Here is a 57,671-nt window from a genome sequence, read left to right on the forward strand (position 1 = left end):
CGGGCGGACTTGCTTGCGCCGTGGCGGGCTTTCCAACGGGTTCAGATTTGTTATAGACGACCGCGCATTTTCGCCAAGCGGCCATCGCGATCGCCGCTCCCGCAGCGATGCCCGCCGCGACGCCGACGGCGCTACTGGCGCTGCCGCCGGTCCATTGCTTCAATAATTTGTTGCTTAGCGCGCCGACCGCCGCGCCACCGACTGCGGCGAGCGCCAGGTTGGAGGCGAAACAGGAGTCGAAACTGTCAAATGCTTTCTCTCCGCTCGGCATATGCGTGCAACTCACCAAGTATGTGGCCATGGCTACGCTTGCGACGGTTCGCTGGATGCGACGTGGATTTGCTTTTAACTGTTTCATGTAACCCCCTAGAATTCCGTTCCCCGCTGCGCCACCAAAAAAGTGACCAGAAAATCCTTCAATTCCATTTTCCGCATGACTCTTCGGTCATATGAGCCGTATGCCGGCATTCTCGATTGCGGCTTGGACGATATTTACAGTTCCGCTATCCTACCCGTTACACCTGCCCGATGCATCGGTTCTGAAGCAATATTCCCCCAACAAACTGCTTGATTCCCACGGAACTTGCATTTGCTGCGTTTCCGCCGCAACGGCTGTCCGGACCAGCTTGAACAGTTTTTCGACCGGCAGGCCGGGAACATTAATGTGCGAAAGCAAGTGCCTTGTGTAAACGCTATTGTTGCGCAGGGCGCTGTCGGTCGCAACGGATCCTGGGGAGGTCGAGAATGCCACAATCGTACCAGATGGGGCCTGAACGGCTGCCAGCCCAAGCGTTTTTGCGCCGAGACTGCGTGTCTTGTATCCGCGAGCATCGACGAGTTGTGTTGGCGTCTGGTTGAAGGGGTTGACGCGGCACGCATCCAGGATTACGAGGTTTATTCCCCCTTTGATGGCGGCGAGCTGCTCCAGCAATTCGGTGATATCGATACTGCGCTGCACCATTTCCTGTTCCGACTTTACGTCCGCATCAACGGGAAGAAGGTAGTTGCGGCCCTTGATCTGAATGCCGTGGCCCGCAAAGTAGAGTAGCCGCACGCCACTCTTGGGCGCGGATTGCGAGAACTTCCTGAGCGCATCGAGCATTTCCTGGTGCGTGGCGTTGTCATGATGATAAACCTGAAAACCAAGCGCCTTGAACGCCAGCGCTACCGCGTTCGCGTCATTGACGGGATTTCTGAGCGGTGCATTCTGATATGCTCCGTTGCCAATGACCAGCGCGACTTTCTCGGTGTAAAGGGGCTCGGCGGCGCCAGCCAGTTTGAATGCAAGCAATGCCGCAAGCGTCACAAAACCAGCTATCGCCATTCTGACGTGGCATTGCGCTGAAATTACGTGGATGCGACTATTGCCTGACGGGCAACGCATTGACAATATCCGCCGACTCAACATGGCTACTCGCGCGCAGGACGTTCAATGACGCCGCCGCCTCATCCCTGGATACCAAAAGATAATAGTCCCCAAGTTGCGAAGGGCCGGCGACGATATTGGCGTTAATCATCCGGGTCAGCAGCCTCATATCACGCTCCTGAGCCCCTTGCCGAAACGAGACTTTGAGAAATGTATCGTTTTGCGCTGCTTCGACCGTGGCCGACCGCACATCAGAATATATTTTTTCGTCCTGCTTGCCGGATTGTGTGTGGGCAATGACGCCAAACTGAATGAGCACGATGGCGCAGGCGAACGAAAGCCCGGGAGACGCCGTCAAATATTGGCTTAGCCTGGAAAACCAGTTGCCCTGTACCTGTTTCGATGCAGGGCGTTTGGCCAGGGTCTCCGCCTGGATGCGTTGCATGACACGCTCCAGCCCATGGTCTGCGGCAACCGTAAGCGCAGGGTTATCCCGCACGGCAGACCGGATGTCAGTTTCCCAGGAGAGCATTGATTGAATCCGCGGATCCGCGGCCAGATCAGCCTCGAATTGTTTGCGATCGGCATCCGTCAGCGTACCGTTCGCATACCAGGCTATCAATTGACTTGTCTTGGTGTCCATTCAGATCTCGATAAAGTAGCCGCCGAACTGCGCTGTTTTGTTTCCACGCACGCCGCGAGCTTCTTGCGTGCAATCGATAACCGGCTTTTGACGGTGCCCTCAGGAATCATCAGGATCTCCGCCACCTCGGGCATGGTGAGATCCTCGAAATGAACTAAATGGATGCACTCGCGATGATCCTCGGACAAACGCTCCAGGCAACGATGAATTAGCGCATTTCTCTCGCGAGTCTCAAGTTGTACGGACATGTCAGGCGCGCCATCTTCAAAGACCTCGGAGTAGTCTTCGATATCATCATGATGGTCGTGCCGGCGGCCGCTCCGCATTGCCATTAACGCTTTGAATCGTGCAATGCCCAGAATCCATGTGGACACTTTGGAGTCCCCACGAAATCTGCTCGCCGTGCGCCAGACTTCATACATTGTGTCCACCATGATCTCTTCCGCCAACTCTGCGTTTTCAGCCATTTGTCTGGCAAACGCATAAACACGCCTCGATAGCAAGAGGTAAAGCTCTTTGTAGGCAGCTTGACTCCCGCCGGCAACCAGTTCCAGCAACGCACGCTCATGTTCATCTGCATTGACAGCTGTCGAGGACCCTTTAGCCATTAGTTGCGCATCGCGTTAAGTTCGTTCATTAAGAATGAGTTGGCGGCGCTGGCATTCTGTTCAAGTTCGGGCGCAGCCCATTCGATCGGTGACCAATTTTCCAGCAACCAGAATTGTATTTTAGGCTGGCGGGAAAATGGAGGCAATAACGCGATTGCGGTGGCCCGAAACTATTTTGACGGTCTTGATGCCTTAATCGCAGCCGGATGCGCCGTTATCGCACCACATTTGCTTGGTAAGTGTATTCGGTCTTGCCGGGAACTCAGGTAAGAGCGCCGCGCACATGATTGGTGAATGCACCACACGGCCCGAGCTTGCCTCTGGCAGCAATCTTGAATATGTGAGGTTTTCCCTGATGCGAGCGTGCGAGGCACCGACAGGTATCCCGGGACTATGCCCCAAAGAACATTGAGTACGACCGAACCTGTGCATCGTCCAGCAGAAATGCTTGAACACGACCCCGCAGGTCAAAACAATCCAGCGCCTGCAATCATCCGTCGCCCACCAGTCGGCAGGAAATGGAGCCCAAGGCGTCAATTGTTACCGATGTTGACCTTCTGTGTATTCAGCATTCCGGCCTGCCCCTGAATCACGGCACCGGTTTTGACCGATGTCGAACCTGAGCTTGAATTGCCAATGTTGACCTGCTGGTCATTGAGCATCCCTGCCTGCCCCTGGACGACCGCACCGACAGCAACATTTGATGTGCCGCCGGAGGCATTTCCGATCTTTGCCTGCTGGTTGTTAAGCATCCCAGCCTGCCCTTGAATAACTGCCCCAACCGCAACATTGGATTTGCCGCTCCCGGAAGCATTGCCGACCTGCATTTGCTGGTTATTCAGCAAGCCTGCTTGACCTTGAATCGCCGCGCCCATGACAACATTTGACTTGCCTTGCCCGGATGCGGTACCGATCTTCATTTCCTGATTGTTCAGTAATCCCGCTTGGCCTTGAATCGCCGTGCCAAGCTTTACGTCGGACTTGCCACTGCCCGTCGAACCACCGATATTCATTTCCTGCCGCTGCAGCAGTCCTGCCTGGCCTTGCAACACCATACCGGTGCGAACTTTCGATGAGCCGGTGCCTGAAACTGATCCCAAGTTCATTTCCTGGCTATTCAGCAGCCCGGCCTGACCCTGCATGACAGTTCCCGTCTTCACATCCGACTTGCCACGACCCGCATCACCAATCGCCATTTTTTGCGAATTTAGCAGGCCGACCTGGCCCTGCTTTACATTGTCTACTTTCACGTTGGACGATCCGCCCTTGCCGGCGTTGCCAATGCTCATCTTCTGATCATTCAACAAGCCTGCTTGCCCTTGGCTCACATTTTTTGCGGTGACCTTGGCCTTGCCATCTTTGCTGTTTCCCAAATCGAGCGTTTGACTGTTCAGCAGCCCTGACTGCCCCTGGGAAATATCCTGGGCCTGTACCTGCGCACGGGAATTTGTCGACGCAGCGAGCGCACCAATCACCAGTGCTGCGATCAAACTGCTTTTCATCATGTATTTCTTATCCATGGCCATCTCCGCACGATTAGAGTCGATTGATATTGCCGGCGCCGGTAATTGACTGGGTCACTTTCGCCTTGCCTTTGTACTCAATATTGCCTGCGCCGCCAATTGTCGCTTTCAGTGTTTCTTCAGCGTTAACGCTAATATTTCCGGATCCATCAATACGAGCCTCGGCGGCTTGCGCCTGGAATTTCACGGCGTCGATTGTTCCTGATCCATCAATTCGGGCAATCAATTGCTTTCCACTTCCAGAAACATCGATATTGCTGGAGCCCTTGATGACGATATTCATTCGTCCAGGCTTGATATTCTTGATGGAAATATCACCGCTACCCGCGCCTTCAAAATCCATTTCCGGACCGGCAAATCCTTCCACGGAACTGCTGCCGCTCCCCTCAGTTTTGAGGCTGCGAAACGACTTTAACGTCAGTGTGTACTTCAACCCCTTGTCGGTTTTAAAGTTGCCTTTACTTCCCAGTGTGAGGATGTCATTTTTCGTGCTGATGTCGAGTTGTGCCAGGACCTTTGCTTCCGCTTGCACAGTCAGTTTTTCTTCTGTCCCTTGACGTATCTGGAGCTCGCCGGGCGTCTTGAAGACGATCCGCGTCACTCCTGCCGCAGGTCGAGTCATTACTTCCTGCGCGCTTGTGATACCGGCAGAGGCGGCAAGGCACATGAAAAGTACTCCTGCGGTACTTAACTTCACTGCTTTGAAAGAATACATAACCCATCCTTCAGGTCAAACACGGTTACGGCGTCCCCGTCGGAAGTGCGCGGCACATTAATCATTGCCGGGCCACGATCCGACGGCGCGCGAAATCCACTGCCTTCATAAAGCAGACGCCCTTGTTGCCAGCACCGGAGCGTGTCGCCACCATTCTTGCGCGTCTCGCGGATGGTCGTTGCCTGCTCGGAAGTCGCAACGGCGCCGACATTTGCCGCGGGCGGAACCATTTTCACGCCGCTCTCAATCTTCATCTCGGCGCTACTCAATGCGGGAAACAAACCGCCCACTGCCAAGGCCACGATCATCGGGATTTTTGTGCCCATGAATATCCTCACCGAACGTTGATAGTAAAGTTGCCTACACCGAGTGAAGGGCCACCCGCCTTCTGAAATACGGACTTCAACTCTGCCAGGGATTGCACCGGCGTTGGGACATCAATATCGCCGCCGCCAATTGCCGGTAATACACTTTCGTAGACATCCTTGCCGGCACCGAAACACACAATGTGCTCTGGTACACCTTTGGTATTCACGTCAATGTTGAACTGTTTTCCATTCGGGAGTTGCACGCCTTTTTCGCGCTGACCAGAGCATCCTTTGTGAAGCGATTCGGAAAAAACCGGGCAATCTTCTGGTTTTCGTCCTGCATGAAGCAGTAGACGTAGGCATCCCGGCTGGGCGTTACCTTGACGGTCAATCGCTCACCCTTGCGGAACTGGTTACCACCTTTGGTGGACGTAACGGAAACGGAAATGGGTCCGGCCGATTCGTCGGGAATTGGGATGGGTGCGGCTGGAGACTGGTAAGAAGCAAGTTTTTCCCTGGCTTTGGGCGCGATGTCGTAGTGATTGGCATCAAGATAGGCGGTAAAGAAGGCGAGATCGACGACGGCTGTTTTTCCAAGTCCAAGCGCGTCACGATAGGCAGTAATCGCGGCAATCAACGCTGCGTCGTTCTGGCCGTTGATCTCGCCGGCATAGAGGCCGCGAATGCGCATCTGTTGTTGCCAGAATGAAACGATCTCGCCGTCACTGTACATGCCGGAATACCAGTCGCTGATTTCATTCTTGACCGATTCCGCCTGACTCGTGCCACCCAGGCAAATCCAATAGGGAGTCTTGGTCAGCTTTCCAAACAACTCCACCGAGGCGAGCTCAACGAGATTCCGCAATGCCTGCGAGGTGCCTTCCGATCTTGACAGGTTGGACTGATAATTGATGCCAAATTTCTTGTATTCGGCTTCAGCTTCGAGGCCACTGCCGGCCCGGATAATAGCGACCGAATTGCTTGACGTTACACCCGAAACGATCGACAAATCCTCTGTGCGCATCATTGTCAGGTCGAGGCCGAGGATAGTGGTCGCTGCTGTTGCCGCGCGACCAAATCCCACTCCTGCCAGCGCGATCCCGCCGCCCTCAGTTTTCTTGGCGACGTTTTCATCCAACTGAGTGACTGAACCGCGGATTCCGTATTGTGGAACCAGCTTGAACATATTCTTCTTTTCAGCTTCCTTCATGAAGCCAATAAGGTTACTCGAATCCGAACCATAGGCGATGAGTCGAACCGCCTTGCTGCGGCGGGTCATTTCGGATACTGACGAGATCAACATATCCTTGGTGCCGGCGCTGACTTTCTTGGTCTGATCCGACAAGTCCTCGGTAATGATCACCAAATCACGCACGCCATACATCAGGAACATGTTGTCCATGCAGCGAAGCCCCGACGAGAAATTGGTAATCGTTCGGATAGGCGCGGCCTCCGGCCCTTTACGCAACCCCGCAGTCGCTTCGGTAGCCTCTTTGCGCACGGAGTTTTCTGTCGTGACGCATGCGGACAATACAAGCGCCATTCCCCAAACCAGCATTTTCGCTTTGCGAACCATAGTTGGACTCTTCGGTAGATTTCGAAAATTAGGAAAACTTCAAATTCCGGATATGTCGATTACTTGCAGTTCGCCATATTGATAACAGGGCCAGTCACAATCGTGGTGGATTGTTTGCCGAACATATCCTTGATGCCGCTATTGGATTTCTTGTCGTTGCTGTTTATGTTAACGCTACCGCAATCACCTTTTGCGCCTGGGGGAGCCTTGCCCTGCGCCAAAGCCGCGTTTTGCGCAACCGCTTGCTTGGTTTTTTCTTTTCCAATCTTTGCCACCAGATCAGCGTCCAGATCCATGGGTTCGGCGTTAACAGCCGGGGGAGGGGCCGCGAAGGAGTTGGCCGCCGCAAGAAACAATGCCGTGACGATTCCGGCAATTCGGATGTCAGTCGTTTTCATTCCACACCTCCATTAACTCAGAACTACATGTGCAACGAGGCACGGAGGATGGTCCTCGGTGCCTCGGTTGCGGATCAAAACTGAAACTTTCTGCTTAGTTGGCGTTGCCGACGTTAGCCTTCTGGGTGTTCAACAGGCCGGACTGGCTCTGGCTCATACCTTTAACCGTCACGTCAGACTTGCTGCTGTTTGATGCGTTACCGATTTTCGCTTCTTGCGTATTCAGCAGGCCGGATTGGCTTTGGTTGATGTTTGTGGCATTCACTTTCGACTGGCCCTTGTTGGACGCATTGCCAATTTCCAGTTTCTGCGTGTTCAGAAGGCCGGATTGGTTCTGGTTGATGTTTTTAGCCGTAACGTTGGACTTGCCGCCGCTCGATGCATTGCCAATTTTCGCCGACTGCGTATTCAGGAGGCCAGACTGGCTTTGACGGATATTCGTCGCGTTCACTTTCGACTCACCCTTACCGGAGGCGTTGCCGATTTCCATCTTTTGCGTGTTCAGCAGGCCGGATTGACTCTGGCTCGCGCCCTTCACGGTCACGTTTGATTTGCCGCCGCTCGAGGCATTGCCCAAATCCATTTGCTGCGTATTCAGCAGGCCGCTCTGGTTTTGGTTAAGGTCCGATGCGTTGACTTTCGAGGTTGCACCGCTTTGTGCAAATGCGGCGCTTGAAAACACTGCAGAGATGGCAACTACGATAAGTTTGGTTTTCAGATTCATGATCATTTCCTTTATTTTAGCAATGAGAAAAAAGAGGTTATACCCACAGCATCCACGTTTCACCGTGTCCCAACTGCCTCTAGGTTGCGGCTTAAGGTAAAATCGTTCAAACTTTTTTTGAGTTTCCCTTTATTATTGTTGGTAAGCATATTGGTGAGCGGACTGGGAATCAAACTGCACCGCGACCAAAGGCGTTTCAAAAAAGACACCACAGACGCAGGCACGCACAGCATTTGGCACTTAGTAACAGCTTCATACCTAATTGGCAACGGTATATTACACTAAACCCTCGAAATCCAGAGTATTTGGCCAATCACGAAATGTTGCACTTGCAAGATACCAAACGTACTCCCAGCGGCGGCGGTTGACTTGTGGCAGACGGGGCTTCAAATGCACATAACGGGCCAGGGGGCGCCATGCGATGGCTGGCGAATCAACGGAATGAACGATTCGCGCGACTTATGCAACTAAAAGACAGATAACTTTTATCTAATCCAGAGGAGAATTTCATGCGCGCCACCGTATTTCCCCGTAATGTGACTTTGGCCATCGCTCTTTGCTGTCGGTACGTTTGCTTTTGTCGCCAGTTCCCACGCCCAGGAAACAAAATCCCTGCGTGGCAAACCCAGCAAAGAACAAATTCTGGAGGCATTGAGTCCAAAAGCGTCGGCAGGCAGTTCTGGATTCAAGACCCGCGGCCTTTCCCTTGGCAGCAGTTCCGCGCAGCCAGTCGCGGCAGACGCTCCGGTCGCCAATGCGAAGCCGGAAGCGCGCGCATTGGATCTGGAAGTGCGATTCGAGGTGAACTCCGATCAACTGACCGAAGATGGCAAGGAAGTTCTGGATCAATTGGGTGCGGCGCTCAAATCCGATGCGCTGGCCGACGCCAAGTCCATCATGCTCGAAGGGCACGCAGACAAGAGCGGAAATCCGGCATATAACCAGCTGCTCTCTGTGCGCCGCGCGCATTCGGTCAAGAACTATCTCGCTGCAAAACAGCAGATCCCCGCCAAGAAGCTTCGGGCTTCGGGCAAGGGCTCCAGCGAGCCGGTTGATCCGAAAAATCCTGAAGATCCCATCAATCGCCGCGTTCGGGTAATCGTCAACAGCTAGGCAGGTCAGTCGGGGGCGTAACTTTCACCGTTGCGGAGCAAGGCGCGCCCCCGAAGGCAGTATCGCTTTCCGGCGAACTGCGTGGCATCGAGGAGCGATGTGCAAATGATGAGTTTTGTACTGCGCCAGGTATCGCTGCCCGCAATCGTGTGCGGCTTGCTTTGCGGTAACGCGGCTATTGGTCAAATCGTACCGCCGACACCGATCCTCCCTCATGTTGGCGTCACGCCGCAATCGGCGCCGGTCGAAAAGCCGGCGGATAAACCATCGCGCTCCATGTTTGATGCGCCGTTGGGCGTCGCGGGACAGGCAATGGAATCGCTCAAACGGTCGATCGCACCAATAATTGAGCCATCGAGCAAAGACGACCGGGCGCCTGGCGAGGCATCCACTCAAGCGGAAAAAGAGACTCAATCTGACAGATCGCCTCACGCTGACATCAAGGATGACGGCCGTTTATTTCCAACACTCAAACGCCTCCGCAAGAATGAAATTCTTACGGCCGTAACCGGGACTTTCACCGCCTATGTCCTGCAGGGCGATGAGCGAACGATTGTGATCGACTTTCCGTCTCCGCTCGCGCAAGCGCAAATGCTTGGCCGCGTGATCCTTTTTGTTGAGCGCAACGGAACACCCAAGACAAGAATCATGACGGTCCCAGAGGTCAAGAAATGGCTGGCACAAAACACACTGCGTCTGGAAGCCATCACGATGGGCAATAACATTCGATCGGGTGAACTGGCGCGTTTTTTCAATACGGCACGCCTGCAGAATGAGCCCTTGACGGTCGACGAAAAGCGCCTTTATGACTGGCTCTTGCAGGTGAAATTGTTCTACGAGGAAAGCAACGGTGTTTCGATCTCGTCACCAGAGGTTATTCTAATCAGCGTGCCGCAGGTATTCACCGCCGAAAATTGCGCCGAGTGCAGTATTTCCTTCGCGCAGCGCGAGGTTGCGTTGAAGCACGAACTGTCACACGCACGGTTCGTTACCGATACGGCATATCAATCCTACGTTTTGTGGTTTTGGTCTCAGGTCATGCCGCCCGCTGTCCGGAAGAAATTCACCCAGTTCCTGCTTGAACGCGGCTATGACCCCAACAACCGCGAGCTGCTGGCCAATGAGATGCAAGCGTTCCTGATGCATACCTCCGATCCGGCCATGTTTCGTGCGGCGCACATTGGCATGACGGTGCCGGAGCTGGAAAATCTGCGATTGCAATTCCAGGCGGGGCTATTCCCAAGCGCGCCAGCCATGGCTGAGAATTCGTATCGGCTGGAGTAGTCGAAAGGGTTTCCGTAGCCGTCAATACTTCGCGACGGTCGGAAATACTGCCAGCAATCCGCAGGGGTCCGCAGAACATTGCCAATCTACCGAGCGCAATTCCGCTCATGTGGCTGCGATTTGCTTGCATGACGCTTTCGCCTGGCACAGAAACAAACTCCTGCATTGGCGCGGCTTTCGGGTCGAAATGCCGTGAAAAGCCGCACCAACGCTGGAGTTTGTGTTTTTATTGGGCGGTCACGTCCCCGGTAGTTTCGCGGTAACGCTGGACTGTTCTGCATGCGGTGCGCGACGCCCCGCATTGACCTGGCGTAAAGTGGCGGTTGGGCCGATGGCGTCAAATTTCACGCGTTGGCAAGTTAAACCCCAAGGAGATAGAACATGAGCAAACGTGATGTGGTGGTTCTGGGCGCGGCGCGATCGGCGATTGGCACCTTTGGTGGTGCGCTGGCCGACATCGAGCCTGCCGAATTGGCCGGAACGGTGATGAAGGAAGCGGTCAAGCGCTCGGGCGTCGATCCGAACGCCATCAATTACGTGACCGTCGGTAACACCATTCCCACCGAGAGCCGCTTCGCCTACGTGGCGCGGGTGGCGTCGATCCAGGCAGGACTGCCCATGGATTCGGTGGCGATGTCGGTGAATCGCCTCTGCTCATCGGGGCTGCAGGCTATCGTGACGACAGCGCAGAACATCCTGCTGGGCGATTGCGATTACGGCGTCGGCGGCGGCGTGGAGGTGATGAGCCGCGGCGGCTATCTCTCGACCGCCATGCGCAGCGGCGCGCGCATGGGCGACACCAAGTTGATCGACATGATGGTTGCCACCTTGACCGATCCGTTCGGCGTAGGCCACATGGGCATTACGGCTGAAAATCTGGTCACAAAGTGGGCGATCACGCGCGAGGATCAGGACGCCCTCGCGGTGGAATCGCACCGTCGCGCGGCGGCGGCGATCGCCGACGGACGTTTCAAATCGCAGATTGTGCCGATCGTCAAGCAAACGAAGAAAGGTGAAGTGATCTTTGATACTGACGAGCACGTGCGGCCCACGACCACGATGGAAACGCTGGCGAAGATGAAACCGGCGTTCAAGAAGGATGGCTCGGTGACCGCCGGCAACGCCTCGGGCGTCAACGATGGTGCCGCCTTCTTTGTGCTGGCGGACGCGGCAGTGGCGGCAGCCGCCGGCCACAAGCCGATGGCGCGGCTGGTGTCGTACGCCGTCGCCGGCGTGCCGAATGAGGTCATGGGTGAAGGCCCGATCCCCGCCAGCAGGATGGCGTTGAAAAAGGGCGGCCTGACGCTCGACCAGATGGACGTGATCGAGAGCAATGAAGCCTTTGCAGCGCAGGCCATCGCGGTGGCGCGCGCCCTCGAACTTGACATGAAGAAGACCAATCCGAACGGCGGCGCGATCGCGCTGGGTCACCCGATCGGCTGTTCCGGTGCGTTCCTTGCAACGAAGGCAATATATGAACTGCACCGCGTAGGTGGTCGTTATGCGCTGGTAACAATGTGCATCGGTGGCGGGCAGGGCATCGCGGCGGTATTTGAGCGGCTCTGACGTTTCACGCGCGCGCGGAATTTTTGCGGGCGCCCGATCACGGGGTTTGATTCAATTTGTTTTCGACTTGAATCTGACCCCGTGAATTTCAGGTCGTCAAAGCTCGACCATCGTCTTGAAGCCTCCCCAAAACATGCGCTTGCCGTCAAACGGCATGCTCTTCGGGTCCATCATTGCCGCCAGCCGCGGGTCTTTCATGACCTTGGCGTTGATGCTGTCGCGCTGCTTGCGCGTTTTGTAGACGATCCACGAAAACACCACCACCTCATCGGCCTTGAGTTTCACGTTCTGCGGGAACGAAGTGACCTTGCCGGGCTTCACGTCATCGGCAACACATTCGCGGTATTCCAGCGCGCCGTGCTCGCGCCACACCTTGCCGGCCTTGCGCGCCATGCGGCGGTAGGCATCGAGCTTCGTCCTGGGAACCGGTACAACAAATCCGTCAACGTAGTGAGCCATGTGGTATCTCCTTTGACTGGGGTGGTTGAAGGAACCTCAAGTATTGAGGTGGCTTGTTTGCGGATGATATCAATTTGAGACTGACCGGGTATTGACGCGGCAAATCTTCAGGGAATTCGAATTCTTATTGCTTCCTGATAGTCGGACTGAGGAACGAAATCCGTAATTTGCCATTGACCACCTTGACCTCGCGCAGTGCCAGTTTCGCGAAGGCGCCGTAATTCGAGTCGCTCTTTAGCCGGTAAATCGGTGTCAGTTGAAGTATCAATCGCAAGGCCAGGGGCCAACGCGCCTTGACCATTTCGTCGAAATCCGGCGCGTTCCCGGTCATCTTGAATTCCGTAACCTTGATATCGTCCAGAAAAAATGTTCCGTCGTACTGAACATATCGGGGCTTCGCGGTGAATTCCACGGAGCCCGGCATTTGACGTTGCCCGAGTGTCGCGACGAACTTCGCGGAGAAACCCAGGCGATCCGAGCCTTCCTGCAAGGTGACAACGGGCTCCCTTAGCTCGAAGCAAGTCAGTTTTAGCAGGCACTTCTGCGCGGGAAAGCGTGCATCGAGTTTCGATTGCAATTCTGATTGCGTAAGGTCGAAAGAAATATCCGGGCCGAAGGTGATGAGCGCCCACCATGCGGCGACCGCAATGGCGATAATCGACAGGCTTGCGTAAATGAGGCGTCGTTTCCACATGATGTCAACGATGCCTTATCTGGTCGGGTCTCACTTGGCCACGGCGGGTTTGCGTTTTGTCATCCCGGCAACGCGTTTGAAACCGATGGACTCATAAAATGGGACCATCGCTGGTGCGCAAGACAGGTAGGTGCCGTAAACGCCAAGTTGCTCTGTCATTTGTGTCAGCAGCGCCGTTCCGATACCTTGCTTGCGATAGGCTGCCCTGACCTCGACTGCGGAAATATAGCCGCAAACTATGCCATCGCTCAAAGCTGCGACGTATCCGCAGATGATTGACGACTGTTCGTCGCGCGCCAGGATGACGGCAGCGCTTCCCTTAAGCATGGCAAGAAGCGTTCCCGGCGGCGGAGTGAAATCCCAATGTGCCAGAAAGCCATCGAGGTCGGCGTCGGATAGACCTTCCAGCGAAGTGGAGTAGGTGATCATTTGATTTCTGCGTTCAACTTTCTGGTGGTTCTCGCAAAGGGCGCGCTACAACGCGTTTCCTCTTGTTGCATCGCGGTGACACGGTCTACGTCGGCTGACTTAGTGGCGTGATTGACAAACTCTAGCATCCACGAGCCCCACAGGCCACAATTGCTTGAAAAGCCGCGCCAGCGCTTGTGTTTGCTTGCATCCCGATATATGGAAACTCAATTCCCGTTCGCCCTGAGCGCGTCGACGGGTTGAACGGGCCACCGTAATTCAATGAGCCAGCCACTACGCTTCGAAAAAAATCCCAGCACGAACGGGGTTTACCTGACGATTTTTTGCGCAGCCTACGCCGCCAACCGAATGGGAATTCGCTTGTCCTGCACCGCATGACACGCCACCTGCCCGCCGTCGGGCGCGTCCATCAATTCCGGGCGCTCGACCTTGCAGCGTTCGTACGCATACGGGCAGCGCGGATGGAAGGTGCAGCCTGACGGGGGATTGAGCGGATTGGGCACTTCACCGGCGACCGGCGTGCGCTGCTTGCCGGTCATCTGCAGGTCGGGAATGGCCGACTGCAGCATCTGCGTGTACGGATGCAGCGGGCGCTGGAAGATCTTCTTGGTGTCGGCGATCTCGACTACGCGGCCCAGATACATCACGCCCACGCGATTCGAGATGTGCGAGACCACCGCCAGATTGTGCGAGATGAAAAGATAGGTGAGGCCGAACTCGCGTTGCAGGTCTTTCATCAGATTGAGAATCTGCGCTTGCACGGACACGTCGAGTGCGGACGTGGGTTCATCGCAGACCAGAAATTCCGGATTCGATGACAGCGCGCGCGCAATCGAAATGCGCTGGCGCTGGCCACCGGAAAACTCGTGCGGGAATTTTTCCGCGTCCAGCGGCGAAAGGCCAACCTGCGTGAGCAGGGCATCAACGCGTTTTTTTAATTCTTCCGGATGGCGCATCAGGTCGTGCGAGAGGATCGGCTCGGCAATGATCTTGCCGACGCGCCAGCGCGGGTTCAGGCTCGCATAGGGATCCTGGAAAATCATCTGGAAGCGTTTGCGGTGTTTTTCGCGGTTTTCGGCGATGGCCATGTCCGCGCCCTCGAAAATGATCGAGCCGCGAGAGGGTTCGTACAGACCGCAAATGAGGCGCGCAACGGTGGATTTGCCACAGCCGGACTCGCCGACCAGCGCCAGCGTCTCGCCGCGATTAATGGTGAACGACACGCCGTCCACAGCCTTGAGAATCTGCCGGGGCTGGCCCTCGATGACGCGATTCAGCCACGGCTTGGAGACATCGAATTCCTTGGCGATATCGCGAACGTCGAGGAGGATTTCGCTGGTGGGTTTCATGGGCGTGCTCATGCGTTTGACTTTTTCAGCTCGGGCGCGTGCAGCCAGCAGGCGGCCTGGGTTTTGCCGGCCGGCATGAGTGCAGGGCGCTCCATTTCGCACCGATTGCCGGGGACCTCGGATTTGCGGGTACAACGCGGATTGAATGCACAGCCGGATGGAATCGCTGTCAATCGCGGCATGGAGCCGTCGATTTGCGCCAGGCGCTCGTTATTGTCACCAACGTTGGGAATCGCGCCCATCAGGCCGATGGTGTAAGGGTGCTGCGGATGATGAATCACTTCCGCGACCGGGCCGATTTCGGCGATGCGCCCGGCGTACATCACCGCGACGCGATCGGCGGTTTCGGCGATCACGCCCATATCGTGGGTCACCAGCAGTACCGCAGTGCCGTGCTCGCGACCGAGTTTCTTGAGCAAGGTGATGATTTGCGCCTGGATGGACACATCGAGCGCGGTCGTCGGCTCATCGGCGATGATAAGTTTGGGTTGCGCGGCGAGCGCCAGTGAAATGACCACCCGCTGGCGCATGCCGCCGGAAAACTGGTGCGGGTAGGCATCGATGCGTTTCTCGGCCGCGGGAATGCCGACTTCCTGCAACAGCGCGATGGCACGGTCACGGGCTTCAGACTCGGAGACATCGATGTGCGTGCGAATGGTCTCGATGAGCTGGCGGCCGATGGTGTACAGCGGGTTCAACGACGTCAACGGGTCCTGAAAAATCGCGCCGATTTCGCGACCGCGAATTTTGCGTATTTCTTCGAACGGCAGATTGTCGATTCGACGTCCGTTCAGCAGGATTTCGCCGCCGGCAATGCGCCCGGGCGGCTCGAGCAATCCGATCACGGCCGCGCCGGTCAGTGATTTGCCCGCACCCGATTCACCGACCACCCCCAGCACTTCGCCGGGCGCAATATCGAAACTGATGTCATCGACCGCGACCAGCGTGCCGCGACGCGTCGGAAATTCGATGCGCAGGTTTCTGACCTGCAGGAGAGGCGTTGCGTTCGTAACCATTGCGATCACCTCAACTTCGGATTGAGCGCATCGCGCAACCAATCACCCAGCACATTGATTGACAGCACCAGAATCACCAACGCCGCACCGGGGAAGACGGTGATCCACCATTCTCCGGAAAACAGGAAGTCGTTGCCGATGCGAATCAGCGTTCCCAATGAAGGTTGGGTCGGTGGCACGCCGACGCCGAGGAACGACAGCGTGGCCTCGGTGATGATGGCCGTGCCGACGTGCAAGGTCGCAAGCACCAGCACCGGGCCGGTGACGTTGGGCAGTACGTGGGTGAACATGATGGCAAGCGGTTTGCGGCCGATGACACGTGCGGCCTGCACGTATTCCTTGTTGCGTTCCACGAGTGTGGAGCCGCGCACGGTGCGGGCATAGCGCACCCAGCCGGACGCCGCGATGGCGAAGATCAGCACATAGACGGCCACCTGATCGTGCATGCCTTTCGGCAACGCCGCGCGCGCGCCGCCGTCGATCAGCAGTGCGATCAGGATCGCGGGAAAGGACAACTGAATATCGGCCACACGCATGATAAATGCGTCAAGTGGCCCGCCAACGTAGCCGCTGATCAGCCCCAGCGATACGCCGACAAGCATCGACAGCATCACCGCGCAGATGCCGACCACGAGTGATACGCGCGAGCCGTGCATGATGGTCGACAGCACATCGCGGCCCTGGTCGTCGGTGCCGAGCAGGAACTGCGATTTACCTGCAGCCGTCCATGATGGGGGCGTGAAGGCATCGAGAAGGTTGAGGGTTTTCAGATCGAACGGATTGTGCGGCGCTAAAAACGGCGCGAAGGCGGAACCGATGAGGCAAATCAGCGCAACCACGGCGGCGATCATGACCAGCCGGTTCTGCTTGAAGCTGTACCAGACATCGCCGTCGAGGAAACGTTTGAGGGCGTCCTGCATTTCAGTGGCCTCCCGCCACGGCGCGATCGATTCGCAGGCGCGGATCCACCACGTAGTAAAGAATATCCACGCTCAGGTTGACCAGCACGAAAATCAAGCCGATCAGGCAAAGGTATGCCGCCATCACCGGGATATCCGCAAACTGCACCGCCTGGATAAAAAGCAGGCCCATCCCCGGCCACTGAAAAACGGTTTCGGTAATGATGGCGAAGGCGATCAATTCACCCAATGTGAGGCCGGTGATGGTGATAACCGGCACCAGCGTGTTCTTGAGGGCATGCCCAAAATGCACGGCGTTGTTAGTCAGGCCACGTGCCCGCGCGAACTTGATGTAATCGGTGCGCAAGACTTCCAGCATTTCGGAGCGCACCAGACGCATGATCAGCGTGACGGGATAGAGGCCCAATGTGGTCGCCGGCAGAATCAGCGCCTTCAGCCCGCTGGTGGTCAACAAGCCGGTGGTCCACATGCCGATTCGAGTCACGTCCCCCCGCCCGAACGACGGTAGCAGGCCCAGCCACACCGCGAAGATCAGGATCAGGAAAATACCGATCAGGAAGTTGGGTAGCGAGACACCCGTCAGCGACAGCGTGAGCAGTAACTTGGAGGTCCAGCTATCGCGCTTCAGCGCGGTGTAAACGCCAAGCGGAATACCGATCAGAAGGCCAATTACCGCTGCAGTCGTCGCCAATTCCAGCGTCGCGGGCAAACGCTCGATCAGCAGTTGCGAGACCGGCCTGCCCAATCGCAGCGAAATGCCGAAATTGCCCTGTAGGGCATTGCCGACGAAGGTGGCGAATTGTATGTAGAACGGCGCGTCGAGCCCGAGGCTCTTGCGCACTTCCTCGCGATCGGCGGCGGTCGCTTCCGGCGGCAACATCAGCGAGACCGGATCGCCAACAAAATTGAACAACGAAAAGGCGATGAACCCCACCGCCAGCATGACCATGATGCTCTGCAACAACCGCCGGATGACAAAGGCCAACATGGATGCGCTTTCGATTAGTTCAGCTTGAATCGGAAAAAGTATGGAATGTTGTTGGGCGAGAATACCGCATCTACATTCTTGCGCATCGCCCACGGCACCAGCGCCTGATGCAACGGCAGCACGGCGACGTCGCGGTTGTTCAGAAGCAAGGCTTCGCGAATGAGGGCATCACGCTTTTTCATGTCGCTTTCGACCTTGATCCTTGAAATCAACTCATCCATTTTCGGGTTCGAATAGCGACCGTAATTCGAATCGCCCAAGCCGGTATTTTCGCCGGTGCTGGTATGCAGCAACAGTTGCAGCGTGTACAGCGCATCGGACGTGACACTGCCCCAGGAAAGAATGTACATGCTGGTGTCGAACTTCTGGAGCTTCGGATAGTAAGTCGCTTGAGGGACAATATTCGGTGACGCGCGAATGCCCACCTGCGAGAGCATCGGCGGGATCGCCTGGCAAATGTCGGCGGCCGGCTGCACATTGCCGCAATCGAGCGTAATGGCGAAGCCGTTTGGATATCCCGCTTCAGCCAGCAGGCTCTTGGCTTTTTCCTTGTCGAAGGCGTAGCGCTTCTCGGCTTCCTTGCTGTATCCCTGCACGCCCGGGCCGATCATGGAGCCGGTCGGGACCGACAGGCCGCGCATCACTTTCTCCTTGATGGCCTCGACATCGATGGCATGGGCAATCGCTTGACGCACCCGCACGTCTTTCAGCGGGTTCTTGCCTTTCACATCGCTATACATGAGTTCACTGCGATTCGTGTCAAATGCCAGATATTGCACCCGCGCTTCCGCACCTTCGACGACCTTCACGTTGGCATTGGCTTTCAGGCGCGCGGTGTCCTGCGGCGGCGGGTCGATCACGAAATCGACTTCGCCCGACAACAGCGCTGCCGCGCGAGTCGCGTTGGATTTAACCGGCAACAAATCCACCTGCGTCAGGTTGCCTTTCTCCGGACTGTTTTTGTTCCACCAGTCACCATTAGCAACGAGCACGGTTTTGACATCGGGCTGGCGTAACGTGACTTTGAACGGACCCGTGCCATTGGTGTTGCGCGAGGCGTAGGTATCTTCGCGATCCTTGTAATTCTGCGGCGCTTCCGCCCTGTTCTTGACCGCCCATTCCCTGGACAAGATGCGGAACTGGAAAAGGTGATTCAAGAGGACGGGATTGGGTTCCTTCATCGCCAGGTCGACAGTGAAGTTGTCGACTTTCCTGGCGCCGGCGACACCTTGCAGCGAAGATTTCAATTGCGACAGGGGATGCAGAGCGCGCTCGACGGAGAACACTACATCGTCGGCGCTGAAGGATTGGCCGTCGTGGAACTTGACGTTGGAACGCAGCTTGAAGCGCCACGTTTTTGCATCGGGCTGGCTCCACGAAACCGCCAAGGCCGGTACCAGCTTGAAATTCCTGTCGCGCCCGACCAGGCCTTCGTAGACTTGGGCCAGGACGCGGGTGGTGGGTTGCAGATTGGCCGAATGCGGATCCAGTGTCTGCGGGTCATCCTGGCTGGCATAGCGCAACGTTTTTGCATCGGCGGCGGCAATGAACAGCGCGCAAATGGCAATGACGAACGCTGATCGGATTGGTGCGGCATGATTCATGGTGTTTTACTATTCTCGGAAGCGCTCACACGGCAATTTTTGGTCGCCGGCGGGCATGAACAGGAGGAGCCGCGGAATTGCATGGACACAAACAAACTGCCCATCGAGTCGCCTTGATGGGCAGCGGCGCATTATAGCTTTTTTGACATTTTTGAAACGGGGGCGGCAATACATGCCTAAGCGCCATCACCATTCGCTTCCCGGCAGCCGTCGCGATTATTTGATCACCACCCACTTTGCGTAGAGTGCATTGTTCGCGGTATGCACCACGCTAATGTTTTTGCGCATCGCCCACGGAATCACCTGGTGGTGCAGCGGAATATGCCCGACATCGGCCTGCGCCAGCAGCAGCGCTTCACGCGTCAGTTCGGTGCGCCGGGTGAAGTCGGTTTCGGTCTTGAGCTTGTCGATCAGTGCGTCCGCTTTGACGTTGGAATACCCACAATAGTTGTTCGCGCCGTCACCGCCCTTGCCTTTGGTGCGGATGATTTCCTGCAAAGTGTAGAGCGAGTCAAAGGTCGGCACACCCCAGCCGTACAAATACATGCTGGTGTCGCTGTTCTGCACTTTCGGGAAGAACGCGGCTTTGGGCATTGCGTTCAGCTTGATGCGGATGCCGATCTTGGACAACATGCCGGCAATCGCCGTGCAAATTTTCTCGTCATTCTTGTAGCGGTCATTGGGGCAATCGAACGTGACGTCAAAACCATTCGTGAAGCCCGCATCGGCCATCAGCTTTTTCGCCTTCTCGACGTCCACGGTCGGGCGTTTCTCCAGATCCTTCGAGTAGCCGCGCACCTGTGGCGCGATCATGGACATGGTGGGTAGTGCCAGGCCGCGCATCACCGTCTTGTGAATGGCGGGAACGTCGATGGTCAGCAGCATGGCCTGACGCACACGCAAGTCCTTGAAGGGGTTCTTGCCTTTGCTGCCATAGAGCAGCTCGTCACGGCCCTGGTCGAAGTTGACGAAAATGGTGCGATTCTCATTGCCTTCGACAATTTTGAGATCCTTGTTTTCCTTGAGCTTGGCGATGTCCTGCACGGGCGGATCGAGGATCAGATCAACTTCGCCCGACACCAGCGCCGCCACCCGCGTGGAATCCGATTTGATCGGCGTGTAAATCACTTCATCAGCGTCGCCTTCGCGTTTGCCCCACCAGTTCGAATTGGCGACGAATACCGTCTTTACATCCGGCTCACGCGATTTCAGGACATAGGCACCGGTGCCGTTGGCGTTGCGCACCGCGTAGGACTCTTCCTTGGCCTTGAAATCGGTCGGACGCTGCACATTGAACTTGATCGCCCACGCCTTGTTCAGTACGCGCACTTGAGTCAGTTGATCCAGCAGCGTCGGGTTCGGGCCCGCAGAAATGACATCGACGGTCAGGTTGTCGACTTTAACTTCCTTGATACCCTCGATGTAGGCCTTGTAATCGGATGTTTTTTCCATGGCCCGGTTGAGCGAGAACACGACGTCGTCGGCGGTGAACACTTCGCCATTGTGAAAGGTCACCTTGTCGCGCAGTTTGAAGCGCATGGTGTTGGCGTCGACCTGCCTCCAGGAAACTGCCAGACACGGCTCCAGGCCCATTGCTTTGTCGCGCGTCAGCAGCGATTCGTACACATGGTCGTTCATCGGGTTGTTGAAGCCCTCGTTTTGTGAATGCGGATCCATGGTCAGGATGTCGCCGGCACTGGCCCAGCGGAAGGTCTTGGCATCCACAATGGTGGCAATGAGCGCAAAACTCGCCAGGCCGGCGAATGCAAATGCGCGCGCGCTGGCGTTGAGTTGATTGGATAATCTCAAGGAAACCTCCATGTTTATTTGGGGAATAATGAAGATGGATGCAAGTTGGCGAGTGTGACGAACTCACTCATTCAAGTCAACGCACCACGCGCATCACCCTGCCGTTCAGGCTGATGCCGCCAACTTCGTGTCCTTGCTGCCGATCGGACTTTGCAGGCCACGACGCTTTTCCTGCTCACGCCCCAAATAGATTCCCGCGCCGATTAACACCAGGCACAACGGGATTCCGGCGAACGCCATCTGCGCGGTGGTCATGCCAATGCCACGCAGCCCGGCGTGGCTCCAGGTCGAGACAACATCGCTGCCTCGTGAGACGACCGTGTCGATGACGTTCTTGGCTTTGTAGCGTTCCTGTCGCGATACCACCGTGAACAGGATTTCCCGCGCCGGCTTGCCGATGGCGAATTCGCAGGCGCGGCGGATAACCGTGGAGACGGAGATTACCGCCAGCGTCGGCACGAGACCGGTGATGCCCAGCGTGAACACGCCGAGGATCGGTAAAAGAATCAGGCAGAAGATCAGTCCCATGCGGCGCAGCAAAGCACTGGTAATGAATACCTGGCCCAGCAGGGTGATGGTGTTGACACCCAGATCGAGCTGCGCGAACAGTTGCGTGCGCTCGGCCGGTGAGGCGAGCGATTCGGAGACCACCCGCAACTGTTCCAGATAGAAATAGTTGCCCAGCAATTGCAGAAGCGCGACGTAGCCGCAGATGGTGAGCAGGTAGGGCGACGCGAATGCCAACCTGATGCCATCAAGTACGCCGCCGCCAAGCGCGGCCTCGTCTTTGTGATCGGTCGCCGCCTGCTGCGTGGCCCAGCGTCCCAGGCCGATAATGCATGCCACCGCGCAGCACATCAGCGAGGCGGAAATCAGCAACAGGTTGGGTATGCCGACCACCTTCACCAGCGACGCCGTGATCACCGGCCCCGTCATGGCGCCGAGGCTGCCGCCCGCCGCGATGGCGCCGAACAGCCGCTTGGCGCTGGCGTTGTCGAATACATCGGTCATGAAACTCCAGAACACGCTCACGACAAAATAGTTGAATACCGACAGCCAGATAAAGAATGCCGCCGCAACCGCCGTGGTATCAAGCGCCTTGCTTTGCATCGCGAAGTAGAACAGCCCGATGTTCGCGATGAAAAACAGGTAAACCGCCGGCAGGAACTGGCGCCGCGGCCAGCGCGAGGAAATCCAGCCGAATAGCGGTGTGACCACCAGCATGCCGATGAACGTGCCGGTGAACAGCCACGGCAAATTCTTGATGCCGCCCTGAATGGCCATTTCGTCGCGTACAGGCCGCAAGACGTAATACGCGCAGAGCAAAAAGAAAGAAGTACGCGAACGACCACAGGAAGGCAGGCCATTCTTCACGTTTGATGTCGATAAATTTCACGAACATTTGGCCATTTCTTGGCTGGATATCCAAACCGGACGGGTTGCCGGAGCGTAAGTATAGGCGGGCGGGTTATGCTTGGAGAATGCAAACTTCCTGCCAAATGGCGGCAGTTTGCGAACTCTAGCACGGGCGCGGCCTCCGGGGAATAAATGCCCTGAAAACCGCGCCAGCGCTTGAGTTTCGGTAATTTGGGTAATAATGACGGGCAGGCGGGATTGCCTGCGGGACGGGAAAGGGCTGACATGACCACTATCGTTGTCGTAAAAAAGGATGGTCTGGTGGTGATCGCCGGGGATACGCTGACCACATTTGGATCAACCCGGCTCGCGAGTGTCCACGACGCGGCGCCTGAAAAACTCCTGAAACACGGTGACACCTATTTCGGCATCGCCGGCAGTGCTGCCCACCAGCTGGTGCTTGAAAGCCTGTTGAAGAAGCACCCGGAGTTCAAATTCCACGGGCGCGAGGAAATCTACGAGAGTTTTCGCAAGATCCATCCGATTTTGAAAGATGAAGCTTTCCTGAATCCCAAGGAAGAGGAGGACGATCCTTACGAGTCCTCGCAACTTACCGCGCTGGTGGTGAATTCCAGCGGCATTTTCGGGGTCTATTCGATGCGTGAAGTCTTCGAGTTCGACAAATTCTGGTCCATTGGGTCGGGACGCGATTTTGCGCTGGGCGCCATGTTCGCGGTGTACAAGGGGCGCAAGAGCGCCGAGGACATCGCCCGGATCGGCGTGCTGGCCGGTGCCGAGTACGATACCGGAACGGGATTGCCAATGAACGTGGCCACGGTGAAACTAAGTGCGAAAGCACGGTAAATGAGTGATGCGCCGCAGTCGGTGCGGCTCGACAAGTGGTTGTGGAGTGCGCGCTTTTTCAAGACCCGTCAACTGTCGATTGAAGCCATCAACGCCGGCCACATCGAGCTCAACGGTGATCGCGCCAAGCCGGCAAAATCCGTCAAGCCGGGCGATGAAGTGACGGTGCGCAAGCCGCCCTATGAATATATTCTGGTGGTAACCGCGGTATCCGAAAAAAGGGGCTCTGCAACTATCGCCCGCGAACTGTATTCAGAAACCGCCGAGAGCATCGCGGCCCGCGAAAAACTGCTTGCGGAACTGCGTGAAATGCCGACACCCATTTTCAAAGGCCGGCCGACCAAGCGCGACCGCCGTACGCTTGAAAACTGGCAACGCGCTGCGTCACATGGCGACGATGAATAGCCACGTTGGCCGGCGGGTTGCCGGTTTCTGTCAGCGCTTCAGGAACGCCGATAGTGCATCCTGCAGCATGTTGTGATTGTCGGGCAGCTGCCCGTTGGGTGAAAGCTTGTCGATCATCTGCGGCAGCATGTCGGCGAGTCCGCCGGAAACTTCGCCGTGCGACATGCCAAGCTGCGAGGCGATATCGCGGATCTTGTCTGATCCCAGCGCGGACGCAAGCTGATCGGCGGAGATGGGCATGTTTGCGCCAGTGCCTATCCATGACTTCAACTGATCGCCCATGCCGGCATTCTGAAATGAATTGATGAGGCCGCCCAATCCGCCGCCACCCGCATCGTTCTTGTTGGCCAGCATTTGCAGCGCAATTTGCAGCAACGGGTTATTGCCACCCTGCTGTTGGCCGCCCATCAGGCCGCCGAGTAATCCGTCCAGTAATCCCATGCTTTGCTCCTGTAAAAGGTGATTGAAATCCCGGTCACTTTACGTCAAAACGAAAACCCAGACTGTGAACTTCTGTCTTCATTTGTTGCATTGCAACCGGCACCGCCTGCGGGTCGCCGCGGATTGACAGCTCAATGATGCGTCCCGTCGGCCGATGCTGCGGAAGGCTGGAAAGTTTGGTCGTTGGAAAGCCGCTCACGATGCGGTTCATTGCATCGATCAGGTGACTCTCGCCGGCATCATGAATGACAATGATTTCCTCGGCGAACGGCACTTGGTTAAACAGGTGCACGTAGCGGGTGTCCAACACCCAATCCAGCATCGGCCAGGCCATTTCCGGAAATCCCGGCAGGAAATGGTGATCGCCACAGGAGAATGCCGCGATCTGATTGTAGGGATTGGGAATGATGGTGGAGCCGACCGGGAATTCGGCCATTTTCAGGCGATTGGCGGTGATCTCGAAATTGGGCTTGGCTTGCATTGCCGCGACGGCATCCGGGTGCTGGTGCAGTGCGACGCCCAGCGCGGCCGCGGCACATTGGCGCGTGTAGTCATCGGGTGTCGCGCCGATGCCACCGAAGCTGAAAACGATGTGATCCGTCGCAAAAGACTGTTTCAGCGTATCAACAATGCGTGCCGGTTCGTCGCCGATGTAGTGTGCATAAGCCAGATCGAGCCCGCGCGTTTTCAGCGCCTCGATAGTTTTCGACAAGTGTTTGTCCTGACGCTTGCCCGCGAGGATTTCGTCACCGATGATGATCGCGCCAAAGGTTTTCATGCGGGGCATTCTCCGGGGCTACAGGAATTTGCGAAGGATCAACGTAACGCGCCAGAGGGCGGGCCCGTCAGATATCGAAGAAAGCTGAAAAAACGTAAATCGCCATTTCACGGGCGTCTCCAGCCGTTTTTGCCCGGAAACGCCCGCCAGTGCTGGATATATCAGGACTTTACCTGTGGATTCAGCGTATAGATCCCGGTAACGGCCGATTCCGCCAGCACGTGTCCTTTCATGGCGGCACGCACATCCGGGCCGGTAAAGCGTCCCTCCACGGCAAGTTTGGCCACATCAAGCGCAAACAGCGTGAAAACATATCGGTGCGGGATCTCGTCATTCCATGGCGGGCATGGTCCATCGTAGCCGTAATAATCGCCACCCATATCGCCGTCACCCGCAAACCAGCTGGTGTAGTCGTTGACACCCTGGCGCGCGTCATGCGCCGCAGCCGGTCCCGGTTTTCCCCTGGCGACCACGCTCGATGAAAACTCACCCGGGGCGATACGGCTGACCGATGGTGGAAGGTCGATCAGCACCCAGTGGAAAAAATCGACGCGCGGCAATGATGCCGGTACCGTGCGATCTTCCTTGTTGACGTCATCGCCCTTTGACGGCACGTCCGGGTCATGACAGATCAATACAAACGATTTTGTGCCCGCGGGCGCATCGCTCCACGACAACTGCGGATTGCGATTCGCCGACAGCGTCGCATGGGTCTTGGCGTCCATCGCGCAGAATGCATATTCGGCGGGGATGGGTGTCTTGTCCTGAAAACTGGCGCTGGAGATTTTCATGGCGTTCACTTTCGACGGTCAGCCCGGTGGGAGTTCAACCAATTCAACATCAAAAATAAGCGTGCTGTTTGGCGGTATCACGCCACCCGCGCCGCGTGCGCCGTAACCATATTCGGCGGGAATGATCAGCGTACGCTTGCCTTTCACCTGCATGCCGACTACACCTTGATCCCAGCCCTTAATCACGCGGCCAGCGCCAAGTTTGAAGCGGAACAGCTGATTGCGCGTGCGGGAACTATCGAACTGTTTGCCTTTTCCGCCAGGCAGGCTGGCGTCGTAAAGCCAACCGGTGTAATGCACCAGGACATCGTTGCCGGTGTCTGCTGCGGGACCATCGCCGACCATTTCATCGATTGCCGTAATCGCGGTGGGAGCGGAGGGCAATGCATCTTGCGGCTTGAGGCGGGCAATCGGCACGGCGGGCGCTGGCGGTGCTGCTGCCGGTGTCGGTGCGGTCGTTGCCGTTACGGGTGCCGCCGCAGCCGTGGTCACGGCGCTTCCCTTCATGTCCCGTGTACCGACGATGTCAAGCAATTCGACATCAAAAATCAGCGTGGAATTGGCGGGGATTTTGCCGTCCCTTTCGCCATAGGCCAAAGGTGGCGGGATGATCAGTGTGCGCTTGCCTTTGGGCTTCATGCCGACGATGCCTAGCTCCCAGCCCTTGATGACCTTGCCGGCGCCCAGGAAAAACCCGTACGGCGCTATACGTCCGACAGAGGAATCAAATTTTTCACCCTTGCCTTGCGGTTTAGCAGGGTCATATAGCCAGCCGGTGTATTGAACCAGGATCGCATTGTCTTTCTCCGCTGCTTTGGCCTTCTTGTCGCCATGCTCAATGTCGATGATGGTAAGTTGCTTGCAACTGTTTTGGGCAGTGCCTGCTTGGAGGTCAGTTTCGTGATGGCGCCCGGTCCGTGGGCGCATGGCCTTTGTTGCATCCTCGGGTTTAGGCGGGTCCAGTCGCGAACGTTGCCGACCCAGACGCAGCAGTGGTCACGGCAGCCGTCAAAAGTGTCAGCGAGCGAACTGGATTCATGAATATTCCTGAAAAAGAGAGTGGATCAATAACGAAATGAACAGCAGATTGCCGACAGGCGTTCGGCAGTTTAGCGGCCTTGTGCAATGCCTTCGCGCCGCGGATCGGCGCCGCCTTGCCAGCCATCTGAAGTGCGCATGATGCCATGTAAACCGCTGGTCAGATCAATTGCGCGCACCTCGTGACCGATAGACTTCAACGGGCCTATCAAGTTCTCGACCGCCGTGCCTTTTTCGATTTCGGTCGCGCCGTTGCGGCTGCCGAAGTTGGGCAACGAAATGGCGGATTGGATATCCATGCCCCAATCCAGCGTGGCGACCAGCGTCTTGGCGACAAAATTGATGATGAACGAGCCGCCCGGGCTCCCGATGACCATGTGTAACCGGTCGTTCGCATCAAATACGAGTGTCGGCGACATGGCGCTGCGCGGTCGTTTGCCGGGATAGACAGCGTTGGCGACCTGGCGTCCATTGCTCATCGGGGTCATTGAAAAATCGGTCAGCTGATTATTGAGCAGGAAACCCCGTACGAAGATTCGGCTGCCGAATCGCGATTCGATGGAGGTCGTCATGCTGACTGCATTGCCATCCCGGTCAACGATTGAAATGTGGCTGGTGGACGGGAACTCGGGCGTGTCGCCGTCCGCCATTGTGACTGTTGCGCTTTTTGGTACGCCGGCTTCCGCGCGGCCCATCGATTTTTCGGGCCGTATCAGCTCGCTGCGCCGGCGATTGTAAGCTGCATCGGCGAGTTCCTCGACGGGCACCTGCGCGAAACGAACATCGGCCAGGTATCGCTCCCGGTCCGCATACGCGAGACGACCAGCTTCAGCAAACAGATGCACGGCTTCCGTGGAATCCGGGCGCACCGCTTTCATGTCGAATCGCTCCAGCGTTTTCAGCATTTGCAGCACCGTCAGGCCGCCGCCTGGAGGCGGCTCGCCGCATACACGGTAACGGCGGTATGGCGCGCAAAGCGGATCAACCGTACGGGCGCGGTACGAGATGAGATCCTCTTCGCTGAGTGTTCCCGGGTTGGTCGCATGTCCGCGCACGGCGGCAACCATTTCTTTTGCCAAGGTGCCGGTGTAAAACGCGTCCGGCACTTCCTTGGCAATTCGGCGAAGGACGGCGGCGAATTCCGGATTTTTCAGAATTGCGCCGGTGGGTTTCGGTGTGCCGTCCGCAAGATGAAAGTCTTCCCGCGCCTTCAAGTCCTTCGATAATATTTTTTCGTTCGCAATATGGGTTTGCACGCGCGCGGACAGCGCGAAACCATTTTCCGCGAGTGCAATGGCGGGCTCGAACAGTGTCGCCCATGGCAGCTTGCCATGCCGTGCGTGGGCCATTTCCACCACCCGCAGCAATCCCGGAACGCCGACCGACCGTCCACCGATCACGGCGTCCTGATAGCGCATGGGCTTGCCATCAGCACCGATAAATAGTTCCGGCGTGGCGGCTTGTGGCGCGGTCTCCCGGCCATCGTAGGCACTGGTGATTTTTTTCAAAGCGTTGTAATGCAAGATGAATGCGCCCCCACCAATGCCGGACGCCTGCGGTTCCACCAGATTCAACACCATTTGCACGGCGATGGCGGCATCGGTTGCGCTGCCGCCACGTTCGAGCATTTTCAGGCCTGCGTCCACTGCCAGCGGATGCGCAGCGACCACCATGTACTTCGTCGCATGCGCGAGCTTTTTTTCCTGATAGCCCGAAGGCAATTCAGGTGCAGGTCGCGGGGCCTGCGCCTGGGCGCCGAGCGCAAGCAAAGCGCCCGCGCAGGCAGGGGCCCGGCGAAGAACCCCTGCATTCATACGTTCAGGCAGAGGTATTTGATCTCAAGATAGTCTTCGATGCCGTACTTCGATCCCTCGCGCCCCAGCCCCGATTGTTTGACGCCGCCAAACGGCGCGACTTCATTGGAAAGTATGCCGGTGTTGATGCCGACCATGCCGGATTCGAGCGCCTCGGCGACGCGGAACACGCGCCCGACATCGCGCGCGAAGAAATAGGAGGCCAGGCCAAACTCACTATCGTTTGCCAGCGCGATTGCTTCCGCCTCGGTGTTGAACTTGATGAGCGGCGCGATGGGTCCAAAGGTTTCCTCCTTCGATACCATCGCGGTCATCGGCACATCGGTCAACAAGGTCGGCTCGAAAAAGCGGCCACCCAGCATGTGACGCTTGCCGCCGAACAAAACCTTCGCGCCTTTCGCGATGGCATCACTCACATGCGATTCGACCTTGAATAGTCCCTGCTCGTCGATCAGCGGGCCGACGTTCACGCCGGTGTCAGTACCCCGCCCGACCTTCAGGCCCGACAGGCGGGCGCCAATTTTTTGCGCGAATGCGTCGTACACGCCGGCCTGCACGTAGATGCGATTGGCGGTCACGCAGGTCTGCCCCGCGTTGCGGAATTTGCACAGCATGAGCGCATCCGCCGCGGCATCGAGATCGGCATCGTCGAACACGAGAAACGGCGCATTGCCGCCGAGTTCGAGCGAGAGCTTTTTGATGGTGTCCGCACTCTGGCGCATCAGGATGCGACCGACTTCCGTTGAACCGGTAAACGAAATCTTGCGCACGATGGGGTTTGCGCACAACTCCTTGCCGATGACGGACGCGGATTGCGCGGAACCGGTGACCACGTTCAGCACGCCTTTGGGAATTCCTGCGCGGTGGGCGAGCTCCGCCATGGCGAGAGCGGAGAAAGGTGTCTGCTCGGCGGGTTTCAGCACCATCGTGCAGCCGGCTGCGAGCGCGGGGCCAGCCTTGCGCGTGATCATCGCATTGGGGAAATTCCATGGCGTGATCGCGGCGGTGACGCCGATCGGCTGCTTGATGACGATCAGGCGCTTGTCGGCCATGTGCGGAGGGATCACATCGCCGTAGATGCGTTTGCCTTCCTCGGCGAACCATTCGACGAAAGATGCGCCGTACAGGACCTCGCCCTTGGCCTCCGTCAGCGGTTTGCCCTGTTCAGTGGTCAGGATGAGCGCAAGGTCATCGGCGTTCAGCAGCATCAAATCAAACCAGCGACGCAGCAGACCGGAGCGCTGCTTCGCGGTCATGGCGCGCCAGGCGGGCAGTGCGACATTGGCAGCGTCTATCGCGCGCCGCGTTTCCACGCCCCCACAATCCGGCACGCTGCCAACCACGCGGCCATCGGCGGGATTATCCACATCAAAACGCATCCCCGAATCGGCCTCGACCCATTCGCCGTCGATGTAGCTTTGGGTGCGAAACAGGGAGGGGTCTTTCAGCGGGGGAATAGTCAGTTCGTTGGGGGCATTCATCGTTTGGCTCCGTGTCGGATGTGAAAGTTTGTGGATGCTACGCGCCGTCGGCACGGCGATAGGATGAGAAATTGACTTGTACCCGCCGGTACGCGAGCCAGCCGGCAAGCGCTGCCTGGGCCAGCGCACTCAGGCTTTGCATCCAGGAGTTCGCGTGCCCGAAAGGAAACAGCAACTCCGCAGCCTGGGTCAGTCCGACCGCGAAAAGCAGCCCCGGCAGAATCCAGTCCAGTAGCAACATGTAAACGATCGTTGTACCCGCAACGCGCCTGGGCTGCGCGGCGGCGGCGAAAAAGAAATATCGCGGCATCGCGAAGGGCGAGCAGCACCGACGGCACGGGTGTCATCGCCAGCTCCTTCCACGCCGGATTTGCGCTTTGGGCGCCACTGACCGCGAGGAGGGTGGCGCACAGCGCCGCGAACAGCCACGTCACCGGCCAGCAAGGTACTTCCTGCCAGGCGCGCGTCCATTGTTGCAGCCTGATTTTTTGCGCAACGCGGCGCAATACCACCGGCCCGGTTTGCTCGGTGAACAACATCACGTAAGTGAACAGCAGGCCCGTCAGCAGGCCAGCGAACGACAATGCCGCCACCATTGAGACGCGACTGTCTTGCCGGGTTTCGCCTGTGGCAAACCCGGCACTGTAGGCTGTCACAAACATCAGGAACGCCACCCACACCCACGGCGTGGTGCGCACCGCCAGGCTTTGGCACATTGCCCGATACGCGCCTGTCACGGCCCACGCTGCAAACGCGATGGATGACGCCAGCAGAAAGCTCATGCCATCGACATCGATCCCGTACCAAATCACCGCCCCCTTCGATCCGGACGCTCTCGCCACCGCGAACGGCACGATATACAGCAACAGAAACAGCGGCAGTATGCCGATCGAGCGCCGATGCGTGGAAGCGGTGGTACGCGACGTGTGCAGTGCAGCCGCGATGGCGGATGCGTGAAGCGTAACCGCGAGAAATATCAGGGAAAAACCCAGCTGCAACGGGGAGCGGATGTTGGTGGCCGATGCAGTGACCATGAAAACGCCAAGGCAAATCAGGCCGCCATACCAGGCGAACGCCGTCGAGCCGAACAACTTTCCCCACGCCATCGTCCACGGGCTCAGGGTGGAAAGGCGCTGCCAGTCCCACGTCTTGTCGAGCATTTCGTCGACAATCGAATTGCCCGCCAGCCGCGATCCCCAAAGCAGCGTAATCAGGCTGAAGCCGGCCAATCCCAGCCAGCTCACATGTTCGACGGCTTTCGGTTTATCGATGGCGGCGAGCGCCAGGAACGCCAGCCCGAGAACCGCCGGCATGGCCAGCAGGCGGTGGGTGGTAATTTCCAGCCAGAGATTACGGCGCAGTTCCGGATTCATCATGAGGACGCCCGCTCCAGTGTGGCGACGGGCGGAGTGGATTTCATGGTGCGCAAATAGGACTCGTGAAGATTCTCGCGCTCGTCGGCAAAGCTGATGACGGGCAATTGGGCGTCGACCAGTGCGCGCAACAATGCGGCACGCGCCAACGCATCGGCGGGAAGCGTCAGAATTGCCTGGCCGCTGACATCATCGCAACTCAGCAGTTGAACATTCGGCAGGGTGCCCGCCACGGCACCGACGCGTACCGCCAGCGTGTTACCGCCATCAGCGAACAAGGCGCGCACGCGAATCAGGCCGTCGGCCGCGTTTGCCTCGGCAAGCGAGCGGCTCTCGACGATGCGGCCGCCGCGCATCACCAGCATGTGCGTCGAGTACTCATCCAGTTCGGCGAGTATGTGCGAGGACACAATCAGCGTCATCCCGGACGCACGCAGTTGCTGGAACAGGCCGGCGAGTTCATGCCGCGCCTCGGGGTCAAGGCCTGAGGCCGGTTCGTCGAGGATCAGCAAGCCGGGCGAGTGAATCAGCGCCTGGCCAATCGCCACCCGCTGCCGCTGCCCGCGCGAGAGATTGTCGCTGGCCGCATCGAGTTTCGCGGTGAGATTGAGGCGCGTCGCGGTCAAGCTCACCGCCTGGTCAACATCCCGGTCGGCGAGACCCTGCGAGCTGGCCGCATACGCGAGGCACTGACGGACGGTGAGTGAAGCGTAGAGCCCGAAAAAATCCGAAAGGTAGCCGATGCGACGGTGGCATTCGCGCGGATGTTCGAGCACATCGATGCCGTCGACTTCAATGTCGCCTTCCAGCGGCTGGTCCAGCGCGGCCATGCACCGCAGCAACGTGGTTTTGCCGGCGCCATTCGGGCCGACCAGTGCCGTGACGCTACCGCGCGCGACGGAAAAACTCACATCGTCCAGCGCACGAACGCCTGGGTATTCGTACGTGAGATTGCGCACGCGAACGACATCAGTGGAAGGCATCGACTATCCGGCGGTTTATGAACGGGGAACGGGAGTGTGGAAGGCAGGAAGAAAAGTATAGCAGTGCGCGGAAAATGTTTTGGCCCACGGCGACCACGCAGGGTCGCCGGTCCGTGGCGCGTCGGATGTGCACAGGCACATCCGACGAAACCCGCCACTCACCCCAGTAGCCACGCGTTGCGGCGGGCCTTGGCATCGATCGGCGTGTCGTTCATTGTCAGCGAACAAGTTTGTGCGGCTTGCGCCTGTAGCGTCACGGGAAAAGTCTTGAGTTCATCGCGGCGAAACGCGGTCAGTTCAATGCGCGTGTCCGGCGCATAGGTGCGCAATCGACGTTCCAGCGTGGCCGCCGATACCCGCAGGCCGTCGATCGCGATCACCGAATCGCCCGCCGAAAGTCCGGCAAGTTGCGCGGCACCGCCGTCGAATACATGCAGCAGCTTTGCGTCGCCATTGGGTTCCCCGCCGATCTTGGCGCCCAGGGTCGCGGGAGCGGCACCGTCACGATGTGCGTGGCCGGGGATCTTCCACATCAGATCAATGGCGACCTTTGCAAAGAGCGGCGATAGATCAAGGTCGTTGGTGCCTTCGACCGCGTGCGCAAAAAAATCGGCCAGCGGAATGCCGGCGGTTTGCTCGGCAATTGCCTGCACGCCGCCCTCGGGCACGCCCTGGCAAGCCTTGCCATATGCTTTCCACAACGTGCGCATCACATCGTCGAGACATTTGGCGCCTTGCGTACGCTCGCGGATGGTGAGATCCAGCGCCAGCGCGACCATGGCGCCTTTTTGGTAGTAGCTGACGATGGCGTTCGGTGAATTCTCATCTTGCCGGTAATACTTGACCCAGGCATCGAAGCTGGAATCAGCCACGCTTTGCTTCAGGCGTCCAGCCTGCGACATCACGCGGCCGATGTTCTCCGCGATCAGTTCCAGATAGGCGAGCGTATCGATCAGGCCGGTACGCACCAGCACAAGATCGTCGTAGTAACTGGTAAATCCTTCGAAGAACCAGAGTTGCCGCGTGTAGGTTTCGCGCGTCAGATCGTAAGGCGTGAACACCTCGGGCTTGATGCGCTTCACGTTCCACGTGTGGAAATACTCATGCGAGGCGAGTCCGAGAAAACGCCGGTAACCCTTGGAGACTTTCTTTTCATTGGCCAGCGGCAAATCGTCGCGATTGCAGATCAATGCGGTCGAGGCGCGATGCTCGAGGCCGCCATAGCCATCGCCCACGGCCAGGATCAGGAACCAGTATTCCGGCATCGGCGCTTCGGCGGTTTGCGGTTCGAACAGGCGAATCTCGTATTCGCAAATCTTCTTCAGGTCCGCGCACAGCCTGGGCATGTCGGCGCGGTGTTTTCCGGTGATGACGATATGGTGGGGCACGCCGCAGGCCTCGAACGAAGCGTGGGTGAACGACCCCATCTCCACGGGATGATCGATCAGCTCATCGTAATTGGCAGCGGAAAAACCGCCGAAGGATTTTGGCTTAAAGGGTGAAACACTAGCACTGGTAAGGCTTGCAGCGGCATTATTGCCTGCAAGGCGCGCCAGGTACTTGAGTTTGATGCAGAGAAGTGGCGACCCGCCAGGCCGCATATTGTTCGCCAACCGGTGGCGCGATGTCAATTTCACAAGCAGCGTTTTCCTTGCCGAGCGGCAGCAGGAACACGCTCGTGCCATTGAAGAATCCATGGGTGTCGTCGAGATGCGCGGCGCGCACCGACAAATCCCATGCGTAGATTTCATAGGTCAGCGCAATCGGCTGGATGGAGGTCTCGCATTGCCAGGTGGCTTTGTCAACCTTGTGACACGCCAGTGCTTTTCCAGCGGATTCAGCGCGCATGCTGACGATATGGCGCGCGAACTCGCGGATCATGTAACTGCCCGGAATCCACGCCGGCAACGTGAAGCGCTGCCCCGCAGGATCCGGGTCGGTCACGGTAACCGTTACTTCGAACAGATGCGCTTCGGGATGGCTGGGATGGATTCGGTAGTGAATCGGAGGCGGGAGGGAAATTGTCATGATTTCAAGGTTACCGAAAAAAACATCGTCTCGCGCGATTGGACGCGATTAGATTATGATTCCCCGGTCGTCATATTTTCTCATTCGGGAGTCACCATGAAGCAATTGTTCGCAGTCGTCTTCGCCGCCTCGTTGGGCGTGGGCGCCGCTATCGGCACGGCCGCTGTTGATGCCAAAACGCTCCGCTGGGCCAGCCAGGGCGATATCGCCACGCACGATCCGCACGCACAGAATGAATCATTCAACAACCAGTTCAACGGCCAGATCTACGAGCAATTGCTGGTGCGTGACAAGAACATGAAACCGATCCCGAGCCTGGCGACCGAATGGAAGCAGACCTCGCCGACCACATGGGTGTTCAAATTGCGCCAGGGCGTGACTTGGCACGACGGTTCAAAATTCACCGCCGACGACGTCGTGTTTTCGGTCAACCGCTCGGCCGCCGACACCTCGAACATGAAGGTCTATGGCAACGCCATTGGCAAGCCGCGAAAGATCGACGACTACACCGTGGAGCTGACGACGCCGGTGCCGAACCCGGTGCAGATCGACATGGTCAGCGCCGGCAATATTTTCATCATGAGCAAGGCGTGGTGCGAAAAGAACAAGGTCGAAAAGCCGCAGGACTTCAAGAACAAGGAAGAGACCTACGCCATTCGCCACGCCATGGGCACCGGGCCCTACATGCTGGTCACGCGCGAGCCGGATGTGAAAACCGTGCTCAAGAAAAACCCGAACTGGTGGGGCATCAAGGAAAAACGCTTTGAGGGCAATGTGGACGAAGTGGTCTTCACACCGATCAAGGCCGCCGGCACGCGTGTCGCCGCGCTGTTGTCCGGTGAAGTCGATTTCGTCCTCGATCCCCCGCTGCAGGACCTGGAAAAACTGAAGCAGGAAAAATCGCTGAAAGTGTACGAGGGCCAGGAAAACCGCGTGATCTTCATCGGCATGGATCAGGCCCGCGATGAACTCCTGTATTCAAACGTGAAGGGCAAGAACCCGTTCAAGGACAGGCGCGTTCGCCTCGCCATGTATCAGGCGGCGGATGTCGAAGCCCTGAAGAAGACCGTGATGCGCGGCTTGTCGGTGCCGACAGCCATCAACGTTTCCGCGCCCAAGGGCGCCGGCATCCCCGATTCGATGGACAAGCGCTATCCGCTCGATATCGCCGCGGCGAAGAAACTGCTGGCTGAGGCGGGATATCCCAACGGCTTTGAAGTCACGATGGATTGCCCGAACGATCGCTACCTCAACGACGAAAAAATCTGCGTGGCACTTGCGGGCATGTGGTCGAAGATTGGTGTGACCGTGAAAGTTGCCGCGATCCCGAAAGCCAACTACTTTCCGAAGGTCCAGAAGCTCGATACCAGCATGTACATGCTCGGCTGGGGCGGCGCCACCACGGACGCGATGTTCACCATGAAGCCGGTCCTGCACAGCCGCAACGACAAGGGCGCGGGCGAATACAACTGGGGCAATTACAAGCTGCCTGAATTCGACGACCTGATCGAAAAGGCCGAATCCGAGATGGACATGAAGAAGCGCCAGGAGATGATCAACAAGGCGATGCAGATGCACCACGACAATGTGCTGCACATTCCGCTGCATCTGCAAGTGATCCCGTGGGCGTCGAAAGCCAGCGTCAGCGTGGTCCATCGGCCGGATAACTGGCTGGAAGTTTCCTGGATCAAGATGTAAATCCAGCGGATGATGAAGTGCCGAGGGCCGGTTTTCCGGCCCTTGCATTTTGTGGGCGCGCAGTTCACTGTACGCATGACCAATAAACGGGGAGGCAACATGGTATTTCGCGCGCTACTGGTACTTCTGATTGTCATGTTCGCATCGACCGCATCGGTCGCGAAGAATTTCCGCTGGTCCTCGCAAGGCGACGCCGCGACGCTTGACCCGCACAGCCAGAACGAAACGTTCAACAACGGCATCAACAATCTCGTTTACGAGACGCTGGCAAATCGCGGCCGCGAAAATTTCTCTAAACACGTGCCGGGGCTGGCCGTATCGTGGACCAATACCGGTCCGCTCACGTGGGTGTTCAAGCTGCGTCAGGGCGTGAAATTCCACGACGGCACGCCGTTCACTGCGGATGACGTGGTGTTCTCTTTCAATCGCGCGCGTGAGTCGACGGTAACGTTCCGCCTGTACTCGACCCAATCCGGAATCGCGAAGAAGATTGACGACTACACCGTCGAGTTCACGACGCCGGTGCCGAATCCGGTGATGCTCGATACGGTCATCAATATCCAGGTCATGAGCAAGGCGTGGTGCGAGAAAAACGGCGCCGCGAAGCCGCTCGATTACATCCGCAAGGAAGAAACCTTCGCGACCCGCAATGCGATGGGCACCGGGCCTTACAAGCTGGTGGCGTGGGAGCAGGGCGTGAAGATCCTGCACAAGAAGAATCCCGACTGGTGGGGCATCAAGGCCGGGCAATACACCGGCAATATCGAGACCATCGACTACCGTCCGATTTCCAATGGCGCTACTCGCATGGCCGCACTGAAATCGGGCGAGATCGATTTCGTCCTCGATCCGTCGGTGCAGGACGTGCTGCGTTTGCGCGATGACGCCGATGTGAAAATCTGGGAAGGCCAGGAGCAGCGGCTGATCTACCTCGGCACCGATCAGGCGCGCGACGAATTGCTCTATTCCGACGTGAAGGGCAAAAATCCGTTCAAGGACAAACGCGTTCGGCTGGCGTTGTATCAGGCCATCGACATCGAAGCGCTCAAGACTTCCGTCATGCGTGGCCTGTCGATCCCGACCGGCATTCCGCTACCCGCGGGCCCCGGCGCTGGCGTGCCGGTGGAGATGGAAAAGCGCCATCCCTACGATCCGGCGAAAGCCAAGAAGCTGCTGGCCGAGGCGGGCTATCCGAACGGCTTCGGATTCACCTTGCATTGTCCCAACGATCGGTATGTGAACGACGAAAAAATCTGCGTGGCGATCGCCGGCATGTGGGCGCGCGTGGGACTCACTGTCCGCGTCGAGCCCATGACCAAGGCAAACTTCTTTCCGAAAGTGCAAAAGCGCGACACCAGCGCCTTCCTGGCCGGCTGGGGCGGCGGCTCCACCGATGCGATCTTCGCCTTGAAGCCGATCATGCATAGCCGCGATGGCAAAGGCGCGGGTGACTCCAATTATGGTGACGCCAAGATTCCCGAGCTCGATGCATTGATCGACAAGCTCGAAGGCGAAATGAATCTCGTGGAGCGGCAGGCCATGATCAATCGCGCCGTCAAGATCATGCAGGATGAAGTGCACGTGATTCCGTTGCATCGGCAGATGATTCCATGGGCGTCGCGGAGGAATGTAACGGTGTTGCACCGGCCGAATAATTTGCCGGACTTGCATTGGATTACGATCAAGTGAATACGGTTAGCTGAGAGGACGTCTTGAACATGCAATGCCTGCTTTCGGCCAGATGCGACCCTGCAAATGCATCGCTGGAATGGCGAGTTTTTGAGGACGCTTGAATTTCAGGCAGGCAAACACAAGCACTGGCGCGGCGTTCCAAGTGTTTTCAGGCGAAGCAGCGCCAGGGTGCTAGAGTTTGCAACTGTCGCTTTCAAGTTGCCGGATGGGTGTCACCTCTCCGCGACCAAGCGCGAAATGACGCGTTTGCTTTTTCAAAAACGACGTACTATTTTGTTTCATGTGATTGATCACGCAAGTATTTGTTATCCACACCTCTGAAATTGACGCTTTACAAACCGTCAATTTGGAGGGCTACATCAACATTGGCGCGCCAAATGGAATGCCACCTCGCTCCCAGTGCGCAAATGCGGAGGAATGGGCCGCGCCGCGTCGTTATTCGATTCTTGTCGCGATGTTTGTAATCTGCTTGTTGGCTGTTCTTGGGCCACCACCGCGCCGACTTTTTCGCAGGCAATTGTGCCTCTTGGAATAACACTTTTGGTCGCGTCCGTGATCGGCGCAAGCCAAGTCCGCGTCCATGAGAAAAAGCCGTGGTAGCGCGCCGGAAGCAATATCATTCCGACTGACCGACGAAGGTCTAGAGACAACTTTTTCCTACGACGGCAAGTGCTTAGTATGAGGTTATTCAAAGAATGACAGTTGTTCGACAATGGTTTCATCCGGAAATGTGGGCAGGTATTGCTTAAGATTCCGTTGGCGAATCTGCGCCCCAACGCGGGCGGCCGTTGGCGACAGCGGACGGTTTTGTTGTGAACTAATGCGAAACTGGATCATGGACACCTCATGAAAAACGAAGTTTCTTGCCCTGATTCAATTGCCATTTTGAGCGCTAACTCTCGCTCAAGGTCGCTCCCTTTGGTCGCTGGACGCCGCAAAAGCGCACCACCTTTTACCTCAATCGTTCGGCATAATAAACTCCCCTCGGAGGCTATCGTGTACGAAGCAAAGACCAAACCCACCGAAGTCAGCGTCACCTCATACCTCGCCGGCATTGAAGACGAATCGCGGCGCAAGGACTGCAAGGAGATTGCAGCGCTCATGAAGCGTGTCACCGGATGCGCGCCCAAGATGTGGGGCCCCAGCATCGTCGGGTTCGACCGCTATCACTACCGGTACGAAAGCGGACACGAAGGCGACGCGTGCGTGGTGGGGTTCTCCTCGGGCAAGGGGCACATCAGTGTCTATCTGGTTTCAGGTTACGAGGCAGCGGAAACCAGGGCGCTGCTTGCGCAACTTGGAAAATACAAGATCGGCAAGGCGTGCCTCTATATCAAGCGGTTGTCGGACGTGCAGCTTCCGGTGCTGGAGCAACTGGTTGCAAACTCCGTGGCGGAGACCAGGCGCCGCTATCCACAAGCGAGGAAGTGACACTTGAGTCGCGCGAATCAACAGGGAGGCGGGCGATCGATGGAAAGTAGTGCTACATTTGTCCGCAGCGTCGACCATTGCAATCGCGACTATCGAATTCGGCGTTGCTCGCTTTCGTTCGTGTGAGAGGTCATCGTGTCCCGGAAACCAGCGCTACTCTTCATTGCAGCATTGTTTCTTGCTTTCACCGGCATCGCGCCGGCGAAGGCGGCGGTCGATGCCGAGGCCGCCGAGGCGCTCGCCCGGAAGAACGCCTGCTTCAAGTGTCACGCCATCGACAAGACCAAGGTCGGCCCGCCGTATAAACGTGTTGCGGCGCGGCTCAAGACCAAGCCGGACGGCGTGGAAACGATCATCGAACACATCACGACCGGCCCGCTCATCGAGTTGCCGGACGGTACTAACGAGAGACACAAGATCATCGACACCAAGGATCCGAAGGAACTCAGGAATCTGGCGGAGTGGATTCTTTCGCTTTGAAAGCCGTCAGGTGAACGCGTTGGCCCCAACCATCGCCCAGCCCAATGCGAGCACGAGATAGCGCGCGCATTTGCCGATCGCCAGCATCGCCAGCGCAAGCCAGGGATTGATGCGCAGCCAGCCGGCGGCCACGCACAGCGCATCGCCGATCAACGGCACCCACGACAGCAGCAGCGTCCATTCGCCATAGCGCCTGAGCCACGCCAGCGCCTTGCCTTCCGCTTTGTTGGGGACGATGCGGCCGATCAGGTAAGAAGTCATGCCGCCCAGCGTGTTGCCGATCGTGGCGACAACGATTGCTTCCCAGAACAGTTGCGGGAATTTGGCGAGTACCGCGACCAGCGCGATTTCCGAATTGCCGGGGAGGATGGTGGCGGAGACGAACGCGGACAGGAAGAGGCCCCAGAGGCCGGTTTCGGGAGACAGGTCAAACGGCATGGTTGGAGTGCATGGTAGCCCGCGGTAGGGTGGGCAAAGCGCAGCGTGCCCACGTCATTGTCGATGGTGGGCACGCTGCGCTTTGCCCACCCGCGAAAAGCATAAACACTAGCACTGGTGCGGATTCCGGACATAAAATGCCAAGAATACCGCGTCAGTGCTAGAGTTTGACCAATTTGTCCTCTGGGATTGTCGCATTGGCGGCGATGTCCGGGCGTTGCTTCAGCACGGTGTAGTACGGCGTGAAATCCGGCGCGGTGGCGTCGAACAATTCGTGAAAACTGTCGATGACGAAATACGTTTCCTGAAACGTATCGATCTTGTAATTCGATTGCATCACCCGCAGCAGCTCGAACTTGATGCGATTTGGTTTCGGGCTCTCGACGCAGTAGGGCAATTCACCCGCCGAGGAAAGGATGCCCGCCCCGTACGTGCGCAGACCCTTGGGCGTGCGGATCAGCCCGAATTCCACCGTGTACCAGTAAAGTCGCGCGAGGTAATCGAGCGCATTGAGGCCCTTGGCCTTTACGCCGCCCTTGCCGTACGCTTCCAGGTAATCCGCGAACACTTTGTTGAACAGCAGCGGCACGTGGCCGAAGAAATCGTGAAAGATATCCGGCTCGACGATGTACTCGAATTCCTCGGGATTGCGCAGCCACACCGACACCGGGAAGCGGCGGTTGGCGAGATGCGTGAAGAACACGTCGTCGGGCAACAGGCCCGGCACGGCGACCAGCGTCCAGCCGGTGGCCGCAATGAGCTTGACGTTGATTTCATCGAAATGCGGAATGCCCGCGCTGAAATTCAGCGTCGCGAGAACATCGCAAAATTCATCGCAACCGTACTTGGGCACCAGCACCGACTGGCGCGCGTACAGGCGTTTCCACAATTCCTGTTCGGCTGGGGTGTAGCGCGCGTAATCCTGCTCCACCGTGTAATCCGGCCGCATCTGCGAATAGTCGCCGCGCAGCGCGTGATCAGTTTGTCCGGCCACTATTTGGCGCCGGCTTTTACGATTCGATTTTTGATTGAACCAAAGATCGTCTCGCCGTGATGGTCGAACATGTCGATCTCAACCTCGTCGCCGAACTTGAGGAACTCTTCCTTTGCAGCGCCAAGCTCAACCTTTTCGACCAGCCGCTTTTCCATGATGCACGCGTAGCCGGTCTTCGTGTCGTGATTCGATATGGTGCCGGAACCGATCAGCGTGCCCGCCATCAGCGGACGCGTTTTCGCGGCGTGGGCAATCAGGTCGTAGAGCGAGAACGTCATGTCGTCGGCACAATTGGGATTGCCGAACCAGTGGCCGCGCACGTGGCACACCAGGCGGAAATCGAGCTTGCCCGCGCCTTTCTCATCGCTCCACGCGCCGCCCAGTTCGTCGGGCGTGACCGCCACCGGTGAGAGTGCGTTGAGGCCCTTGCTGGTGACAAAGCCGAAGCCCTTGGTGAGTTCGGCGGGAATGAGGTTGCGGTAGGACACATCGTTGATCAGCACCACCAGCCGCACCGCCAATGCCGCTTCGGCGGGCGTCGCGCCCATTTTCACGTCGCCGATGATCACGCCGACCTCGCCTTCGAAGTCCACGCCCCAGTCCTCGGAAAGCACTTCGATATTGTCGCGCGGGCCGAGCATGGAATCGCCGCCGCCCTGGTACATCAGCGGGTCAGTGTAGAAACTCTCCGGCACCTTGACGTCGCGCGCCCGACGTACACGCTCGACATGCGAAAGGTACGCCGAGCCATCCAACCATTGATGCGTGCGCGGCAGCGGCGCGGCGACCTTGCCTTCGGCGAGCGCCTTCTGGAAATCGATGATCGGGCGGTTGGTGCCGGAATCGATGGCTTCGAATTCGTTGATCAATTGCAGCTCGACGGCTTTCCAGTTTTCGAGCGCGTATTGCATGGTCGGCGCGATATCCGGCACGGCGACGGCGCGGGAGAGATTTTCATCGACCAGCAGCAAGGTGCCGTCGCGCGGGTTGCTGGGGCCTTTGAGGGAGGCGAGTTTCATCTAGTCTTCCTTTCGAATTGTGCGCTTCGATACCTCAGCGCGAACGGTGAATGATTGGGTGCCCACACTTTCCGTTCGCCCTGAGTTCCTCTTTTTCCATTCGCATCGTGCGCTTCGATACCTCAGCGCGAACGGGGACAAATTGGGGGGCCCCCCCGCGGGGGCCGGGGGTGCGGGGGGGGGGGGGCAGGGTACGCCGTGTATTGAAGGGCACTCTTAAGTACTGAGCGGATTGCGCGTTCCCCATGCCAACCTTTGTACTTCTTTCCAATCGCCACGCATCATGGCTTCTTTCTTCTTGCGACTCCAGCCTTTGATTCGCCGTTCCATTTCAAGCGCCTCCAGACGCGTGAAGAATTGTTCCGCGAACACCAATGTCACCGGTAGGCGCGGAGCAGTGTAGCCATCAATTTTCCCCTCACCATGTTGCGCAATCCGGTATTCAAGATTGTCGGTGTGCCCAGTGTAATAGGAGCCGTCGCTGCATTTGAGGATGTATACCCAGAATGGCATTTTCGGGATTTTCCTGTCCTTCGACAAGCTCAGGACGAACGGGGAGAAGAGGCAGTGTCAAACCCCTCCCACACCGCATCGTAGTTCCTTTGTAAAGTCGGGGAGTTCATCGCAAACGCCGTCGGCTCAAACACGTACCGACTTTCAAACATGAACGCCAGCGTGTTGCCCTGATACACCGGCGCCAACGCTTCATTTGACGCCTTGGCAAACGTCGCCTGATCGGGTCCATGCGCGGAGAAGCAATTGTGCAGCGAGCCGCCGCCGGGGATGAAACCAGTCCCGGCCTTGGCGTCGCCGGCTTTTGCGTCATATGTGCCGTGAATAAGTCCCATGTACTCACTCATGAGGTTGCGATGGAACCACGGCGGGCGGAAGGTGTGTTCGGCCACCATCCAGCGCGGCGGGAAGATCACGAAATCCACGTTGGCCGTACCGGCGGTTTCCGACGGCGACGTGAGGACCGTGAAGATCGATGGGTCGCAGTGATCGAAGGACACTGAGTTGATGGCGTTGAAAAGGGTGAGGTTGTATTTGTACGGGTAATAGTTACCGTGCCACGCGACGACATTCAATGGCGACGCGGGCACGGAACAGGACCATAGCCGGCCACCGAACTTGGCGATGACTTCGCTCGGCCCCGGCGCGTCCTCGTACCACGCAACCGGTGCCAGAAAATCACGTGTATTGGCGAGGCCATTGGCGCCGATCGGCCCGAGGTCCGGCAGGCGGAAGGGCAGGCCATAGTTTTCGCAGACGTAGCCGCGCACGGCGGCATCCAGTTCGACGCGGAATTTCACGCCGCGCGGAATGACGGCGATTTCGCCGGGCTCTGCTTCGATGATGCCGAACTCGGTCACGAGGCGAAGCACGCCTTCCTGCGGCACGATCAGAAAATCCCCGTCGGCATTGTAAAAGCAGCGTGTCATGGATCGGTTGGCCGCGTACAAATGCACGCCGATGCCGCGTTGCAGCGAGGCGTCGCCATTGGTGGCGATTGTGACGAGGCCGTCGATGAAGTCGGTGGGTTCAACCGGCAACGGCAGCGGATCCCAGCGCAGGCGATCCGGTGGCGCGGGGACTTCGCGGTTTGGCGCGGTGCGTATCCGGCCCGCGTCCATTGCGCGATAGGCCGAATGCTCCGCCGAGGGCCGAAGCCGGTATTGCCAGGAGCGGCGGTTTTCCGCGCGTGGCGCAGTGAATGCGCTGCCGGAAACCTGTTCCGCGTACAAGCCGAAGGCGACTGTTTGCGGCGAATTCTGTCCGAGCGGCAACGCGCCGTCGATGGCCTCGGTGGCGTGCTCGTTGCCGAAGCCGGAAAGATATTTCAGTGTGGACATGATCAGATCACGCCCCGCGCAATCTGGTCGGCTTCGATGGCTTCAAACAACGCGCGGAAATTGCCCTCGCCGAAGCCCTCGTTGCCTTTCCGCTGGATGATCTCGAAAAAGATCGGGCCGATGACCGTGTCGGTGAATATCTGCAGCAGCTTGTCTTCCTTTGATTCCTTGTCGAGGCCTTCGCCGTCGATGAGGATGCGGTTTTTCGCCAGGCGCGCCAGGTCTTCGCCGTGAGCCGGCATCCGCTTGTTGATCGCTTCATAGTAGGAATCCGGCGTATCGAGGAATCGCACGCCTTTCGCGCGCAGGGCCTCAACCGTTTCATAGATGTCCGAACACGCCAGCGCAATGTGCTGGATGCCTTCGCCGTGATATGCGTCCAGGTATTCCTGGATTTGCGATTTCTGGTCGGAAGGCTCGTTGATCGGGATGCGGATCTTGCCGCACGGGCTGGTGAGCGCGCGCGAGGTGAGGCCGGTTTTCTTGCCCTTGATATCGAAGTAGCGGATCTCGCGGAAATTGAACAGCTTGCTATAGAACTCGGCCCAGGTATCCATGCGGCCGACGTACACGTTGTGCGTGAGGTGATCGACGTACTGCAACCCCACGCCCCTCGGATCAGGATCGGTGCCGGGTACCGGAACAAAGTCAACATCGTAAATGGTGCGAGGACCGTAGCGATCGATGAGATACAAAAGCGAACCGCCGATGCCCTGGATCGCGGGGATGTTCAATTCCATCGGCCCCACCGGGCCGTCGTAGGGCTTGGCGCCGAGTTCCACCGCGCGTTTGAACGCGGCGGGCGCATCCTTGACGCGAATGCCGAACGCACAGGCGGAAGGGCCATGCACGCGCGCGAACGATTGCGCGAAACTGTCCGGTTCGGCATTGACGATGAAATTGATGCCGCCCTGTTTGTACAAAGTCACGCGCTTGCTGCGATGCCGCGCGACGGCGGTGAAGCCCATGCTTTCGAACAGGCGGCCCAGCGCCTCGGTATCGACGGCGGTGTACTCGACGAACTCGAAACCGTCGGTGCCCATCGGGTTTTCGAACAAATCCATGATCATCTCCTCGCGCTTGTTTTTTCCCGGCAATCCGAATTCAGGAAAACAGCGTATAAAAGGTTATCGGTTCGCTTTTGCGCCCGTCATGTCCGGTATCAGCCGGCCAGGATTTGTTACAGATTCGGCGCAAAGCGTACTGTCCGCCGCGCCATAATGAAGCTGGGCGTGACGTTAAAAAGAACGGGCCAGCGTTGGGGAACCGCGACGTTTGACGACGATCCAAATTTCAGATCGGAACGCGCATTGGCGGTCGGAATCGTGTCTTGAATTCAGGAGGTGTGCCATGAAACGTAGTGTACCCGTTTTCATTTTTGCCGCAACATTTCTGCTGCTGTCCGGCTGCGCAACGGTGCCCGACAGCGGGCCCGCGCCGCTTACGCTCGCGCAAATCGTCGATATGGCCAAACAGGGCAAGGACGCGCCGACCATCATCGGCGAAATCAAACTGACGCACGCCGTCTACGATGTGACCGCTTCGCAATACGCCAAACTTTCGCGGGACGGCGTGCCCGATGCGGTGCTCGATTACATGCAGCAAGGACAAATCAGGATGGCGGAACGCGCCGGTCGCCGCGAGGCCCGGCATGATCTGTGGATGTACGGTCCGGCGTGGGCAGGCTATGGGCCGGTCTGGTATCCGCGAAGCTATTTCGTGTACGTACGCGGACGGCCGTACGCGCAGCAGTGGTAATGGGGAATCGTTTGCAAGGATTGGATAGTACCAAACCCTAGCATTGGGGCGGCTTTCCAGCCAAAAGCGCCCCAAACACCGCGCCAGTGCTTGACTTTGTGGTTTGACATTTGCGTTTACCTTCGCGCTTGGTGTCTGACGTCAATCGCGAAACGCCTGATTTACCTTCTGCCGGATTGCCACTATCCTTGGCACTCACAAGTCCTGAGTCCCGGACCAGAATAAACCACCGAGGAGAAGTCAATGAAGTTCACGGCACATCACGTCGCTCGTCTGCTATTCATGGCCGCTACATTCATTTTCGCGTCGGCCGCGTTGCAGGCCAATGCGCAAGGCGCGGGAAGTTATCCCAATAAATCCATCAAGATTGTGGTGCCATTTCCGCCTGGCGGGGCGACCGATATCCTGGCGCGCGCCATCGGCTTTGAGTTGCAGAAAGCGTGGGGCCAAACCGTCGTCATTGAAAACAAACCCGGCGCGGGCGGCAACACCGGTGCGGACCTTGTGGCGAAATCGCCCGCCGACGGCTACACCTTGATTATGGCGACAGTCGGCACCCACGCCATCAATATGAGCCTCTATGCAAAGATGCCGTACGATGCGGTGAAAGACTTCGAGCCGGTCGTGCTGGTGGCGGGCGTACCCAATCTGCTGGTCGTCCACCCATCGGTGAACGCAAAAACGGTGCGCGAACTGACGGCGCTGGCCAAATCGCAGCCGGGAAAACTGAACGTGGCCTCGAGCGGCAATGGCACGTCGATCCATCTGTCCGCCGAACTCTACAAGCAGATGGCGGGCGTCGATATCCTGCACGTGCCGTACAAAGGCAGCGCACCCGCGGTCGCGGATTTGCTCGGTGGCCAGGTGCAGATGATGTTCGACAATATGCCGGTGTCGCTGCCGCATGTCAAAGCCGGAAAGCTGCGCGCGCTGGCGGTGACCAGCATGACGCGCTCCGCCGCGCTGCCGGATGTGCCGACGATGGATGAAGAAGGCCTGAAAGGATTCGATGCCACGTCCTGGTTCGGCCTGCTTGCGCCCGCCGGTACGCCCAAGGATATTGTTGCGAAACTCAACGCGGCATCGGTCAAAGCGTTGGCGTCAGCGGAAATGCGCGAGCGGCTCGCCGCGCAGGGTGCGGAACCGATGGGCAATACGCCGGATCAGTTTGCCGCGTTCATCAAAGCAGAAATCGACAAGTGGGCGAAGATCGTGAAAGCGTCGGGGGCACGGATCGATTGACCCCCGGCGCCGTAGTAATCGCCCGACGCCTAGCTGATCTTGAACTCTCCAAAGCTGGGCCCGCTACCCGGTCGTGGCGGCGGCGCCACACCATCCTTGTAGACCGGAACCATCCCGGAGTTGCCGATGAGCAGCGACAGGTTGGTGGACGAATCGGCGTTGGTGAGGCCTTCCTCGACAGAGATTTTCTCGGTGCGAATCAGCCGGAACAAATCCTGTTCGAACGTCTGCGATCCCGGCGTGAGCGATTTCTCCATCGCCTCCTTGATCTCACCCACTTTTCCTTCGGAAATCAATTCCGCGATGTTGGTGGTATTCATCAGCACTTCAACCGCAGCCGTGCGGGTGCCTTCAACGTTCTTGACCAGGCGCTGCGAGATGATGCATTTCAGCGAGACACCCAGGTCGGCGAGCAGAATGGCGCGCTGGTCGAGCGGGAAGAAATTGATGATGCGGTTCATCGCGTGATAGCTGTTGTTCGCGTGCAGGGTGGCGAGGCATAGATGGCCCGATAGCGCATACATCATGGCGCTTTTCATGGTCTCGATATCGCGGATCTCGCCCACCAGGATCGCGTCCGGCGCCTGGCGCATGGCGTTGCGCATGGCTTCGTGAAAGCTGTGCGAATCGTTGCCGATTTCACGCTGGTTGATGACGGATTTTCTCGGCGTAAAAATGAATTCGATCGGGTCCTCGAACGTCAGGATATGGCCGGCGCGCATCTGGTTGCGAAAATCCAGCATCGCCGCAAGCGTGGTGGATTTTCCGCAGCCGGTGGCGCCAACGACCAGGATCAGCCCGCGTTTTTCCATCACCACCTGCTTCAGCACATTCGGCACCTGCAGGCTGTCGATGGAAGGAATGTTGCTGCTGATATAGCGCACCACGCCGGCAACAGTGCCCTTCTGCCACATCATGTTGATGCGGAAATTGCCGACGCCCTCGATCGGCTTGGAAAGGTTCAGTTCAAGTTCTTTTTCGAAGCGCTCGATCTGATGCGGTTGCAGGACCTCGTAGAAAAGCTTCTTCGCGTCCTCGCCGCTCAGTACTTGCGGATTGACCGGCATCGAGTTGCCATTGATCTTGATGGTGATCGGCGAGCCGGCGGAGATGAAAATATCGGACGCATTCTTTTGCGCCATCAATTCGAACAATTTGATCAATACGGACATGCCCTTTTCTCCTCCAGCAATTCGGCGACAAGTGAAACCGGACTCAGCTTCTCAATAGCTCGTTGATGCCGGTCTTCGCCCTGGTCTGCGCATCGACCTGCTTGACGATTACCGCACAATAGAGACTATACCGCCCGTCAGCGGAGGGCAAGCTTCCGGACACCACCACCGAATAGGGCGGCACTTTCCCGTAGCTCACTTCGCCCGTGGCGCGGTTAAAGATCTTGGTTGATTGACCGATGAATACGCCCATCGAAATCACCGAGCCCTCGCCGACGATCACGCCTTCGACCACTTCCGAGCGCGCACCGACAAAGCAGCCATCTTCGATGATGGTCGGGTTGGCTTGCAGCGGTTCCAGCACGCCGCCGATGCCGACGCCACCGGAGAGGTGCACATTCTTGCCGATCTGCGCGCAGGAGCCGACGGTCGCCCAGGTATCGACCATGGTGCCTTCATCGACATACGCGCCGATGTTGACGTACGAGGGCATGAGCACCACGCCCTTGCCGATAAATGCGCCGCGACGGGCCATGGCCGGTGGCACCACGCGGAAGCCGCCTTCGATGAAGTCGTTCGCGGAGTAAGCGGCGAACTTCGATGGTACTTTGTCGAAGTAACGCGTAACACACCGGGAGCTTTCCAATTCCCCTTCTTGCATCAGTTCGTTCGGACGCAGCCGGAACGACAGCAGCACCGCTTTTTTCAGCCACTGATGCGTGACCCACTCGCCATTGATTTTTTCAGCGACACGCAATTCGCCGCGATCGAGACGGAGAATTACTTCTTCCACGGCCGCGCCGATCGGGCTTTCCTGATTGTTTACTTGCGGACTGAGACTGTCGCGCTTTTCCCACGCCTGGTCTATGGTGTTTTTCAGTTGGTCGAGATTCATGTGTTGCCCGTATGAGTTGAAATGGAAAAGGGTTCCGTGCCCTGGGAGGGCTAACTGGAAAGACGTTTGATCAGGCGTACCAGCCACGATTCTACCGGCGCGCGCGGCTCAGTAGCCGCCGCCGCGGCGACGACGGCACTATCATGCAGGGCGGCCAGTTCAGCGGTGAGCAAATCACAGCGAGCCTGCAGTTCCACTTCACGATTGGCGTGCTTCAGGTACTTCTGGTAGGTCTTGCGGTAATCGTTGTAGGCCCATTCTTCCGCATCGGTGAATACCGAAACACGCAGCGGCAGTGCGGCGATGGTGGCGGCATCGTTGCCCGCCACCACCAGCTCATACAGGGCCGGTAACGGTGTGACGGGCCGGTCCGACGCGGCCTGCGATACCGTGAGCGATTCGCCCGCCGCGTCATCCGGCTTCTCAGGCTGGATCACGGAAACAAACGCGTTTCGCTGCGATAACCAGCGCTTGTGGCTGAAGCAGGCTGCCAAAAGCGCCTTGAGTTCGGGGCGATACAACTCCTTGACGTGAAACTTGTTCTGGAACCCGCGCTTGTCCGAATATTCCGCCTTGTTCGGGCAGGAAAGTATCAGCACGCCATCGGGCTTGAGCACGCGCTTGATTTCCTCGAGAAACGCCGCCTGCTCGAGGATATGCTCAATGGTCTCAAACGACACCACCATGTCAAAACGCGCCGCCTCGAATGGCATTTGCGTACACGATGCTTCGATCAATTGAAGATTGGCGCGACCGGGGTAAGCGTTGCGTCCATGCGAGATTGCTTCCGCGGAAATGTCTACTCCGCATACTTCAGTCGCATGCTGGCTCATCAGCGCGCTGCCGTAGCCTTCGCCGCATGCCACATCCAGAACGCTTTTGCCGGCCACCAGAGGCAACACATAGTGGTAGCGATGCCAATGCTCGTACCACATCTCACCCTTGGCGTTGGGATCGCCGGGGACGAAGCGTTCACCGGTAAATGTAAGCGGCAGAAACATGCGAAGTGTGGTTGGCGTGAGGGGAAATTGGCAGGCTGATAGAATGCGCGCCTCACCTGCTTCCGCTTTGGCTGGCGCGCCGCATTTACGCGATTATAAAGGTTCACCCTCCTTGAGTTCCCGAACTACCACGGCACTACCGATCCTGGCAATCCTGTTCGGCGCCACGTCGTGGGGAATCATCTGGTATCCGTTCCGGCTGATTGAATCGCAAGGCTTGTCCTCGCCGGTGGCAACGATCATCGCCTATGTCGTCGCGGTGGTGGTGGGCGGCGTCGTGTTTTTCCGGGCGTGGCGGGAGTTTCCCCGCCATGCCGGTTGGCTGCTGGCGATAGGATTGACAGCGGGCATCACCAATGTGTCGTATCTGGTGGCGATCATGCAGGCGGAGGTGGTGCGCATCGTGCTGCTTTTTTATCTCGCGCCGCTGTGGACGGTGCCGCTCGCACGACTGATCCTCGGCGAGAGACTGACGCGCACCGGCTACGCGGTGATGCTGGTGGCGTTGAGCGGCGCCATCGTCATGTTGTGGCGGCCCGAGTTGGGCCTGCCGGCGCCGCGCAATTACTACGAATGGCTGGGCCTGGTGGCAGGCTTCACGTTCGCTGTCTGCAACGTATTGGTGAAGGCCGCGCGGCAGGCGTCGCCCGAAGCAAAATCGCTGGCCGGGTGCATCGGCGTGCTGATCGTCGCGCTGCCCGTGGCAATGCTGATCGGCCCCGCGACCTCGGCGTGGATGGCGCTGGCCGCCCCGCATATCGTGCTGCTCGCGGTTCTCGGCGTGATGCTGATCGCGACCAGCGTCGCGCTGCAGTATGGCCTGACGCACCTCAGCGCCAACTACGCTGCCGTGATCATGCTGTTCGAATTGATCGTGGCGGCCATCGCCGCGCATTATCTTGCGGGCGAAGTCACTCACGCGCAGGAATGGGTGGGTGGGGGAATGATCGTTGCCAGTGGACTATTTGCCACGGTGGCGGAGTCGCGAGCCAACAAGCGCCGGGCGGTGTTAGAGACATGAAACACAAGCGTTGGTGCGGATTTCCGGCCAAAAAGCCACGGAAAGCCGCACCAGTGCTTGACTTTAATCAGCAGCTTTGTCCATCCGCCCGATCCGACAGGCTGCTAGTCCGCTGCCGCAAGAAAAACCAGTGCGAGCAGCCCACCGAGCCCTGCCGGAATGCCGTAGCGCTCCCATTTCGACATGGCGTCGCCTGCGATCAGCTCAACCGGCACCGAGGTCAATTCAAGCACCTTGTTCGTCACCGAATCTTCGACCAGCCGGGTGAGCGAGTTTTTGCGTGACGTGCTCATGACGATCAGGTTGCAGTGCAAACGGTGCGCGGTGGCGGTGATAACCTTCGCCTTATGTCCGACCTCGACGTGAGTCGAGTAGGGAATGCTGAATCCATCGAGCATCTGCCTGATCGGCGCCAGCACTTTGTCCGCTTCGTCGCGATGATAGTCGTGGAGCGTCTTTTTGCTGACGAACCGCGCGATGTCTCCGTTGAACGGGTGCTGAACATTCAGCAAGTGAATCTCCATCGCTGTGTTGTTCATGAATTCCTTGATGACATGCTTCACCGCGAACTGACAATTGCGGGAATCGTTGACGGGGATAAGTACCTTTAACATGGTGTTCCCTCCTGCAAATTGTTGCGAAGCCGATGCGAGGCCTTGCTGGCCCAAGCCAGTGTGTGATGCAGCGGTGCCGAGGCCTTGCGGCTCTTCCATCGCTTTTGCCGTCGTTTTTGCCGTGCGCTTCCGGAAATAGACCTTGAGCAGTTCCATGGCAACCGGCGAGGCGAAGAAGAACGGCAGCATGAACAGCCAGTCCCCCGCTGTCAGCGGCACGGTGTCGAAGAATGGCCTGAGGAAAGGCACATACACCACCATCAGGACCAGCAGGAACGACGCTCCGACCGCCCATACCATCCAGCGGTTGCTGAACACGCCGATGGAAAAGACACTGTGGTATTCGGAGCGGGCGGTGAACGCGCGAATGAGTTCCGAGCTGCAGAGGGTCACGAAGGCGATGGTTTGCGCGGCGACCAGCTGCTCGGGATAGCGCTGCAGGGCGAGATAGAAGACAGTCAGAATCGCGATTGCATCGACCACGCCGACCACGCCGATACCGATGGCCATGTCGCGGTTGATGACCGGCTCCGACGGGGACCGCGGCGGGTGCTTCATGATGTCTGGATCGCCCTTTCCAACCCCAGCGCGAGCGCGGGTGCACCATCGCTGACCAGGTTCAACCAAAGAAGTTGAACCGGCCGCAGTGGCAGCGCGAGGCCAAACAACATCGCACCGAAAATGATGAGAATTTCGCCGACATTGCAGGCAAGCAGGAAGTAGACAAACTTGCGGATGTTGGAATAGATGATCCGCCCCTGTTCGATCGCCGCGACGATGCTGGCGAAATTGTCATCGGTCAGCACCATGTCCGCCGTCTGTTTCGCCACGTCCGTGCCAGTAACGCCCATCGCAACGCCGATATTTGCACGCTTCAGTGCCGGTGCGTCGTTGACGCCGTCACCGGTCATCGCCACCACGTGGCCGCGCGCCTTAAGTGCATCGACGATCCGCGTCTTGTGTTGTGGTGAAACCCGGCAGCAGACTTCGAGCCTGTCGGTCCGCGCCGCCAGTTCCGTATCGCTGAGTTTTTCAATTTCCGGGCCGGTCAGCACCAATCCGCCCGGGGTCAGCAGGCCGATGTCGCGGGCGATAGCCTCTGCCGTGTCCTTGTAATCGCCGGTGACCATGATGCTCTTGAGGCCGGCGCCACGGGCGACCTTAAGCGCGTCGACCACCTCGGGCCGCGGCGGATCGATCATGCCGAGCAGCCCGACGAAGACCAGATCTTTTTCGACGTGTTCCGGCGTCACGCTGTCCGGGACTTTCTGCAACGGGCGATACGCCACCGCAAGCACCCGCAGCGCGCTGCTCGCCATGTCCCGGTTTTGCGAGAGTATCGCGTCGCGCATGTCCGGCGTCAGGCCGGTGGCCCGGCCCGACTCCAGCTTGTGGCCGCAAAGATCGAGGATGACATCGGGCGCCCCCTTGACGAAGGCCACCATGGTCTCGGCGCCTAGGCCGGAGGCGATTGCCAGGGAATGGGCACTGTCCACGCGGTGAATCGTGGTCATGCGCTTTCTGTCGGAATCGAAGGGGATCTCTTGCACGCGCGGCAACACTTTTTCCAGCTCGCCCCGCCGATATCCACTCTTCGCTGCGGCCACGACCATTGCACCCTCCGTGGGATCACCGATGATCTGCCACGAGCGTTTGCCAGCTTCGTCGTTTTTCTCTTCCAGCCGCGCGTCGTTGCAAACCAGCGCGCCGTGGAGCAGGAGTGATGCGTCGGGATCGGTACGCGGGTCGAACGGTTCCGCGCCCACGAAGAATTCTCCGCTCGGGTTGTAGCCTTCTCCGGTAATGCGAAACCGTTTGCCCGCTGCCCATCCCTGAACCACGGTCATCTGGTTCTGCGTCAGCGTGCCGGTCTTGTCCGAACACACCACCGTGGCGCAGCCAAGGGTCTCCACCGCGGGGAGCTTGCGGATCAGTGCGTGGTGCTTGATCATCCGCTGCATCCCGAGGGCAAGGCAGATGGTGACGATGGCCGGCAAGCCTTCGGGAACGGCGGCAATGGCGAGGCTCACCGCGGTCATGAACAGATTGACGATGTCCTTCTTCTCCGCCTGCAGATAATCCAGAAAGCCGCCATTGAGGGCGTCGGCGAGGTGCGTGTCGCGGAACAGGCCGTAGATGAATACCAGCGCGCAGATCGCGAGACACGCTGTGCCGAGTACCTTGCCCAAGTGCTCAAGTTTTTTCTGCAGCGGCGTATCCTCGGTCTCGAAGGACTGGATCATCTCTGCGATGAGACCGATCTGGGTATTCATGCCGGTGCCTGTCACCAGCCCTTTGCCGCGCCCATACGTGATCAGCGTGCCCATGAAGGCGGTGTTCTTGCGGTCGCCCAGCGGGATGTCCTTGTCCAGCACTACGCTGGCTTTCTTTTCCACCGGCACCGATTCGCCGGTCAGCGAAGCCTCTTCGATCTTGAGGTTGACGGCCTCGACCAGCCGCAGGTCAGCGGGAACATAGTTTCCCGCTTCCAGCAGGACGATATCGCCGCCGACGATCTCCCGGCCGGGAATCGTCAGTTGTTGCCCGTCGCGGATGACCTGGGCATTCGGCGCGGCCATTTTCTTCAGCGCCGCGAGCGCCTGCTCCGCCTTCGATTCCTGAATGACGCCCACCACCGCGTTCAGCACCACGATGAACATGATGGCGATGGAATCGACGTACTCGCCAAGGGCCAGCGATACCAGCGCCGCGATGATCAGGATGATGACGAGGTAATTGTTGAACTGGTCCCAGAGCAGCGCGAAAAATCCCGGGCGTGGCCGCTCGGTCAATTCATTGGCGCCGAATTTTGCCAACCGCGCCTGCGCTTCCTCGTTGGGCAAGCCACGTTCGAGGTGTGTCTGGAGACCGCTGACCAGTTCTTCGATCGGTTTGCCGTGGGCTTCTTTGTCTTGCATGTCCATCTCCTCGGATTTTCCGGGATCCACGCGCAGGCATGCAGGTATTAGGCGCATGGACACCGTTTGATCATCCGAGTATCGGTCGATGATTCGCGGCTGACTACTTGAAGTTTGTGATGGCTCGCATTGCGAAAACGGAAACCCGGTTTCGATTGGTAATGCCTGCCATTACGATTCGTAATGGATCGCAGCTGCAGTAACCCCTTGATATCCAAAATTCACTCTGATATAAGTACATTGTGTGTCCCGGCGCGAGCCGGGCGCCCCTCCAAAGGGGAGTAGCTTCGGCGGCCAGGACAAACATGGCCGCTGTGGCGCGATCGTCAAAACGGGTTCGTTTTACAGCTTGGCCCCGGTCGTGCCGGCATCGTTCGCAACGTGCAAGCGAGACCTTTGCCCATCGGGTAAAGGCGAGTATTTGATAGCGGCCTTCATCCTGAGGTGAAGGCCGCTGTGCATTCAGGGCATGGCGTAATCGCATTCGATTGAGGAGGATTCGCCATGCTGCAACCAAACATACGCCGTTATCTTCGGCACGGAACGCTACCGCAACTTCGCGTTTTTGAAGCAAGCGCGCGGCTGGGCAGCCTTACCCGCGCGGCCGAAGAACTGCACATGGCCCAGCCGACGGCCTCGGTGCAGGTAAAGAAACTCACCGAGACGGTTGGCCTGCCGTTGTTCGAACAGGTTGGCCGCCGCGTGTATCTCACCGACGCGGGCCAGCGCCTCTACGCGGGTTGCCAGGAAGTATTTCGCGCGTTGGCGACAGTGGAAGAAACACTGAACGGCCTGCGCGGCATGGAGAGCGGGCACCTGCGACTGGCGGTTTGCTCGACGGGCAAGCACTTCGCCCCGCGCCTGCTCGGCGAATTCTTTCAGCGCCATCCGGGAATCAAGGTGTCGCTGGAGATTCACAACCGGGCGACTTTGATGGAGCGGCTGACGAACAACGAGGATGACCTTTATCTCTTCGCCTCGCCGCTCGACCGGGAAGATGTGGTGACGCAGGCACTTTTGCCGAATCCACTGGTGGTATTCGCGCGCGACGATCATCCGCTGGCCGCATCGCGGCATATCAGTTTCGAGCGCATCGCGGCGGAGCCTTTCCTCATGCGCGAACCAGGATCAGGCACGTGTCAGCTTGCGACGAAATTGTTCGCGCGGCATGGGCTTGCTCCAAAGATCAGCATGGAGCTGAGCGACGACGAAGCTATCAAGGAAGCGATCCTCGCTGGCTTTGGTGTGTCGATCATGTCGCGTTTCACGCTTGGACTGGAGCCGGAGTCGTCGCGACTGATTTGCCTGAACGTCGATGGCTTTCCGCTGGAAAACCACTGGCACTTCGCTTACCCGGTCGGCAAGCAATTGTCGGCGACGACGCGCGCGTTCATGGACTTTGCGCGGATTGAAGCGAAGGTGCTGGTGATGAAGGGTATCGCGCCTGCACAGCGTTAGAACACGCGCCGGCAACGCGTCTCGTGCGTCGGCGTTTCTGTGTGCCCGCCGACATGGTACAAAAATTCTAGTACCAGCGGGCCTTGCAGGTCAAAAAGGTTCCAGAAGCCGCTCTGGTGCTGGAGTTTTCCTTCTCGCGTCAAATCAGCCGCGCTCCGTCACGCTGCTTTCATCGGCGAACGTCCCCAGATCAACCCGAAGCTGCGGTTTCCAGCCCTTTGCGCGATGCTCGGCCTCGACGGTGGTGAAGATGCCGCCCCGCACCCAGAACTTGGCGGTCAATCGCGCGAAGCGGGGCGCGATGGCGGCGACGATGTTGTCGAGAATTTCATTGGCGACGGCTTCGTGAAATTTGCCTTCATCGCGGAATGACCAGATGTAGAGCTTCAGGCTCTTCAGTTCCACACATCGCGCGTCGGGAATGTAGTCCAGATACAGCGTGGCGAAATCCGGTTGCCCCGTCATCGGGCACAGGCAGGTGAATTCCGGAATCTGCATGTGGATCACGAAATCGCGCTTGGGCTGCGGGTTCGGAAAGACTTCCAGCGTCTTTGTCGCGGGTGCCGTGGGTTTATCGCCCAATTTGGTAAAGCGGCCCAGGCGCCTTACTTTTCACGGACTTAGCGGTGTTTTTTGATGTGGATTCTTTTTTGCGGGGAGGCATCATGGCGATAAGTTGGCGTCGGGTTGGTATTGCGAAAACCATTACGTTAAAATTATCGTCATTGTATTTCACGAGCCCGCCCAATGGTCGTATTGCCGCGACGATGGTGCGGGTTTTGTGCAATTTGAGCCGCAAGTAATGTCAAATTAGGGTTAATAGTGCGTCTTACACAAATCAAGTTGGCCGGTTTCAAGTCATTTGTCGATCCCACCACCATTGCAGTGCCCGGCCAGTTGGTCGGCGTCGTCGGCCCCAACGGTTGCGGTAAATCCAACGTCATCGACGCCGTGCGCTGGGTGCTGGGCGAATCATCGGCCAAGCATCTGCGCGGCGAGAAGATGGAAGATGTGATTTTCAACGGCTCCACGAATCGCAAACCCGGTGGCCGCGCCGCCGTGGAACTGGTGTTTGACAATTCGCTCGGTCGGGTCGGCGGCCAATGGGGGCAATACAGCGAGATTTCCGTGAAGCGCGTGCTGACGCGCGACGGCAATTCCGATTACTACATCAACGGCCAGCACGTGCGCCGCCGCGACATCACCGATATTTTCCTCGGCACCGGACTCGGTCCACGCGCCTACGCCATCATCGAGCAAGGCATGATCTCGCGCGTCATCACCTCGCGGCCGGAGGAATTGCGCGTGTTCCTGGAAGAAGTCGCGGGCGTGTCGAAATACCGCGAGCGCCGCCGTGAAACCGAGGCTCGCCTGGAAGACTCGAAAGAGAATCTGCATCGCGTGAGCGACATTCTCTCCGAGCTCGACAAGCAAGTTGAAAAGCTCACCGAGCAGGCGGCGGTGGCGGCGAAATACCACGAGGCCAATACCGAGCTGAAGCTCAACGAAAACCTGTGGGCGTACACCAAGCAGCGCGAAGTGA

At 58.1% G+C, this 57,671-nt stretch carries 55 protein-coding genes and 3 pseudogenes (2 of these 58 running past the window's edge); 14 read left to right on the plus strand and 44 right to left on the minus strand.

Going from position 1 to position 57,671, the window contains the following annotated elements; genetic code table 11:
- The 11 genes from IPP88_10915 to IPP88_10965 form a co-directional block, all read right to left on the minus strand.
- Positions 1-301, minus strand: partial view of a hypothetical protein gene (locus IPP88_10915; protein ID MBL0123203.1) — the 5' end (the start) only. It extends 845 nt beyond the left edge of the window; 301 of the gene's 1,146 nt are visible here — the first part of the coding sequence; it begins with the start codon at positions 299-301; the stop codon falls past the left edge of the window.
- A 207-nt stretch (positions 302-508) separates the two neighbouring features.
- A complete protein-coding gene (locus tag IPP88_10920) occupies positions 509-1,324 on the minus strand; it encodes a caspase family protein (GenBank protein MBL0123204.1) in 816 nt (271 codons plus the stop codon).
- 37 nt (positions 1,325-1,361) lie between these two features.
- Positions 1,362-2,009, minus strand: a complete 648-nt coding sequence (locus tag IPP88_10925) for a hypothetical protein (GenBank protein ID MBL0123205.1) — start codon at positions 2,007-2,009, stop codon at positions 1,362-1,364.
- Positions 1,985-2,617, minus strand: a complete 633-nt coding sequence (locus IPP88_10930; protein MBL0123206.1) for a sigma-70 family RNA polymerase sigma factor — start codon at positions 2,615-2,617, stop codon at positions 1,985-1,987. Before IPP88_10930 ends, IPP88_10925 begins: the two co-directional genes overlap by 25 nt.
- A gap of 533 nt (positions 2,618-3,150) precedes the next feature.
- Positions 3,151-4,137: a hypothetical protein gene (locus IPP88_10935; protein MBL0123207.1), complete on the minus strand. Its 987-nt coding sequence runs from the start codon at positions 4,135-4,137 to the stop codon at positions 3,151-3,153.
- A gap of 16 nt (positions 4,138-4,153) precedes the next feature.
- Positions 4,154-4,807: a DUF2807 domain-containing protein gene (locus tag IPP88_10940; protein MBL0123208.1), complete on the minus strand. Its 654-nt coding sequence runs from the start codon at positions 4,805-4,807 to the stop codon at positions 4,154-4,156.
- Positions 4,808-4,833: 26 nt separating this feature from the next.
- Positions 4,834-5,181, minus strand: coding sequence for a hypothetical protein (locus IPP88_10945; GenBank protein MBL0123209.1), 348 nt, complete (start codon positions 5,179-5,181; stop codon positions 4,834-4,836).
- A gap of 8 nt (positions 5,182-5,189) precedes the next feature.
- On the minus strand, positions 5,190-5,390 hold the full coding sequence (locus IPP88_10950; GenBank protein MBL0123210.1) for a hypothetical protein: 201 nt from the start codon (positions 5,388-5,390) through the stop codon (positions 5,190-5,192).
- Positions 5,387-6,739 carry a DUF4384 domain-containing protein gene (locus IPP88_10955; protein MBL0123211.1) on the minus strand — a complete coding sequence of 451 codons (1,353 nt, stop codon included), beginning with the start codon at positions 6,737-6,739 and terminating at the stop codon, positions 5,387-5,389. Before IPP88_10955 ends, IPP88_10950 begins: the two co-directional genes overlap by 4 nt.
- A gap of 59 nt (positions 6,740-6,798) precedes the next feature.
- On the minus strand, positions 6,799-7,035 hold the full coding sequence (locus IPP88_10960; GenBank protein MBL0123212.1) for a hypothetical protein: 237 nt from the start codon (positions 7,033-7,035) through the stop codon (positions 6,799-6,801).
- A 196-nt stretch (positions 7,036-7,231) separates the two neighbouring features.
- Positions 7,232-7,861 (minus strand): hypothetical protein, encoded by a 630-nt coding sequence (locus IPP88_10965; GenBank protein ID MBL0123213.1) that lies wholly within the window; start codon positions 7,859-7,861, stop codon positions 7,232-7,234.
- Positions 7,862-8,512: 651 nt separating this feature from the next.
- On the opposite strand from IPP88_10965, the gene IPP88_10970 reads away from it, so the two are divergent.
- From IPP88_10970 to IPP88_10980, 3 genes are all read left to right on the plus strand, one after another.
- Complete coding sequence (locus IPP88_10970; GenBank protein ID MBL0123214.1) at positions 8,513-8,974, plus strand: OmpA family protein; 462 nt, start codon at positions 8,513-8,515, stop codon at positions 8,972-8,974.
- 81 nt (positions 8,975-9,055) lie between these two features.
- The gene (locus IPP88_10975; GenBank protein ID MBL0123215.1) at positions 9,056-10,258 is read left to right on the plus strand and encodes a hypothetical protein; all 1,203 of its coding nucleotides are present in this window, start codon (positions 9,056-9,058) and stop codon (positions 10,256-10,258) included.
- Positions 10,259-10,639: 381 nt separating this feature from the next.
- On the plus strand, positions 10,640-11,824 hold the full coding sequence (locus IPP88_10980) for an acetyl-CoA C-acyltransferase family protein (protein ID MBL0123216.1): 1,185 nt from the start codon (positions 10,640-10,642) through the stop codon (positions 11,822-11,824).
- 96 nt (positions 11,825-11,920) lie between these two features.
- Here the strand turns inward: IPP88_10980 and IPP88_10985 are convergent, their stop codons facing one another.
- The 10 genes from IPP88_10985 to IPP88_11030 form a co-directional block, all read right to left on the minus strand.
- Positions 11,921-12,283, minus strand: coding sequence for a DUF1428 domain-containing protein (locus IPP88_10985; GenBank protein MBL0123217.1), 363 nt, complete (start codon positions 12,281-12,283; stop codon positions 11,921-11,923).
- A 124-nt stretch (positions 12,284-12,407) separates the two neighbouring features.
- Positions 12,408-12,977: a DUF1439 domain-containing protein gene (locus tag IPP88_10990; GenBank protein ID MBL0123218.1), complete on the minus strand. Its 570-nt coding sequence runs from the start codon at positions 12,975-12,977 to the stop codon at positions 12,408-12,410.
- A 30-nt stretch (positions 12,978-13,007) separates the two neighbouring features.
- Complete coding sequence (locus IPP88_10995) at positions 13,008-13,406, minus strand: GNAT family N-acetyltransferase (protein MBL0123219.1); 399 nt, start codon at positions 13,404-13,406, stop codon at positions 13,008-13,010.
- 332 nt (positions 13,407-13,738) lie between these two features.
- A complete protein-coding gene (locus tag IPP88_11000; GenBank protein MBL0123220.1) occupies positions 13,739-14,767 on the minus strand; it encodes an ATP-binding cassette domain-containing protein in 1,029 nt (342 codons plus the stop codon).
- Positions 14,764-15,771: an ABC transporter ATP-binding protein gene (locus tag IPP88_11005; protein MBL0123221.1), complete on the minus strand. Its 1,008-nt coding sequence runs from the start codon at positions 15,769-15,771 to the stop codon at positions 14,764-14,766. The genes IPP88_11000 and IPP88_11005 overlap by 4 nt, the downstream gene beginning before the upstream one ends.
- Before the next feature lie 5 nt (positions 15,772-15,776).
- Positions 15,777-16,691, minus strand: coding sequence for an ABC transporter permease (locus tag IPP88_11010; GenBank protein MBL0123222.1), 915 nt, complete (start codon positions 16,689-16,691; stop codon positions 15,777-15,779).
- 1 nt (position 16,692) lies between these two features.
- A complete protein-coding gene (locus IPP88_11015) occupies positions 16,693-17,679 on the minus strand; it encodes an ABC transporter permease (protein ID MBL0123223.1) in 987 nt (328 codons plus the stop codon).
- A 14-nt stretch (positions 17,680-17,693) separates the two neighbouring features.
- Positions 17,694-19,283: an ABC transporter substrate-binding protein gene (locus IPP88_11020; GenBank protein ID MBL0123224.1), complete on the minus strand. Its 1,590-nt coding sequence runs from the start codon at positions 19,281-19,283 to the stop codon at positions 17,694-17,696.
- Positions 19,284-19,499: 216 nt separating this feature from the next.
- Positions 19,500-21,104: an ABC transporter substrate-binding protein gene (locus IPP88_11025; protein MBL0123225.1), complete on the minus strand. Its 1,605-nt coding sequence runs from the start codon at positions 21,102-21,104 to the stop codon at positions 19,500-19,502.
- A 93-nt stretch (positions 21,105-21,197) separates the two neighbouring features.
- Positions 21,198-22,397, minus strand: a complete 1,200-nt coding sequence (locus IPP88_11030) for an MFS transporter (GenBank protein MBL0123226.1) — start codon at positions 22,395-22,397, stop codon at positions 21,198-21,200.
- 336 nt (positions 22,398-22,733) lie between these two features.
- Between IPP88_11030 and IPP88_11035 the strand changes: the two genes are divergently transcribed.
- Together IPP88_11035 and IPP88_11040 are read left to right on the plus strand one after the other, a co-directional pair.
- The gene (locus tag IPP88_11035) at positions 22,734-23,312 is read left to right on the plus strand and encodes an MFS transporter (GenBank protein MBL0123227.1); all 579 of its coding nucleotides are present in this window, start codon (positions 22,734-22,736) and stop codon (positions 23,310-23,312) included.
- Positions 23,313-23,717, plus strand: coding sequence for an RNA-binding S4 domain-containing protein (locus tag IPP88_11040; protein ID MBL0123228.1), 405 nt, complete (start codon positions 23,313-23,315; stop codon positions 23,715-23,717). It begins immediately after the preceding gene.
- Positions 23,718-23,747: 30 nt separating this feature from the next.
- On the opposite strand, the gene IPP88_11045 is transcribed toward IPP88_11040, so the two are convergent.
- From IPP88_11045 to IPP88_11090, 10 genes and pseudogenes are all read right to left on the minus strand, one after another.
- Positions 23,748-24,158: a DUF937 domain-containing protein gene (locus tag IPP88_11045; protein MBL0123229.1), complete on the minus strand. Its 411-nt coding sequence runs from the start codon at positions 24,156-24,158 to the stop codon at positions 23,748-23,750.
- Between the two features lie 34 nt (positions 24,159-24,192).
- The gene (locus IPP88_11050; GenBank protein ID MBL0123230.1) at positions 24,193-24,936 is read right to left on the minus strand and encodes a competence/damage-inducible protein A; all 744 of its coding nucleotides are present in this window, start codon (positions 24,934-24,936) and stop codon (positions 24,193-24,195) included.
- Between the two features lie 161 nt (positions 24,937-25,097).
- Positions 25,098-25,727, minus strand: coding sequence for a YbhB/YbcL family Raf kinase inhibitor-like protein (locus tag IPP88_11055; GenBank protein MBL0123231.1), 630 nt, complete (start codon positions 25,725-25,727; stop codon positions 25,098-25,100).
- Between the two features lie 18 nt (positions 25,728-25,745).
- Entirely contained in the window at positions 25,746-26,234 is a 489-nt protein-coding gene (locus IPP88_11060; protein ID MBL0123232.1) for an FKBP-type peptidyl-prolyl cis-trans isomerase, read from the minus strand.
- Positions 26,235-26,249: 15 nt separating this feature from the next.
- Positions 26,250-26,654: pseudogene (locus tag IPP88_11065) on the minus strand (FKBP-type peptidyl-prolyl cis-trans isomerase).
- 182 nt (positions 26,655-26,836) lie between these two features.
- A complete protein-coding gene (ggt, locus tag IPP88_11070) occupies positions 26,837-28,579 on the minus strand; it encodes a gamma-glutamyltransferase (GenBank protein MBL0123233.1) in 1,743 nt (580 codons plus the stop codon).
- Entirely contained in the window at positions 28,576-30,060 is a 1,485-nt protein-coding gene (gene gabD, locus IPP88_11075) for an NADP-dependent succinate-semialdehyde dehydrogenase (protein ID MBL0123234.1), read from the minus strand. Before gabD ends, ggt begins: the two co-directional genes overlap by 4 nt.
- A complete protein-coding gene (locus IPP88_11080) occupies positions 30,057-31,436 on the minus strand; it encodes a hypothetical protein (protein MBL0123235.1) in 1,380 nt (459 codons plus the stop codon). Before IPP88_11080 ends, gabD begins: the two co-directional genes overlap by 4 nt.
- Entirely contained in the window at positions 31,433-32,416 is a 984-nt protein-coding gene (locus tag IPP88_11085) for an ABC transporter ATP-binding protein (GenBank protein MBL0123236.1), read from the minus strand. Before IPP88_11085 ends, IPP88_11080 begins: the two co-directional genes overlap by 4 nt.
- Positions 32,417-32,574: 158 nt before the next feature.
- Positions 32,575-34,444, minus strand: a pseudogene (locus IPP88_11090) (M61 family metallopeptidase).
- Positions 34,445-34,540: 96 nt separating this feature from the next.
- Here IPP88_11090 and IPP88_11095 point away from each other — a divergent pair.
- Together IPP88_11095 and IPP88_11100 are read left to right on the plus strand one after the other, a co-directional pair.
- Positions 34,541-36,142, plus strand: coding sequence for an ABC transporter substrate-binding protein (locus IPP88_11095; protein MBL0123237.1), 1,602 nt, complete (start codon positions 34,541-34,543; stop codon positions 36,140-36,142).
- Between the two features lie 99 nt (positions 36,143-36,241).
- The gene (locus IPP88_11100; protein ID MBL0123238.1) at positions 36,242-37,831 is read left to right on the plus strand and encodes an ABC transporter substrate-binding protein; all 1,590 of its coding nucleotides are present in this window, start codon (positions 36,242-36,244) and stop codon (positions 37,829-37,831) included.
- 687 nt (positions 37,832-38,518) lie between these two features.
- On the opposite strand, the gene IPP88_11105 is transcribed toward IPP88_11100, so the two are convergent.
- Positions 38,519-38,671: a hypothetical protein gene (locus IPP88_11105; protein MBL0123239.1), complete on the minus strand. Its 153-nt coding sequence runs from the start codon at positions 38,669-38,671 to the stop codon at positions 38,519-38,521.
- 159 nt (positions 38,672-38,830) lie between these two features.
- Here IPP88_11105 and IPP88_11110 point away from each other — a divergent pair, with 159 nt between their 5' ends.
- The gene (locus IPP88_11110) at positions 38,831-39,265 is read left to right on the plus strand and encodes a DUF1801 domain-containing protein (protein MBL0123240.1); all 435 of its coding nucleotides are present in this window, start codon (positions 38,831-38,833) and stop codon (positions 39,263-39,265) included.
- A 162-nt stretch (positions 39,266-39,427) separates the two neighbouring features.
- Complete coding sequence (locus tag IPP88_11115) at positions 39,428-39,745, plus strand: cytochrome C (GenBank protein ID MBL0123241.1); 318 nt, start codon at positions 39,428-39,430, stop codon at positions 39,743-39,745.
- Positions 39,746-39,751: 6 nt separating this feature from the next.
- Here the strand turns inward: IPP88_11115 and IPP88_11120 are convergent, their stop codons facing one another.
- The 6 genes from IPP88_11120 to hppD all read right to left on the minus strand — a co-directional run bounded on the left by IPP88_11120 (position 39,752) and on the right by hppD (position 45,119).
- On the minus strand, positions 39,752-40,183 hold the full coding sequence (locus IPP88_11120; protein ID MBL0123242.1) for a DedA family protein: 432 nt from the start codon (positions 40,181-40,183) through the stop codon (positions 39,752-39,754).
- 160 nt (positions 40,184-40,343) lie between these two features.
- Positions 40,344-41,132 carry a phenylalanine 4-monooxygenase gene (locus tag IPP88_11125; GenBank protein MBL0123243.1) on the minus strand — a complete coding sequence of 263 codons (789 nt, stop codon included), beginning with the start codon at positions 41,130-41,132 and terminating at the stop codon, positions 40,344-40,346.
- A gap of 44 nt (positions 41,133-41,176) precedes the next feature.
- The gene (locus IPP88_11130) at positions 41,177-42,196 is read right to left on the minus strand and encodes a fumarylacetoacetate hydrolase family protein (GenBank protein ID MBL0123244.1); all 1,020 of its coding nucleotides are present in this window, start codon (positions 42,194-42,196) and stop codon (positions 41,177-41,179) included.
- A 216-nt stretch (positions 42,197-42,412) separates the two neighbouring features.
- Complete coding sequence (locus IPP88_11135) at positions 42,413-42,709, minus strand: GIY-YIG nuclease family protein (GenBank protein MBL0123245.1); 297 nt, start codon at positions 42,707-42,709, stop codon at positions 42,413-42,415.
- Between the two features lie 29 nt (positions 42,710-42,738).
- Complete coding sequence (locus tag IPP88_11140; protein MBL0123246.1) at positions 42,739-44,049, minus strand: homogentisate 1,2-dioxygenase; 1,311 nt, start codon at positions 44,047-44,049, stop codon at positions 42,739-42,741.
- A 2-nt stretch (positions 44,050-44,051) separates the two neighbouring features.
- On the minus strand, positions 44,052-45,119 hold the full coding sequence (gene hppD / locus IPP88_11145; protein ID MBL0123247.1) for a 4-hydroxyphenylpyruvate dioxygenase: 1,068 nt from the start codon (positions 45,117-45,119) through the stop codon (positions 44,052-44,054).
- Between the two features lie 280 nt (positions 45,120-45,399).
- Here hppD and IPP88_11150 point away from each other — a divergent pair, with 280 nt between their 5' ends.
- Positions 45,400-45,807, plus strand: a complete 408-nt coding sequence (locus IPP88_11150) for a hypothetical protein (protein MBL0123248.1) — start codon at positions 45,400-45,402, stop codon at positions 45,805-45,807.
- 243 nt (positions 45,808-46,050) lie between these two features.
- A complete protein-coding gene (locus IPP88_11155; protein ID MBL0123249.1) occupies positions 46,051-47,049 on the plus strand; it encodes a tripartite tricarboxylate transporter substrate binding protein in 999 nt (332 codons plus the stop codon).
- A 29-nt stretch (positions 47,050-47,078) separates the two neighbouring features.
- On the opposite strand, the gene IPP88_11160 is transcribed toward IPP88_11155, so the two are convergent.
- The 3 genes from IPP88_11160 to IPP88_11170 are packed head-to-tail and all read right to left on the minus strand — an operon-like array spanning position 47,079 to position 50,117.
- Entirely contained in the window at positions 47,079-48,221 is a 1,143-nt protein-coding gene (locus IPP88_11160) for a PilT/PilU family type 4a pilus ATPase (GenBank protein ID MBL0123250.1), read from the minus strand.
- Positions 48,222-48,264: 43 nt separating this feature from the next.
- Complete coding sequence (gene dapD, locus IPP88_11165; protein ID MBL0123251.1) at positions 48,265-49,116, minus strand: 2,3,4,5-tetrahydropyridine-2,6-dicarboxylate N-succinyltransferase; 852 nt, start codon at positions 49,114-49,116, stop codon at positions 48,265-48,267.
- A gap of 50 nt (positions 49,117-49,166) precedes the next feature.
- On the minus strand, positions 49,167-50,117 hold the full coding sequence (locus tag IPP88_11170; protein ID MBL0123252.1) for a class I SAM-dependent methyltransferase: 951 nt from the start codon (positions 50,115-50,117) through the stop codon (positions 49,167-49,169).
- Positions 50,118-50,229: 112 nt separating this feature from the next.
- Between IPP88_11170 and IPP88_11175 the strand changes: the two genes are divergently transcribed.
- On the plus strand, positions 50,230-51,138 hold the full coding sequence (locus tag IPP88_11175) for a DMT family transporter (protein ID MBL0123253.1): 909 nt from the start codon (positions 50,230-50,232) through the stop codon (positions 51,136-51,138).
- Positions 51,139-51,242: 104 nt separating this feature from the next.
- Here IPP88_11175 and IPP88_11180 read toward each other — a convergent pair whose 3' ends face one another.
- Positions 51,243-51,752, minus strand: coding sequence for a universal stress protein (locus IPP88_11180; GenBank protein MBL0123254.1), 510 nt, complete (start codon positions 51,750-51,752; stop codon positions 51,243-51,245).
- Positions 51,753-51,875: 123 nt separating this feature from the next.
- Positions 51,876-54,670, minus strand: a pseudogene (locus IPP88_11185) (calcium-translocating P-type ATPase, SERCA-type).
- 504 nt (positions 54,671-55,174) lie between these two features.
- Between IPP88_11185 and IPP88_11190 the strand changes: the two are divergent.
- Positions 55,175-56,128, plus strand: coding sequence for a LysR family transcriptional regulator (locus IPP88_11190; protein ID MBL0123255.1), 954 nt, complete (start codon positions 55,175-55,177; stop codon positions 56,126-56,128).
- 144 nt (positions 56,129-56,272) lie between these two features.
- Here the strand turns inward: IPP88_11190 and queF are convergent, their stop codons facing one another.
- A complete protein-coding gene (queF, locus tag IPP88_11195) occupies positions 56,273-56,710 on the minus strand; it encodes an NADPH-dependent 7-cyano-7-deazaguanine reductase QueF (protein ID MBL0123256.1) in 438 nt (145 codons plus the stop codon).
- Positions 56,711-56,950: 240 nt separating this feature from the next.
- On the opposite strand from queF, the gene IPP88_11200 reads away from it, so the two are divergent.
- A protein-coding gene (locus IPP88_11200) for an AAA family ATPase (protein ID MBL0123257.1) crosses the window boundary here: on the plus strand, positions 56,951-57,671 show its 5' portion. The gene runs 410 nt beyond the window's last position; the window shows 721 of its 1,131 coding nt (coding positions 1-721); it begins with the start codon at positions 56,951-56,953; the stop codon falls past the right edge of the window.

The organism is Betaproteobacteria bacterium (assembly GCA_016720925.1).
Taxonomy (GTDB): domain Bacteria; phylum Pseudomonadota; class Gammaproteobacteria; order Burkholderiales; family Usitatibacteraceae; genus UKL13-2.

Coding starts and splice junctions, on each gene's coding strand:
- IPP88_11150 (MBL0123248.1), top strand. CDS start 45,400: ATGAAACGTAGTGTACCCGTTTTCATTTTTGCCGCAACATTTCTGCTG.
- IPP88_11015 (MBL0123223.1), bottom strand. CDS start 17,679: ATGTTGGCCTTTGTCATCCGGCGGTTGTTGCAGAGCATCATGGTCATG.
- IPP88_11190 (MBL0123255.1), top strand. CDS start 55,175: ATGCTGCAACCAAACATACGCCGTTATCTTCGGCACGGAACGCTACCG.
- IPP88_11160 (MBL0123250.1), bottom strand. CDS start 48,221: ATGTCCGTATTGATCAAATTGTTCGAATTGATGGCGCAAAAGAATGCG.
- IPP88_11180 (MBL0123254.1), bottom strand. CDS start 51,752: ATGTTAAAGGTACTTATCCCCGTCAACGATTCCCGCAATTGTCAGTTC.
- IPP88_11105 (MBL0123239.1), bottom strand. CDS start 38,671: ATGATCCAGTTTCGCATTAGTTCACAACAAAACCGTCCGCTGTCGCCA.
- IPP88_10935 (MBL0123207.1), bottom strand. CDS start 4,137: ATGGATAAGAAATACATGATGAAAAGCAGTTTGATCGCAGCACTGGTG.
- gabD (MBL0123234.1), bottom strand. CDS start 30,060: ATGAATGCCCCCAACGAACTGACTATTCCCCCGCTGAAAGACCCCTCC.
- IPP88_10980 (MBL0123216.1), top strand. CDS start 10,640: ATGAGCAAACGTGATGTGGTGGTTCTGGGCGCGGCGCGATCGGCGATT.
- IPP88_10940 (MBL0123208.1), bottom strand. CDS start 4,807: ATGTGCCTTGCCGCCTCTGCCGGTATCACAAGCGCGCAGGAAGTAATG.
- IPP88_11140 (MBL0123246.1), bottom strand. CDS start 44,049: ATGTCCACACTGAAATATCTTTCCGGCTTCGGCAACGAGCACGCCACC.
- IPP88_10985 (MBL0123217.1), bottom strand. CDS start 12,283: ATGGCTCACTACGTTGACGGATTTGTTGTACCGGTTCCCAGGACGAAG.
- IPP88_11005 (MBL0123221.1), bottom strand. CDS start 15,771: ATGGTTACGAACGCAACGCCTCTCCTGCAGGTCAGAAACCTGCGCATC.
- ggt (MBL0123233.1), bottom strand. CDS start 28,579: ATGAATGCAGGGGTTCTTCGCCGGGCCCCTGCCTGCGCGGGCGCTTTG.
- IPP88_10945 (MBL0123209.1), bottom strand. CDS start 5,181: ATGGGCACAAAAATCCCGATGATCGTGGCCTTGGCAGTGGGCGGTTTG.
- IPP88_11120 (MBL0123242.1), bottom strand. CDS start 40,183: ATGCCGTTTGACCTGTCTCCCGAAACCGGCCTCTGGGGCCTCTTCCTG.
- IPP88_10955 (MBL0123211.1), bottom strand. CDS start 6,739: ATGGTTCGCAAAGCGAAAATGCTGGTTTGGGGAATGGCGCTTGTATTG.
- hppD (MBL0123247.1), bottom strand. CDS start 45,119: ATGATCATGGATTTGTTCGAAAACCCGATGGGCACCGACGGTTTCGAG.
- IPP88_11060 (MBL0123232.1), bottom strand. CDS start 26,234: ATGAAGGGAAGCGCCGTGACCACGGCTGCGGCGGCACCCGTAACGGCA.
- IPP88_11020 (MBL0123224.1), bottom strand. CDS start 19,283: ATGAATCATGCCGCACCAATCCGATCAGCGTTCGTCATTGCCATTTGC.
- dapD (MBL0123251.1), bottom strand. CDS start 49,116: ATGAATCTCGACCAACTGAAAAACACCATAGACCAGGCGTGGGAAAAG.
- IPP88_11135 (MBL0123245.1), bottom strand. CDS start 42,709: ATGCCATTCTGGGTATACATCCTCAAATGCAGCGACGGCTCCTATTAC.
- IPP88_11050 (MBL0123230.1), bottom strand. CDS start 24,936: ATGAAAACCTTTGGCGCGATCATCATCGGTGACGAAATCCTCGCGGGC.
- IPP88_11055 (MBL0123231.1), bottom strand. CDS start 25,727: ATGAAAATCTCCAGCGCCAGTTTTCAGGACAAGACACCCATCCCCGCC.
- IPP88_11010 (MBL0123222.1), bottom strand. CDS start 16,691: ATGCAGGACGCCCTCAAACGTTTCCTCGACGGCGATGTCTGGTACAGC.
- IPP88_11125 (MBL0123243.1), bottom strand. CDS start 41,132: ATGCGGCCGGATTACACGGTGGAGCAGGATTACGCGCGCTACACCCCA.
- IPP88_11085 (MBL0123236.1), bottom strand. CDS start 32,416: ATGCCTTCCACTGATGTCGTTCGCGTGCGCAATCTCACGTACGAATAC.
- IPP88_11155 (MBL0123249.1), top strand. CDS start 46,051: ATGAAGTTCACGGCACATCACGTCGCTCGTCTGCTATTCATGGCCGCT.
- IPP88_10960 (MBL0123212.1), bottom strand. CDS start 7,035: ATGGATCTGGACGCTGATCTGGTGGCAAAGATTGGAAAAGAAAAAACC.
- IPP88_11045 (MBL0123229.1), bottom strand. CDS start 24,158: ATGGGATTACTGGACGGATTACTCGGCGGCCTGATGGGCGGCCAACAG.
- IPP88_10995 (MBL0123219.1), bottom strand. CDS start 13,406: ATGATCACCTACTCCACTTCGCTGGAAGGTCTATCCGACGCCGACCTC.
- IPP88_10965 (MBL0123213.1), bottom strand. CDS start 7,861: ATGAATCTGAAAACCAAACTTATCGTAGTTGCCATCTCTGCAGTGTTT.
- IPP88_10920 (MBL0123204.1), bottom strand. CDS start 1,324: ATGGCGATAGCTGGTTTTGTGACGCTTGCGGCATTGCTTGCATTCAAA.
- IPP88_11035 (MBL0123227.1), top strand. CDS start 22,734: ATGACCACTATCGTTGTCGTAAAAAAGGATGGTCTGGTGGTGATCGCC.
- IPP88_10930 (MBL0123206.1), bottom strand. CDS start 2,617: ATGGCTAAAGGGTCCTCGACAGCTGTCAATGCAGATGAACATGAGCGT.
- IPP88_11000 (MBL0123220.1), bottom strand. CDS start 14,767: ATGAGCACGCCCATGAAACCCACCAGCGAAATCCTCCTCGACGTTCGC.
- IPP88_11025 (MBL0123225.1), bottom strand. CDS start 21,104: ATGGAGGTTTCCTTGAGATTATCCAATCAACTCAACGCCAGCGCGCGC.
- IPP88_10990 (MBL0123218.1), bottom strand. CDS start 12,977: ATGTGGAAACGACGCCTCATTTACGCAAGCCTGTCGATTATCGCCATT.
- IPP88_10925 (MBL0123205.1), bottom strand. CDS start 2,009: ATGGACACCAAGACAAGTCAATTGATAGCCTGGTATGCGAACGGTACG.
- IPP88_11080 (MBL0123235.1), bottom strand. CDS start 31,436: ATGATGAATCCGGAACTGCGCCGTAATCTCTGGCTGGAAATTACCACC.
- IPP88_11040 (MBL0123228.1), top strand. CDS start 23,313: ATGAGTGATGCGCCGCAGTCGGTGCGGCTCGACAAGTGGTTGTGGAGT.
- IPP88_11100 (MBL0123238.1), top strand. CDS start 36,242: ATGGTATTTCGCGCGCTACTGGTACTTCTGATTGTCATGTTCGCATCG.
- IPP88_11095 (MBL0123237.1), top strand. CDS start 34,541: ATGAAGCAATTGTTCGCAGTCGTCTTCGCCGCCTCGTTGGGCGTGGGC.
- IPP88_11170 (MBL0123252.1), bottom strand. CDS start 50,117: ATGTTTCTGCCGCTTACATTTACCGGTGAACGCTTCGTCCCCGGCGAT.
- IPP88_11130 (MBL0123244.1), bottom strand. CDS start 42,196: ATGAAACTCGCCTCCCTCAAAGGCCCCAGCAACCCGCGCGACGGCACC.